Genomic DNA, 55,205 nt, shown 5'->3' with positions numbered 1-55,205 from the left:
ATGCTGCCGATCGGCAAGAACCCACAGCTTCCGAGCCCAGTGCCGTGCGGCTGGAAGAGAAATCGCCAAGCTCAAAACTCAAATGAAGGAGCTTCAAGCGATCGAAATCCAGCTCAATGAATCGCCGGATAAACAGGTCTCACTGACCGATCCAGACGCCCGTTCCATGATGACGCGCGGCACAGGAATCGTCGGCTACAACGTGCAGACAGCGGTCGATACTCAGCACCATTTGATCGTTGCACATAAGGTGACCAACGTCGGTTCCGACCGCGATCAACTCAGCTTGATGGCCAAACAGGCCCGCGAGGCGATAGCCTCAGAAACGTTGTCGGTGGTGGCGGACCGAGGTTATTTCAAAAGCGAACAAATCCTGGCTTGTCACGATGCCGGCATCACAGCCTATGTGCCCAAACCGATGACCTCTGGAGCCAAGGCTGACGGGCGTTTCAATAACGATGCCTTCGTCTATGACACGGCAAAAAACGAATACATTTGCCCGGCTGGGGAGGCGCTGATCTTGCACTACTCCTACGTTGAAAAAGGCCTGAAGTTGCATCGTTACTGGAGTTCGAAATGCCAGGGCTGCGCGTTGAAATTGCAGTGCACACCGAGCACGGAACGACGAGTTCGACGCTGGGAGCACGAAGCCGTATTGGAGGAGATGCAGCTTCGGCTGAGCAAAGCACCAGAGATGATGCGAGTCCGAAAACGAACGGTTGAGCATCCCTTCGGGACGCTCAAGCAATGGATGGGTGCGACGCACTTCCTGACCCGAAAGCTGGCCTTGGTGAGCGCGGAGATGAGCTTGAATGTGCTCGCCTACAACTTGAAGCGGGTCATGAAAATTCTCGGTATCAGCAGTTTAATGAAGGCACTGTCGGCCTGAAGAGGTCTTTATTTTGACCACCCAGCAAGGTAGAAGCGACGCAGGGGGCTCCCAGGCCCAAGTGATGATCCGCAGGACTTGTTGTGAGCAATTACTCAGCTAACAGCCTTCGGCGTTTCGAGCCGACAGTGTACAAATGCGTTTTTACACACTCTGGGCCGTTTGCTGCCGTTCACGCTCGACTGCTCTCAGCTATCTACGCCTCGTTGCTAGCAAAGAGCGACCGCTTTAATTCCAATCATGGCCCACAACCCTGCTGATAAACGCTATTCGCACAACCGACCGAGTCGAACACAAATTGATGAGCCAGCTTTGTGAATCCAGCCAAAATCGCCTGAAAGGGGGATAGAAAATTTGCCAGTTGGGTTTGATACATCCTCTCGGTTGCACCCCAGCTAACCACCCCTTATAGTTCGGCCCGTCGCTAGCCTCGGCCAACGACAGGGTTTCGCAGCCCTAAAACGATTCACACCAACACCGTCAGACATGCCCCAGCCGGCTCCCGGTTGCCGAATGTTTTATGGCGGTTGTGCGTGGGAGACCTTCGGGTCTGCCGGGTTTTGGTGTAAATCGTCCGGTCTGCGAACCCGCGCACAGCTGCCACCCAATCTGTTTCGCAGCAGAGCCGGTGGTAAATCTTTTTCTTGAGGATTTACACCATGACTACCGATCACCCGCCCCGCCGCTTCACCCCCATGTCCCAATCCGCAACCGACTACCCCGTCCTGCTCATCGACGCCGACGCCCCGCTCAGCGAACTCCACGCTTGCGCCGGCGAGCGCCTTAATGCCGCCCTGGCCTACTTGAACCTGATGGCCTGTTCCAACGTCTCCGACTATGCCGAGCACGACATCAATACCGTCGCCAATACCGCTCGGATCATGGTCCAGGATGTGGCGGATATCTTTACGGTGGTTGAGCGGCGGGGGTTTGATTCGCCTGCTGTGGCTTGATGTGATGTGAGCTGTGAGAAAACCCGCTTCGGCGGGTTTTCTGGTTTTTGGTTGGCTGGGAATTGGGGGGTGAGCGAAGGTTTGGGGTGCCTGGGCTGCCGTCATCGCTGCCTCGCCAAGGCTCGAGAGCTCCCACATTTTGATTTTTGCTCACCGTTGAAAGGGGGTGATCGCCGTAAGCGCTGTGGCGGTGTTCTCGACGGGTGCCTATCATGTGGCTTTCGCTCAACGCCTCAGGAAATACCCATGCCCGCCCTCACCTTTCGCAACGCCCTCCCCGCTGACGCTGCGCGTTGTTTTGAGATTGAAACCACCGCCTACGAAGGCGACGAAGCGGCGACGCTGGAGAAGATTGCCACGCGCATTGCGCTGTATCCGGAGGGGTTTCTGATTCTGGAGGCAGATGGCGCGGTGGTGGGGTTTATCAATTGTGGTTGCGCCTATGACGTGGTGATGTCGGACGAGGCGTTCAAGGAGTTGGTGGGGCATTCGCCCGAGGCGCCGAATGTGGTGATTATGTCGGTGGTGGTTGACCCGGCGCATCAGGGCAAGGGGTACGCCAGGGCACTGATGACTGAGTTTGTGCAGCGTATGTGCGATTTGGGCAAGCACACGATTCATTTGATGTGCAAGGAACAGCATGTGGAGTTGTATGCGCGCATGGGCTATGCGTATGTGAAGCCGTCGCCGTCGGATCATGGCGGGATGGCGTGGCATGAAATGGTGATGGTGCTCTGATGGCGGCGCCGCTTGTTGAGGTCAGCGACCAACCCAACGCGGAGGCCGAGCGTATTCTTGGCGACGGGCTGGCGGCGTTTAATGAGGCTGTTACGGGTTACAACGACCGGCGCCTGTTGACGGTGTTGATCCGGGATCCTGTTACTCAGGAAATCCTCGGTGGCATTACCGGCAAAACCACGCTGGGCATGGCGTTTCTTGACCTGTTTCACTTGCCCGAGGCCCTGCGTGGTTCGGGGCTTGGCAGCCAGTTGCTGCACGCTTTTGAAGACGAGGCCCGGCGTCGGGGTTGCGCGAATGCGGTGCTGTATACCCTGAGTTTTCAGGCGCCGGGGTTTTACGAGAAGCACGGTTGGGTGCGGTTTGGCGAGGTGCCGTGCGAACCCGAGGGCAGCAGCCGGGTGTTTCTGTCTAAGCGGTTGTGAGGTTGAGGGCTTTGCCGAACAATCGGTTTGCATGGGTTTCGCCCTGGAAGGTGTAGGTTGGCTCACCCAACACTTCGTACCCACGCCGAGGGTAAAACCCCAGCGCGCGGTCATTGCCTACCCACACGGTCGCCCATAACAGCGAGGCACCGCCCAACGCCGCGCGCTGTTCCGCCGCTTGCAGCAGTTGGTAGCCAACGCCTTGGCCGGTGAAGCGTTCCTGGATGTACAGGCGTTGCAGCTCGGCAGCGTTGGGGGTTTCGATCATTGGGTGAGGCGCGTTGAGTTTGATCTGGGCGAAGCCGATGAGGTGGCCATTCGACTCGGCCACTGTCAGCGAGACGTTCGGCTGGGCGAGCAAGTGGGCGATGGTGTTTGGGGCGAAGGCTTGCAGTGCTTCGGTGGCAATGGAGGTGCGAATGCCTTGGGTGGCGTAGGTGTCGAGGAACACTTGCATGCCCAGCACGCCGATGCACAGGGCGTCCTCGGCGGTGGCGGGACGGATGAGGATTGCAGACATTGAGCCTCCGTACTCAAGGGGGGTGAAGCACGATGTTTTAGCACGAATGGGGTGGGGTTGGTGTGGTGTTCAGGCCTGCTCAGATTTTTTGTGGCGAGCGGTTTTGTTATGCCGAGCGGGCTTGTTGTGGCGAGCGGGCTTGCCCCGCGTTGGGTGGCGAAGCCGCCCCAAATCCTAAGCACACATTCCGTCTGAAGAAACGCGGCGTCTGGGTTAGGGCCGCTGCGCAGCCCAACGCGGGGCAAGCCCGCTCGCCACAACAAGCCCCCGGCAGCAACGGCGGGCACAATAACCCTGAAGACTCCTCACCAACTCCCCGAAGCCCCGCCACCACCGCTGGAGCCGCCGCCCCCGGACGAGCTGCCGCTGGAGCTTGAGCTGGAACTACTGGAACTCGACCCGCCGCCCGAACCTGAGCTTGCATCGGAAATGCTCATGACAAACACAATGAACGCCACGATTGAGGCCGCCGGTATCGCGATGACCCAGCCCTGGTAACCGTGCCCCAGCAGCATGCCCACGCCCGTATACACCGCCGCCACCACCAGCACGCGCAGGATGAAGAAGCGCGGTTTTTTCTTCCAGGACTGGCGGATAACCAAGAATAACCCCACGTACAACGCCAGCACCAAGGCGCAGCCAAACGGCCATGCCAGCCAACGGACGAGGTTGACCTCGACAAAATGGCTCGCCACCAGCACGGCGACGAGGTACGCCAGCATCGCCACCACACTGTAAAACACCGCGGGCGCCAGCCACAGTGCACCAAAGGTGGCGCCGCCGACCAGTATCGTCAGCGGCATCACCAGCAAAAACAGCAACCAGTCAGCACCGCCGCCAAAAATCGCCAGCAGCACGGTGACCGCCGCTACGGCAAGCAGCGCCCGGCGCCACTGCAGTTTGCCGGCGGCGATGAGCACACCGCCGATGGCGCCTGCGATTAACGCGAGCACTACCGCGATAATCTGCGGGTTAACCTGCGGCGCGGCTCGCGGTGGCAGGTCGCCGCCGTCTACCAGCACGGTCAGGTCGTCGACGGCGTGTTGCACGCCACCTGCGTAGTCGCCCTGGCGAAACGCCGGGGTGATGTGTTCTTCAATGATGCGATGGGCCAACAGGTCGGTGACGGTGCCTTCCAGGCCATAACCCACTTCGATGCGCACCTTGCGGTCTTCTTTGACCACCACCAGCAGGATGCCGTCGTCGACGTCTTTGCGCCCCAGTTTCCAGGCGCGGAACACGGTGTTGGCATAGTCCTCGATGCTCGCGCCGCCGGTGGTGGGCACCAGCAACACGGCGACTTGCGCGCCTTTGCGCTGTTCCAGCGCGGCGAGTTGGCTTTTAAGACGAGTGGTGATGGCGGCGTCGAGGGTGTTGGTGAGGTCGATGACCCGCTGGTCGAGGGCGACGCCGATGGGCGAAGGGTCCGCCTGGGCTGTGCCCAACAGGCTGATTACCACCAGCGCCACCAGACTCAAGACGGATTGCCGCAAAATCGCCATCATGCTTTGCTACCTGAAGTTTCTTCCTGAAGGCGCCGACTTTACCTTATGGACGTATAACACGTGACCCCACGGCGCTGACTATCTAAACTGCCGCACACATAGCAAAGCGCCATAACCGAGAAGTCCATGAGCCTGAAACACCGCAACAATGTCAGCATACTGGGCAACGGCACCTCGACCCTGGTGTTTTCCCACGGTTTCGGCTGCAGCCAGGCCATGTGGAATTACCTGGCGCCGCAGTTTGTCGACCGCTTTCGCGTGGTCATGTATGACCTGGTGGGCGCCGGGCTGTCGGACCTCAGTGCGTTCGACAAGGCCAAATACGACAGCCTGGAAGGCTACGCTTGTGATTTGAACGAGCTGATCGATGAATTTGCTATTGGCCCGGTGATTCTGGTGAGCCACTCGGTCAGCTCAATGATCGCCACCCTCGCCGACCGTCTGGCCCCCGGGCGCATTGCGGCTCATGTGATGATCGGCCCGTCACCGCGCTATATCGATGACGCAGGCTATGTGGGCGGCTTCAAGCGCAGCGACATCGACGATTTGCTCGACACCCTCGACAGCAATTACCTCGGCTGGTCCAGCGCCATGGCCCCGGCCATCATGGGCGCGCCGGGGCAACCGGCGTTGAGCGAAGAACTCACCGAGAGCTTTTGCCGCACCGAACCGGACATCGCCAAGCAGTTTGCCCACGTCACCTTTATGTCGGACAACCGCCAGGACGTGATCGGCCTGACCACGCCGGTGCTGATCCTGCAATCGAGCGACGACCTGATCGCCCCGGTGGTCGTGGGCGAATACCTGCACAGCGTGTTGCCCAACAGCACCTATTGCCTGGTGGACAACGTCGGCCATTGCCCGCACATGAGTGCGCCGCAAGCCTGCGCCGAGGCCATGGAAGTCTTTTTGGCTCCGTGGGCGGTGGCCCATGTCGGCTGACCTGTTCGAGAGCGCCGCCTGCGCTCTGGCCGTCACGGCCGAAGACGGCACGATCCTGCAAGTCAATACACGCTTCAGCGACTGGCTGGGGTTCTGCAGCGCGGAGCTGTGCAGCCTGCGCTTTCAGGACTTGTTGACCATGGGCGGGCGGATTTTCCACCAGACGCACCTGGCGCCGATGTTGCGCATGCGCGGCAGCGTCACCGAAGTGAAGCTCGACATGCTGCACCGCGACGGGCACAAGGTGACCGTGCTGCTCAACGGCATCAAGCGCGTGACCGCCGACGCCGTGGTGTATGACCTGGCGCTGTTCGGCACCACCGACCGCGACAAGTACGAGCGCGAGCTGCTCAACGCACGCAAACTGGCCGAAGCCTTGTTGCAGGAAAAAACCGCAACTGAACGGGCGCTGCAGCAAGCCCAGGCCGAGTTGAGCGAGGCCTATGCCATCGCCCAGCGCCGCGCACTGTTTGCCGAGCAGATGGTGGCGATTGTCAGCCATGATTTGAAGAACCCGCTGACCGCCATTCGCATGGCGTCGGATTTTCTCGGCCGTGGCGAGCGCACGGCCAAGGAGCGCCAGCTGCTGGGGCATATCGGCCAGTCGTCTGAGCGCGCGCAGCGCATGATCGACGACTTGCTGGACTTCACCCAGGCCCGGGTCGGCCAGGGCATCACCATCAAGACCGCACCGTTGGACTTGCACGACGTGATCCACCGCGCCGTGGATGAACTGCGCGTAGCGTTCCCCAAAGCCACGCTGGAGCACATCGCCGAAGGGCGTGGCGTGGCGTGCCTGGATGCCGACCGTGTGCAGCAGATCATCGGCAACCTGGTGGCCAACAGCGTCGCGTATGGCGACCTGCAACAGCCGATCACCATCACCTCGCGCATTGACGACAATGGCTGCGAAGTCTCGGTGCACAACTACGGCGCGGCGATTCCCGAGCCGCTGATGGCGGTATTGTTCGAGCCGATGACCCGTGGCACCGACCATGGCAGCGAAGTGCGCAGCGTGGGCCTTGGCCTGTACATCGTGTGCGAACTGGCCAAAGTACACGGCGGCGATGTGGCGGTGAGTTCCTGCACAGCAAAGGGCACAACGTTCACCGTGACGTTCTAGTTTACTTTCAATGTTTTTGCACACTCTGTGGCGAGCGGGCTTGCCCCGCGTTGGGTTGCGAAGCAGCCCTAAAACCAGCGACCGAAGAGTGCCTGACTCACCGCATTCAACCTTTTGGGGGCTGCTTCGCACCCCAACGCGGGGCAAGCCCGCTCGCCACAGTGACAACTACAGCCAAAGCTACAGTGTTCGCCCTTGACGAGCGGGTATCAAAAAGCCTTAGTTCAAATACGCCGTGCCCTGCATCACCGGCTCCACGCTGCCAGTCAGCACCACCCCGCCGCTGCCGTCCCACTTCACCGTCAGCGTGCCGCCGTCGCAGTGCACCTCAACGGTATCATCGAGCAAACCGCGCCGAATCCCGTTGACCACCGCGCCGCAGCAGCACGAACCGGACCCCAGCGGCACTCCCCCGCCGCGTTCCCAGATGCGCAGGCGAATGTGGCCTCGGTCGAGTACCTGCACGAAATGCACATTGGTCTGGGCCGGGAACAGCGGGTGAGTTTCCAGTGCTGGACCTGCCGCCGCCACGTCGATGGCGTCTACGTCGTCCACAAAAAACGTGAGGTGCGGGTTGCCCATGCTGCACGCCGCCGGGTTGCCGTCGATGGGCAATGAGCAGGTGTCCATCGCCTGCGCCAGGGGTACGGCCGCCCAGCCCAGCAACGGCGCGCCCATATCCACCGACACCCGCCGCCCGGATTCGCGCGTGCAGGTCAGCAGGCCGCGGTCGGTGCGCAGCACGATGGCGTCGCTGCCAGTCTCGAACATCAACCGGTCGGCGACGCCTCGGGTGGCGCTGCCGCAGGCGTGCAGAGGCGTGCCGTTGGGGTTCCAGAATTTGATGCGGGCGGCGGCGTCTTCGCAGTCGAGTATCACCGCCAGTTGGTTGAAGCCGATGCCGGTGTGGCGGTCGCCGAGTTGGCGGGCGATTTGGCGGGTGATCGGGTCGCTCTGGCCACGGCGGTCGATGATGATGAAATCGTCGCCATGGGCGTGCATCTTCACGAACGGCAAGGTCATGGACACTCCTGTTGTCGAAACTGAATAGACGCTTGAGCATACGGCAGTTTCATCCAGACGGTTTCGGCTGCGTGCTAGCGTGGCGCGATCCTGTTCACCCGAGTCGCCCATGAAAACAGCCACCTTTGTATTGTCCGCCGTGTTCGCGGCGTTTTCCCACGCAGCGCTGGCGGCCGACGTGTGCCAGCCGGTCGCGTCAAACCCGTCCAGCACAGCCCTGCTCGCCGCCGCCCAACGCCACTTGGGCGACCCGCCCCAGCCGTTGGCGCATCTGCACACGGAGGGCACGTTGCCGAACCACGGCATCCGCGAGCAGAGCATCGCCGCCGAAAAAGACTGGCCGGTGATGCGTCAGGCGGCGCTGGCGTGGCGGTTGAGCGGTGACCCGCGCTATCTCAAGCAAGTCGACACTTACCTGGCCGCGTGGGCGGATGTGTATCAGCCGGACTTCAACCCGATTGATGAAACCAACCTGGATATGTTGATCAATGCGTATGCGCTCACCGCCGATCACCTGCGCCTGGAAACCCGGGACGCGAGCCGTCGTTTGATCCGTACATTGGGCAATGGCTATATCGCCCATATCCAGCAATTCAACGGGCAGAAAAAAGGCACGCAAACCAATAACTGGCAGAGCCATCGCGTCAAGCTGGTGACCGTCGCGGCGGCGGCACTCGGTGACCGGGCGATGCTTGAGCAGGCCCATCAACTGTTCAAACAGCAGATCGCCGACAACGTGCTGCCCGATGGCTCGGTGACCGACTTTCAAGACCGCGATGCCTTGCATTACGTGGTTTACGACTTGGAGCCGCTGGTGCAGGCGGCGCTGGCGGCCAAGCCCTACGGCGGCGACTGGCTGAACCTCACCGCCAACGGCGCCTCGCTGCGCGCCGCACTCGACTGGCTGGTGCCCTACGCGACTGGGCAGCGCAGCCATCAGGAGTTCGTGCACACCCATGTGCAGTTCGACAAAGACCGCGCCGGTGTGGGCGAAGCCGGGTACAGCGGCACCTGGCAACCCAAAAGCAGCGCCACGCTGTTTTGGCTGGCGGCGCAATTGGACGCGCGTTACCTGCCAGTGGCCAAGCAGTTGGCGGCTCACCCGGCAGACTGGATCAGTGCCTGCTATTTGAAATAAGTGCCGCTAGACTGGCGTGCTAACCTTTCAAAGGATTGACGATGCTCATCGTATTCAGCGGCCTGCCCGGCACCGGCAAAACCACAATCGCCCGCGAATTGGCGCAACGCACAGGCGCGGTTTACCTGCGCATCGACGTGATCGAGCAGGCGCTACGGGATGCCGGTGTATTGGCGGGGGATGTTGGCGCCAGTGGGTACGCGGTGGCGAATGCACTTGCGCTGAGTAATTTGCGCTTGGGGCAGAAGGTGATTGCGGACTGCGTGAATCCAGTCAGGGAGAGCCGGGAGGCATGGAAGGCTACCGCTGCCATGGCGGGTGTTGAATGTCTGGATATTCAGGTGGTTTGCTCTGATCGACTGGAGCATCAGCGCCGTGTAGAAGCACGCACAGGGGATATTCCCGGGCTGAAGCCGCCAGGTTGGCAATCCGTGTTTGCCCATGAGTACGAAGTGTGGGACAAGCCGCCACTGACAATCGACACCTCCCTGAAAACGCCAGCCCAGTCGCTGGAAATTCTCCTGGCACGGCTCAACCCTCTGCCAACCTGACTTGCTGTGGTGAGCGGATCTGTCGTGGTAAGCAGGCCTGTTGTGGCGAGCGGGCTTGCCCCGCGTTGGGTGGCGAAGCCGCCCCAAACCCTAAGCACACATTCCAACTGAAGAAACGCAGCGCCTGGGTTAGGGCCGCTTCGCAGCCCAACGCGGGGCAAGCCCGCTCGCCACAACAAGCTCACTTGCCATCGAAGGGAGTGTGCGGCTTACAGCACACTTCCCATCGCTTTTATCAGCACCAAATCCCGGGCGTAAATATCCGGGGCGTATACCAGCCCGCCGTCGCGGTTGACTTCCACCGTCCAGTAACCCAGCAGCACCGGCACCGGGGTGGCCAACCTAAATTCGTGGGTGACACCGGTGGCGAGCAATTCGTCGGTGCGGGTGCGTTCGGCCGGGCTTACCAGCAGGTCGCGCAGCAACAGCGGCTGCTCAACCCTCACGCAACCGGAGCTGAACGCGCGCGGGCCTTTGGTAAACAGCGGCTGGCTGGGTGTGTCGTGCAGGTACACCGAGTAGGGGTTGGGGAAACGCATCACGATCTTGCCCAGCGGGTTGCGCGGGCCGGCTTCCTGGCGCAGCAGGATGTTGCCGGGGTGCGCCCAGTCGATTTGCTCGGGGGCCAGCGGGCGGCCTTCGGGGTCGAGCACTTGCAGGTTTTGCTGGCGCAGGTATTCGGGGTTGAGGCGGATGGCCGGGAGTTTGTCCTCGCGCATGATGGTCGGCGGAATGGTCCAGGTCGGGTTGAGCGTCAGCCGGGTGATGCGTGACTTAAGCAGCGGCGTCTGGCGCTCGGCACGGCCGACTTGCAGGCGGGTCTGCCACACCGGAATGCCGCTCTGATAAACGCTCAGTTGCGCGGCGGCAACGTTGACCAGCACGCCTTCCGGCTCCAGGTCCTGGGCCAGCCAGCGGAAGCGTTCAAGGTTGATGCGCAGCTGTTCGCGGCGCACCGTCGGGCTGATATTCAGTTCAGCCACGGTGCCCGCGCCAATAACGCCGTCAGCTTGCAACGAGTGGCTAAGCTGGAACGCCTTGACCGCCTTGACCAGCTCGTCGCGGTATTGCCTGCCGCCGCCAGCCGGCGCCTTGTCCAGGTAGCCGCCGCTGACCAGGCGTCGCGCCAGTTCCGGCACGCGCGGGTCTTCCATGCCGGGCCGCAGCAACGGGCCAGTCGCGACCGGGTCCCAATGCGGCAACGGCTGCAGGCGCACGCTGGAATAGGCATTGCGCAAACTGCGATAGAGGTCGGCACTGGGACGCGCCTGTTCAAAGGCTTGGGCCATGTCCTGCATACCGACGGCGGCAAAGGCCAGCACCTCGGTATTGGGGTCGCGGGTGGGCGGTTGGGAATGCCACAGCGGTTCAAAGCGCGATTGCTGCAAGCGTCCGAAGTGCAAATCCTGCAGGGCTTGCAGGTACTGGCGGCTCACGTCGATATCGCTGCACAGCACGTTGGCCGTGGCATCCGGCGCAGGCAGGCTATAGTGGGTAGGGTCCAGCCCGTCGTCGGCCAATAACTGCAACTGGGCTTGCAAGGCCTGGCGGCGATCGTCGGCGGACCACAGCGGCACATCACCTTGTAGCTGGTAGAAGGCTTGCAAGCGCGATTGGGCGACTGCGTCGATGTGTGGGGCCAGGCTTGGGCAAACGCTGAGCAATTGCCCAAGGGCCTGCTGCACCGGGCTAATGGCGACAAGCGGCACAGCCTCCATGGGCTGCTCGGTCGGCAACTCATCGGCTGTCGCGACCAGTGGTGCAACGAGCAGGCAAAGGCTCAAGTAACATGCGTGTTTTTTGAACAATTAGCTCTGCTCCAATCCACAGCGGGGGACGCTCTGTAGATGCTGACTTTTATGTGCCGCCTGGGTTTTATCACCTTAAGCTTGGCTGTGTTGAGCAATTCTGCGCTCGCCGCCAATGGTAACCCACCTACTTTGTATAGCAGCCTGGCGCGCTCGGCTCCAGAACTCAATCCCACCGTACTGAAAAGCGCCCTGAGCGCCGTGCAGTGCGCCGTCAATAATGGCGAGGAACGCTCGGAGCGCCTGGCCGTGATTGACTATTCACAGCCTTCGACCGCCCGTCGGCTGTGGATCTTTGACTTGCGCAAACAGACCCTGGTGCTGCGCGACCTAGTCGCCCACGGCGCCAACTCCGGCGAGAACTTCGCCACACAGTTCTCCAATCTCGAAGGCAGCCACCAATCCAGCCTGGGCCTGTTCCGTACTCAGGAAAGTTACCTGGGCAGCCATGGCTACTCACTGCGCATGGACGGTCTGGAGCCCGGCTTCAACGACCAAGCCCGCGACCGCGCATTGGTGATCCACGCTGCCGACTACGTAAACTCGGCCTGGAGCAAGCGCGAAGGCCGTATCGGTCGCAGCCAGGGTTGCCCCGCCGTGCGCCCACAAGTTGCGCGTCAAGTGGTGGACAAGCTCAAGGATGGGCAGTTCATGTTTTCGTGGTACCCGGACCAGCGCTGGCTGAAGTCGTCGACGTACTTGAACTGCAAGCCCCAACAAGTGGCAAGTAGTCGTACACTGCGTGGTGGTTAGCCTGTCCCACCGATAAAAGAGAGCGACTCATGCTTCTACACACGTCCACCTGGATCGAGATCGGTCAATTCCTGGAACGCAGCCGCACGGTGGTGATCCCCATCGGTTCCAACGAGCAACACGGCCCCACCGGTTTGCTGGGCACCGACTGGATGTGCCCGGAAATCATCGCCCATGAGGCGCAGAAAAACGCCGACATCCTGATCGGCCCGACCTTCAACATCGGCATGGCCCAGCATCACCTTGGCTTTCCCGGCACCATTTCGCTGCGCCCTTCCACCTTTATCGCCGCGATTGGCGACTGGGTGCGTTCGCTGGCCGGGCATGGTTTCGAGAAGATCCTGTTTCTGAACGGTCACGGCGGCAACGTCGCGACCATTGAAGCGGCGTTTTCCGAGCTGTACGCCGAAGCAAGCTTCGCCCGTCGCCCGGCTGGCTTTGCGCTCAAGCTGGTTAACTGGTGGGACCTGGAAGGCGTCAACGAACTGGCCCACCGCCAATTCCCGGTCGGCCATGGCAGCCATGCCACGCCGTCGGAAATCGCCGTGACGCAGTGGGCGTACCCAGGCTCGATCAAGTCAGCCGACTACTCGCCACAAATCGCCAACACCGGGCCGATCCGCGAAGCCCTGGACTTCCGCGCCCGCTTCCCCGACGGCCGCATGGGCTCAGACCCGGCGCTGGCGACGGTGGAAAAAGGCGGAGAGTTGGTGGCCTTGGCGGCCAAAGGGCTGGTCAACACCGTGAACAGCTTCAGCAACGAAGCAAAACCTTAGATCACACAACACGTGGGGAGTAGGTTTGTGTGGCGAGGGAGCTTGCTCCCGCTGGGCTGCGTAGCGGCCCCAAAAATCCGGGAGCGCTTCGCACTCCAACGGGAGCAAGCTCCCTCGCCACAAAAGCGCCACATTTTGATGTGGGTTACTGGCAGGCTTGAGCCGACATCTCCAGCCGCGACGGCTTGATCGCCGACGCAAGCGGCTTGCGCTCATACAAAAACACCTTGGTGCCGTCCTGGGACTTGTAGGCCTCCAGCACATCATCGGCAGCAATCTTGCTGGTCAACACCACCTTAACGTGGCGAGAGTTCTGCGTGACGGTCGCGGTGATGCCGTGTTTTTCAAGCTTGGGCACCACGCACTGCACATAAGCGTCAGGCGTCTTGTCGGTTTGCAGGGTCAGGCTTGGAGCATTTGGAGCGGTGATGCAACCGGTCAGCAACGAAGAAGTAACAACCGCAGCCGGGACGAAAAAAGAGCGCATAAACATTCCTGAAAAAAGCCAATGGGGTTCAGATCAATCCGCGTGTCATCCTTCGCGGACCAACGCCTTGAGCGAGGCGTCGAACTGCTTCAAGGCATCGAGCTGTACATCTCGCTGCTGTTCAATTTGCGCGGCAATTTCCGGGGCCGCCTTGTCATGCACCCAAACCGAGGCCACCTGCTTGTGCATCGAGCCTTCTGCCTTGGCGATGTATTGCAGGTCCGCGTCGTAGAACCGCGCGGTAAACCTGGCCTCGACCACGTCGTTGCGCTGGGTCAGCAACTGGTTGTGGGTATCGAGCATCACCACCACGTCCGGGTGCGCCTGCACCAGTTCGTCCAGGCTGCTGTAAACCGTTACCGACAGAAACGTGCCCTGCAACGAATTCATTAACCAATCAATGGCCAACTCCGGATCGGAGCTGTCGACAAACGCCTCGCGGATGCGCCCGTCGAGCTCATTCCTGGCGCCGTTCAAGGCCATCGCATGGTAGCGTTCAAGGTAGCTGAGGTTGTCGCGGGTGTTTTCGCTGTACAGCACACCCACCGACTGCGCGCGCGCCAAGGAGTCTACGCTACCGACGAGGGGCAGCAAATGGCCCGTACGCAGATCACCGGCAATCGCCGAGTTCGCCAGCACCGCAGTGCCGAGCATCACAATCATTAAGCCAAGCTGGAAAATCGTCCTCATCGCGCAGTTCCTTGAGCAGCGTCTCGATGGAGGTGATTCTGCGCTTTTGGCGTAAAAACAGAACTTGCGTTGCGTGATGGTGACTATTATCTGAAGCGATAGTGCGCCCATAAAACCGATAAGGACCCGCCATGAAGCCCCACCAGAAAACCTTCGACCGCATCCGCGAAGCCGTATTGCCGGAGTTTCGCGAGCGGGTCGCCGATTACCTGGTCGACTACGAAACCGTGTTGCTGGATGAGGCGGCCACCCCGGAACAAGCCTACGCCAGCGCCCAACAATTGCGCGGTTACCTGCGTGGCCTGAACACCATGCGCGTGCTGGGCATGGCCGATTGGGAAGACCTGGACCGGCGTGTGGAGCAAGAGGCGTCAAGCCTCAGAGTGCCGGGCGTCGCTGACTGACCCATTCCTGCACCGAAGGCCGCTGCCACTGGCGCTGCGCGTAGTCCACCAACTCGGCTGGCACGCGGTCGCCATTGAGAATCAGGCGATTGAGCATCACGGCCAGGTCCACGTCAGCAATCGACCACTCGCCAAACAGGTATGCAGGGTTGCCCGCCAACAGCACCTGCGCCGCGTTGATCAGCGTGTTCGCAGCGGCCTGCGCCACGGGTGACAGCGGCGGCATTCTCTGGCCGTAGAACACCACCAGCGTCGAACGCTCCTGGCGAATCGGCAGCAAATCGCTGCGCAGCCACGCTTGCACTTGTCGCGCCCTCGCCCGCTGTTTCGGGTCGGCCGGGTACACCGGCGTGTCGGGATACACCTGTTCCAGGTATTCGCAAATCGCGGAAGATTCCGACAACGCAAAGTCGCCGTCTACCAAGGTCGGCACGCGCCGGGTCAACGACAGTTGGGCAAATGCTGGCGTCTGGTTTTGCGCGGTGTCGAGGTCCACGGTCAGCGTGTCGAACGCCAGGCCTTTCTCGCGCAGGGTGACAAACGCCGCCATCGCGTAGGGGCTGGTGAATTGGGCATCGACGTACAGGCGCAAAGAAGGTCGGTTCATGGCGGGTCTCCTTGAGTAGAAGCCCACGCTACGAGATCGGCGGTCAGAAAGACAATGCGCGGTTTTTATGGGGGCATTCCTGGCGGGAATGGCGACAGTAATGGCAATATCATAGCGACTGGCTACTCTGCGACATCGCCCCGCCGCTTGTCGTACTCAAGGAATGATTACCTCATGAAACAAGCAGTTGTCGTCATCCACGGCATCGGCGAACAGCGCCCGATGGATACCTTGCGCAGCTTCGTCGAAGCCATGATCCCGGCAGACACGCCGGACGGTACGCCCTTCTACTGGAGCAAGCCGGACCGCCTCTCGCGCAATTTCGACCTGCGCGTGTTGAAGTCATCCGGGCGCACCAGTACGGATTTCTACGAGTATTACTGGGCGCACAAAATGCAGGGCACCAAGGTCGGCCATCTTCTGAGCTGGCTGTGGGACATCTTCAAGCGCCCGCGCCGGGATATTCCCGACGCCATCGTGCCGATCTGGCGTACCACGCGCTGGACGCTGATGGTGCTGTTGCTGCTGATTGCTACGGGCACCCTCGCCACGGTGTGGGGCCAGTTCGACCATGAAGCCAACCCCTTCGCTTTCGTCCCGCTGCTGCTGGGCGCCATTGGCTTGGGGCTGCGCTATTCCGCGCTGTCTTACCTGGGCGACGCGGCGCGTTACCTCAGCCCCAACCCGCAGAACGTAATGGTGCGTGAGCAAATTCGTGCCGATGGCGTGGAGTTGCTGCGCGCGTTGCACAACAAAGGCGACTACGACCGCATCATTGTGGTGGGCCACAGTCTGGGCAGCGTGATTGCCTACGACATCGTCGGTTACTTGTGGCATGAGTACCATGATCAGTTGACCAAAGTGATTCCCAGCAACCTTGAGTTGGCGGCGCGATACGCCAACGGGGAGTTGCTGCAACCGGTGGTCAAGGACGCGCTGCACAAGGCCGGCGCTGCGCTTGACGGCAGTTTGAGCAGCACGCTGAAATTTCGGGAAATGCAGGCGCAAGCCTTTATCGAGCAGCGCGGTTTAGGGAATGGGTGGCGCATTACCGATCTTGTGACGGTGGGCAGCCCGATGGCCCATGCGAGCTTGTTGCTTGGGCGCAGCGTGAGCGATTTTAAGCGGCGTATTGAACGACGCGAAGCGCCGGCTTGCCCGCCGACGGAGGACACCAACGGGTACGGCTACAATGCGCGCCAGCCGGTGATGCTCGGGCAACAGCCCTTCACTGCGCAGTATTTGCATCATGCGGCGGCGTTTGCCGTAACGCGGTGGACGAACCTGTATTTTCCGGCGCCTTATGGGTTATTTGGCGATATCGTCGGCGGGCCAGTGAAACCGGTGATGGGCAACGGTGTGTTGGATTTGCCGGTGACGGTGGGTAGGTGGAAGGGTTGGCTCGCGCGGTCGTGGTTTAGCCATACTCATTACTGGAGCGAGCGCGGTGGTGCGCAGGGATACCTGGGTGCGCTGGGTGAGGATGAGCAAGCGATCACTAACGGGCCGCGGCCTTCGGCTACCGAGGCGTTGCGTTGGGCGGTGGATCTCAAGGGGTTGCGGCGTTTTCGTACGGCGGCTGTGAAGCGGGACCTGGCGCCTGCCGAGGGTTAGGATTTTTGCGGGTTTGCCTGCGATGGCATCGACTGGTTTTGCCTGGCAGACCCTTTGCTGAGAGGCCCGGTTGTGGCGAGCGGGCCTGTTTTGGAGGGCGGGCTTGTTGTGGAGGGCTGCCCTGTTGTGGAGGGCGAGCTTGTTGTGGCGAGCGGGCTTGCCCCGCGTTGGGCTGCGAAGCAGCCCCATTCAGGCTCATGCAAAACATCAGACAGAATGGGTTGGCTGGCTTTGGGGCCGCTTCGCAGCCCAACGCGGGGCAAGCCCGCTCGCCACAACAAGCCAGCCCGCCACAACAGGCCCGTTTGCCAAAACAAGCCAGCCCTCCACAACAAGCCCGCTCGCCACAAAGATCAGGGGTTGTATCAGGCAAATTCGCCACGCAGTTGCCGGGCGGCGGTGACCATGTGAATCAACGCCGCTTCCGTCTCCGCCCAGCCACGGGTTTTCAGGCCGCAATCCGGATTAACCCACAACCGCTCTGCCGGAATTCGCTTGACGGCTTCACGCAGCAAATCAGCCATTTCCGAAGCCTCCGGCACCCGTGGCGAATGGATGTCGTAAACGCCGGGGCCGATGTCGTTCGGGTAGGCGAAGGCTTCGAACGCGTCGAGCAGCTCCATGTCCGAACGTGACGTTTCGATGGTGATCACGTCGGCATCCATCGCCGCGATCGACTCGATCACGTCGTTGAACTCGCTGTAGCACATGTGCGTGTGGATCTGGGTTTCGTCACGCACACCCGAGGCGCACAGGCGGAACACTTCGGTGGCCCAGTCGAGGTAGGGCTGCCACTGCGCCTGGCGCAACGGCAAGCCTTCGCGGAAGGCCGCCTCGTCGATCTGCACGATCTTGATGCCGGCAGCTTCCAGGTCGAGCACTTCATCACGAATCGCCAACGCCAGCTGGCGCGCCTGCACTTCGCGGCTCACGTCTTCGCGCGGGAACGACCACATCAGCATGGTCACCGGGCCGGTCAGCATGCCTTTCATCACCTTGTGAGTGAGGCCTTGGGCGTAGCGGATCCACTCCACCGTCATGGCCTTCGGGCGGCTGAGGTCACCGACGATCACCGCCGGTTTCACGCAGCGCGAACCGTAGCTTTGCACCCAGCCGAAACGGGTGAACGCGTAGCCGTCGAGTTGTTCGGCGAAGTATTCGACCATGTCGTTACGTTCGGCTTCACCGTGCACCAGCACGTCCAGGCCGAGGTGTTCCTGCACCTCAACGGCGTGCTTGATCTCGCTGTGCATGGCTTCGACGTATTCGGCTTCGCTCAACTTGCCGGCCTTGTATGACTGACGTGCCAGGCGAATCGACGCGGTTTGCGGGAACGAGCCGATGGTGGTGGTCGGGAACAGCGGCAGGTTAAGGCCGGCACGTTGCTTCTCTATGCGCTGGGCAAACAGCGAATGCCGCGTGCTGTCCTTGGCAGTAATCGTCGCAACCCGGGCTTGCACGGCTGGCTTGTGAATACGCGGCGAGGCAGCGCGGGCAGCTTGCACGGCGCGGCTTTCGGCCAGAGCCGCCAGCACCTTCGGCGCTTCAGGCTGATCGACGGCGTGAGCCAACACCGACACCTCGGCACACTTTTGCACGGCAAACGCCAGCCAGCTTTTCAGCTCGGCATCCAGCGCGTCTTCACGGCTCACATCCACCGGGCTGTGCAGCAAGGAGCAAGACGGCGCGACCCACAGGCGATCACCCAATTTCTCATGGGCGTGCTGCAAGGTCGCCAGGGCGTTTTCCAGGTCGCAGCGCCAGACGTTACGGCCATTCACTATGCCCAGAGACAACACTTTATAAGCCGGCAGACGGTCAAGGATGGTCGGGTATTGCTCCGGCGCACGCACCAGGTCGATGTGCAGACCATCCACCGGCAGGTTTGCCGCCAGGCCGAGATTCTCTTCCAGGCCACCAAAGTAGGTGGCCACCAGCTTTTTCAGCGGGTCACGCTGGATCTGGTTGTAGGCACGCTCAAACGCGTTTTTCCACGCCTGCGGCAGGTCCAGAACCAGAATCGGCTCGTCGATCTGCACCCACTCCACGCCCAGCTCGGCGAGGCGTTGGAAGATCTGGCCATACAGCGGCAGCAAGCGGTCGAGCAGGTCGAGTTTGTCGAAGTCACCGCCCTTGGCCTTGCCCAGCCACAGGTACGTCAGCGGGCCGATCACCACGGGCTTGACAGTGTGGCCGAGGTCGCGGGCTTCCTGCACTTCCTCGAACAGCTGGTCCCAGCCGAGATGGAAGTGCTGGTCAACGCTGAATTCAGGCACGAGGTAGTGATAGTTGGTGTCGAACCACTTGGTCATTTCCTGGGCGTGGGCACCGCCGCAGCCGCTGTCGCTGACGCCACGCGCCATGCCGAACAGCGTGTGCAGCGTGGCGTTGCCGTCGGCTGGGCGAAAACGCTCGGGGATTACGCCGAACATCAGCGAGTGGGTCAACACTTGGTCGTACCAGGCGAAATCACCGGCGGGCAGCAACTCGATACCGGCGTTTTTTTGCAGGTCCCAATGGGCCTTGCGCAGGTCACGGCCCACGGCGCGCAGGCCGGCTTCGTCGAGTTCGCCCTTCCAAAACGCTTCCTGCGCTTTTTTCAGTTCACGGTCGCGTCCAATGCGCGGGAATCCAAGGGAATGAGCGACTGCCATGACTTACAACTCCAATAGGTACGTTTATAGGCCCCATTGTCGACAGCCTTCCATCGTGAGACAAACTCATTTTATTCCAGATCATCACAAAATCCATTCATGTTTGGATGGCATGCACATAGATCGCGGTATTGGCAGCACCGCCACGATGCCCTCGGGACTGAACAACTGGATCGGAGAATCTTGTACGTTTGTGGCCGCCACCGCTGGCACCGCTGCTGGCATTGTGCCTACCATGCAATAACTCACCGCCAAGACAGTGCCCCATGCTCAAAGCCAGTCTGCGTACTCACCTGACCCTGTGGTTTGCCGGTTTATCCTTACTCATCCTGCTCACGGTGGGTTTTTACGTCGGGCATATCGCGACGGAACAGGCCAAGCAGGCCAGCGGCAACGCCCTGCTCAGTACCGCCCGCTCCAGCGCCGCGCTGTTGGCCGTGCAGTTGCGCGAGCGTCAGCTGGAAGTGTCGTTGCTGAGCAAGGCGCCGTTGTTTCGCCGGGGCAATTTTGACGACCCCGACATCATGACCTTGATGCAACTGCGCACCCAATCGCGCGCCGAGTACGCGTGGATGGGCGTGGCTGACGCCGAAGGCGGTGTGCGCCAGGCGGTGAACGGTTTGCTGGTCAACCAGTCGGTTGCACAGCGCCCGTGGTTCAAGGCGGGCATGCGTGGCGAATACACCGGTGATCCCCACGAAGCCGTGTTGCTCGCCAAGCTGCTGCCCGGCTCGGAGAATGGCGAACCGCTGCGCTTTATCGACTTCGCCGCGCCGATTCGAGACGCCAACGGCAATACGATTGGCGTGCTCGGCGCCCACGCGCACTGGAACTGGGTGACGCAGATCGTTGATTCGGCCGTGATGCAAAAAGACACTGCGCACGATCTTCAGGCGCTGATCATCGATTTCGACGGCAAGGTGCTCTACCCCGAGACGCTCGCCGGCCAACAAATGCAAAAAGACAGCCTGAACTCGCCGTCCGGCTGGACCACTGATGAAAGTTACGTCAGCGCGTCTGTTGCCGTGCCGAGCCCGTCCAACGCCAACCTGTCCTGGTACATCGTGGTGCGCCAACCGCTGGACATCGCACTGCAACCGGCGCGGGTACTGCTGAACAAATTGCTGATACTCGGCGTGCTGGCGGCCATCCTCATCACCGTGGTGGCTTATTACCTGTCGCTGACCCTGAGCAAACCCATCGAGCGGCTGGCCCGGTCGGCCAAACAGGTGCAGGAGCAAAAACCCGGCGCGGTATTCCCCCAAGAGCACGCGGTACTGGAAATCGCCCAACTGGGCCAGTCCATCAGCAGCATGACCCAGTCACTGCTCAACAAGGAGCGCGAGCTGCAAGAAGCCAACGCGTCCCTGGAAGCTACCGTGGTGCAGCGCACCGCCGATCTCACCCAAGCCAATGCCGAGTTGCTGAAACTGGCCACCCACGACGCTCTGACCGGCGTCTACAATCGCCGCCGTTTCGATGAAAAACTCGCCGAGAATAGCCTGCTGTTCCAGCGCACCGGCCGCACCTTCGCCCTGCTGCTGATCGACGCCGACTACTTCAAACGCGTTAACGACACCTACGGCCACGCAGTCGGTGACGACGTGCTGTGCCAACTCGCGGCGCTGATCGAAAGCACCACCCGCGCCACCGACTTTGTGGCGCGCTACGGCGGTGAGGAGTTTGCGGTGTTGCTGCCGGAAGTCGAAGAGCCGGACAGCCCGGAGGTGGTCGCGGAAAAAATCCGCGCGGCCATTGCGGCGGCGAATTTTCCGCAAGTGGGCCAACTCACCGTGAGCATCGGCGTCGGCATCGCCGAACCTTCAGACCGCGACTCACTGGGGCTGCTCAAGCGCGCAGATATGCAGTTGTATGAAGCCAAGGCCGCAGGCAGAAACCGGGTGGCATAACCCTCCCGGCACTGTGGCGAGGGAGCTTGCTCCCGCTGGGCTGCGCAGCAGCCCCAAGATCAGCCGACGCGGTGAGTCAGGTAAATTGCGGCGTCAATGCGAGGGGCCGCTGCGCGCCCCAACGGGAGCAAGCTCCCTCGCCACAGGGGAAGTGTTCAGGGAGCAAGTATGGATCAGGGCTTCTCGGTACAACGGCTGGATGCGCTTCCGGCAGAGGTCGCTTTGCTGGAGGCGCAGGCTATCGCGGAGGGTTTCCGGTTTCTGACGCGGCTGATCACTGAATGGGAAAACCAAACAAATCGGTTTGATAAACCGGGAGAATGCCTGCTGGGCGTTTTCCGGCACGGCGAGTTGATTGCGATTGGCGGTGTTTCCCGTGATCCCTATGTCGGCCCCGACGTTGCTCGCCTTCGCCGGGTGTATGTGGCCCCTGCGCAGCGCGGCTGCCAGGTGGGAAAGGCATTGGTGCAACACCTGCTGGAACATGCCACCGCGCATTTTCATCACGCACGCCTGTCTACCGACACCCCCGAGGCCGCCGCGTTTTATCTGCGCTGCGGCTTTCATGAAGTGGCTGATGACACGGCTACTCATGGGAAATGCCTGAGGTGAGCCTCAGTCAATCAACCCACCTGCGTCATAAAACGGATACGGCCCCGCATACTCCCCAAACACGCCGTTATGGCTAACCAGCCCCTGCCCGTCCCACCGGTGCAGCAAGTACCCCGCCGGCTCGAGGTTGAAATGCGCGGGCGCGGTGGCTTGCAGGTCGAGCACGATCTGGTGGGAGGTGCCGGGGCACACACAACTCACGCTGCCGCCGAATCGGCGCTGCATCGGTCGGTGCAAGTGACCGCACAGCAGGCGTTCCACTTGCGGATGACGGGCGACTACTGTTTCCAAACCAGCGGCATTGATGAAGGGTTCGCGGTCCATGTGGCCGATGCCGCTGATAAACGGCGGGTGATGCAGAATCAACAAGGTCGGCGTGTCTGGGCGCAGCGCCAATTGCTCGTCCAGCCACTGCAATTGGCTGCCCGACAACTGCCCGCCATGGCCGCCGGGAATGGTCGAATCCAGGCCGATCAGGCGCAGCGGATGCTCATCCACCACCCAGTCCAGCGGCGCCTCGGCCGACGCGGGCAAGTAGCGGTGATCGCGGAACGCATCGAGCATTGGCCCGCGGGTGTCGTGGTTACCGGGCACCAGGTAGCAAGGCATGTGCAGGCGCGCGAGTTCGGGGTGCAGCACGGCGTATTCATCGGCGCGGCCAAAATCCACCAGGTCGCCGCTGATCACCACGATGTCGGGCCGGGGCTGGCTGGCGTTCAGGTGGTCGACGGCACGGCGCAGCGCGCCCAGGGTATCGACAACGCCATAGGTGAGACGCTGGCCGGCTTTAAGGTGCAGGTCGCTGATGTGCGCGACAACAAAGGGACGATTCAACATAAATTCTCAGGCATTCAGGGTGAACAACATGTGCGGCGCAACGGCCAGGGCAATGGGCGCGCCGACGCTGTAAAGGTGGTTGTCGTGGCTGTCGACCAACAACGGTTGCGGGCCGCCGACGTCCACCAGCAGACGGCTTTGAGCGCCCTGGAAAAACTGCGCAACCAGATGGCCGTGCAAGTGCCCTTCGCGCTCCATCACACGCAAGTGTTCGGGGCGGCAGTACAGGGTGTTCGGCACGTTGGCTTCATGCCACGGCAATTCGCCGCCGCACACTTTCAGGCCAGTGGCTGACTGCCCAAGCACCGCGAAGGCATTGAGGTTGCCGACGAAACCCGCCACAAACGCATTGGCCGGTTGCTGGTAAATCTCGCGTGGGCTGGCCAGCTGCGCAACACGGCCCTGCTCCATCACCAGAATGCGGTCCCCCAGGGCCATGGCTTCGCCCTGATCATGGGTGACGAATACCGAGGTAATGCCGAGGCCGCGCAGCAACTGGTCCAGCTCACTGCGCAGGCGCTCACGCAACTGCGCGTCGAGGGCGGCCAACGGTTCATCCAGCAGCAGCACTTTGGGCCGTGGCGCCAGGGCGCGAGCCAACGCCACACGCTGACGCTGACCGCCGGACAATTCATGGATGCTGCGCTTGCCGTGGTTCTGCAACCCCACCAACTCCAGCAACTCTTCGCAGCGCTTGTTGCGCTCGGGCGCAGCGATGCCGCGCACCTTCAAGCCGTAGACAATGTTGCCGGCCACATCCAGGTTGGGAAACAGCGCGTAGTTCTGGAACACCATGCCCACGTCGCGGCGTTCGATGGGCAGGCGCGTCACGTCCTGTTCACCGAAAAACACCTGGCCGACATCCGGGCGTTCCAGGCCGGCAATCAGGCGCAACGTCGTAGTTTTGCCGCAGCCCGATGGGCCGAGAATGGCCAGGGTTTCGCCGCCTTCGACGGTCAGGTTCAAGTCGTGCACGGCAACGGTGCCATCGGCGAACGCCTTGCGACAGCCTTGCAGGCGGATAGTGATAGCGGTCATCGACGCTCTCCACGGGACAAACGAGCACTGATGGCCTGCAACGCGATCAACAGCGGCACGATCATCAGCAAAAAGATAAGGGTGTAGGCGCTGGCGATTTCCAGGCGCGCCGAGGCGTAGCTGTCGGCCAGGCCCACGGGCAAGGTTTTGGTCATCGGCGTGTGCAGCATCCAGGTCAGGTTGAATTCACCCAGGGACAAGGTAACCACCATCAGCACGCCCGCCAGAATCCCCGCGCGGCAATTGGGCACCACCACGCTGAAAAAGCGCTTGAGCGGCCCCGCGCCGAGGCTGGCCGCCGCCTCTTCCAGCACCGGCAGTTGCTGGCGTTGCATCACCGCCATCACCGGCCGTACCAGAAACGGCAAGGTGAACAGCACATGGCCGACGAGGATGAACAGCCAACTGCTGCGAAAGCTGCCGAACTGGCCGTAGGTCAACAGCAGCGCCAAGGCACTCGCCAACCCCGGCATTGCTACCGGCAGCACCATCAATTCCTCGAAGGCGCGGCTGAAGCGGTTATTCATGCGCACCAGGGCGTAGGCCGCCGGCACGCCGATCACGCAGACGCACACCGCGCAGGCCAGCGCCAGTTGCAGTGACAGCCACACGGTGGGCGAATAGGCGTGCCACACCTGAATCAGCCAATCGAACGTCAGGCCGCTGGACAGGCCGACGAAGAAATTTCGGGTCAGCCCGGCGAGCAGCGACATCACCACCGGCACCAACATGAAGGCGCACACCAGCGTGGTGAACAGCAGTTGAATCACGAACAACGGTGAGCGCTTCACAGGACGGTCCCCGCGTTTTTCACCAGGCGGCGCGTGAGCAGCAACACCGCCCACGTCACCGCGCCGAGCACCACCGAGAGCGCAGCGGCGACGGCAAAGTTGGCGTAGTTGGTGAACACGTTGTAGATCGCCACCGGGGTGACGTTGAGCCGTGTACCCAGGGTAAAAGCCGTGCCGAAGGCGCCCATGGACGTGGCAAAACAGATCGCCCCGCACGACGCCAACGCTGGCGCAAGGCCGGGCACGATCACGTCACACACCACGCGCCAATGCCCTGCCCCGAGTGAATGCGCGGCCTCTTCGAGGCTGCGATCGAGGCTTTCGCAGGCAGCCATCACGGTGAGGATCACCCGAGGAATCGAGAAGTACAGGTAGCCCACGAACAGCCCCGCCAATGAATACGCGAAAATCCAGCGCTCACCCGCCAGTTGCAGGCCCAGGGCGGCGAACAGGCCCTGACGCCCAGCCAACAGGATCACCAGAAAGCCCACCACCACGCCGGGAAACGCCAGCGGGAATGTCAGCAATGCCACCAGCGCCGAGCGCCCGAAGAACTGCTGGCGGGCGAGGAATACGCCGCTGATGCCACCGATCAACAAGGCGACCAGCGTCACCACCACGGCCAGCACCAGCGTTTGCCCCAGGCTGCCCACATACTGCGCGCTGCTTAGCACCTGCCAGTAACCGCTGCCGTTGTCGTCACGGCTTTGCGTGCCGAGCACGATCAAGTGGGCCAACGGCAACAGCCAGAACGCGAGCAGCACGGCGAACGCGGGGGCCAACGCCCAAGCGGCGTGCCTGTTCACTTATTTCACCTCGCTCAAGTAACGGGCGGCGAAGGCTTCCTGCACGGCGGCCATTTTCTCGTAGTCCACTACACCGGCGCGGGCGTAGTCGCTGTCGGGCAGGAACTGCGCGGCAACCTCGGCCGGCATCTTCATCGGGCGCACCGGGCGCAGGTAGGCCTTGGCCCAGAGTGCCTGGCCCTCGTCGGACAGCACAAAATCGAGGAGCTTTTCGGCATTCGCGCGGTGCGGTGCGTTGGCCACCAGGCTCATCACGTAGGGCACGCTGATGCTGCCTTCCTTGGGAATCACAAAGGCGACGTTGGCGTTGTCCTTGTAGCGGGCGCGGTAGGCGTTGAAGTCGTAGTCCACGAGGATCGGCAACTCACCGGACAGCACCCGCGCATAGGCGGTTTGCTTGGGCACGATGGGGGCGTTTTTTGCCAGCTTCTGAAAGTAGTCGATGGCCGGGGCGAAGTTGTCGAGGTCGCCGCCCAACGCGCGGTTGATCGCGACTGCCGAGACGTAGCCGACGAAGGCGCTGGACGGGTCCAGGTAGCCAACCATGCCTTTGTATTCAGGCTTGAGCAGGTCGGCCCAGCTTTGCGGTACTGGCAGGCCGCCCAGCGCATCAACGTTGACCATGATGCCCAGGGTGCCGGAATGAATCGCGAACCAGTGGCCGGCCGGGTCTTTGAGGCCGGCGGGAATCTGCTCCCAGTTTTTGGGTTTGTAGGTATCGACCACTTGGGCTTTTTGCGCCTGCAAGCCAAAGGTCACGCCGTAATACACCACGTCGGCCACCGGCGCGGCTTTCTCGGCCACCAATTGGGCCAGGGATTGGCCGGAGTTCTTGTTGTCCAGCGGCACGTGCACGCCGGTGCTGGCGGCGATGGCCTTGAGTTGGGTGCCCCAGTCGGCCCAGTCCGGCGGGCAGTTGTAGCAAATCGCAGTCTCGGCGGCCTGGGCCAGGCTGGCCACGCCGCACAGCAGCACGGCTGCCAGGGTTTTACTGAACGCGCGCATCAGGCGTCTCCTCATGGGGTTGAGTGCTTTCGCCGGGCCGGATATGGCAAGGCAGGCAGTGGGAAATCGGGACGTTGCCGGCGATTTGCGCCAGCAGTTGATCAATCACCGTGCTGGCGAGCAGCGCGATGGGCTGCACCACGCTGCACAGGGTCGGGTGCATCTGCGTGCCGAGGGCAATGCCGTCGAAGCCCATCACCGAGAGTTGCTCGGGCACGTTCCAGGCGTTGCGGCGCAGTTCAGCAATGAGGCTGATCGCCAGAAAATCGTTGGAGCAGACCAATGCAGTGGGCGCCTGCGGACCTTGCAGATAAGGCGCGATGGCGGTGAATTCGGCCTGGGTATGCGCCGGCATTTCGATCACCGGTCGGCTATCGAGGCCGTAGTCGTTCATCGCGTCGCAATAGCCTGCGTAACGCAGGCGCGCGCGGTCGGACTGCAACGCAGGCCCGGCGACCATGCTGATACGCCGGTGCCCGGTGTCGAGCAGGTACCGCGTGGCCATGGCCATGCCCGCGCGGTTGTCGACCGACACGGCGCTGTAATTGGGGTTACTCGGTTGGTGGTACGCCAGCACGAAGGGTGTTTTTTCGGTGTTCAGGCTGCTGAGCACGCTGTTGCTTTCGGCATCGGTGACCGTCAGCACCAGCCCATCGACACGCTGGCGCAACAGTTCTTCGACCACGATGCATTCGCGCTCACTGCTGTAGTCGGTGGTCGCCAGCAACAGGCTGTAGCCACGCAACCGCGCGGCGCGCTCCATGGCCTGGAATTGTTCGGCGAACACCGGGTTCAACAGGTTGGGCACCACCACACCAATCAGCTGGGTGGTTTGCAGGCGCAGTTGGCGGCCGAGCAAGTTGGGCCGAAAGCCCAGCTCACGGGCGGCGGAAAACACTTGCTCGCGGGTGGTCGGGCGCACCTGGTCGGGGGAAGCAAAGGTGCGCGCGGCAGTGGCGCGGGATACGCCTGCCAGTCGGGCGACGTCTTTCAGGTCAGTCATGGTGTCTCGCTTGAGATCGATCTCATTGGCGAGGACAGTAGCGAGGGAATGTGGCAGGACGGTGGTGGAGAGATGACGGTTTGATGTCAGCGCCGCCCCTTTAGCCGGATACACCGAGATTCAAATGTGGGAGCTGGCCCTACATCTATTGTGGCACGTGTAGATCCAGTGCCCGGCGCAATTCAAATGTAAGAGCCGGCTTTGCCCGCGATTGCGGTCGTTCAGCCAAGGGTATATTGCCTGACACGCCGCCTTCGCGAGCAAGCCCAAATTTGAGTGATGTGCGCTTGACTGCCAGGCGTCATCGCCTGCGTCAGGTCATCCAATATGGCTTTGCCCATCTCGCACAGTTAACGCGCGGCCCATGCGTATTACTCACCGCGTACATACATGGCGGCATTTGAGAGTCGCTAAAAATTCTGAGAGGACTGCTGAGGAACGCATTGGGCATTTAGTCGCAGCCCTTTCAAGGTCTTTATGCAGAACAGGCGATAAGTACTCTGTGGCGAGCGGGCTTGCCCCGCGTTGGGCTGCGAAGCAGCCCCAAAAACAGCAGCCGAAGAGTGCCTGACTCACCGCATTCCTCCTTTTAGGGTCGCTTCGCAACCCAACGCGGGGCAAGCCCGCTCGCCACAGGGATAGTGTTTGGCCTCATCGGGCTGGTATCAGCTAGGAATGGCCGGTCTCCAAAGACCTTGAAAGGGCTGGCATTTAGTCGGGGTCGATCAGCTATGACTTGCGTAGAGCTGTGTCGTAATGGTCGGCGAGCAGCTGGCTGAGGCGCTGACAAAGGCGATTTCAAGCTGTTGCGTTCAAATCGTGGCTCAGTTAGAGAGCTTGCCAGGTGTCGGTATCAACATCATTTTCGCCCTGAGCATTTTCTCAACTTATAGCTCTCGTTAAGCAGTCAGAAAGGTGTCGGTTGGCGGATTGTGGATGAGTAAATGGCCATTAGTCGATTCCACATTGACATCATCAGCGCGGGTCACCGACACTGAAGTGAATAACCATCACATCGATAGGGATATCTGCAATGAAAAAGCGCTCCTTTCTGGTTCCCTTGGCCACTCTGGCTGCAGCCGTTGCTGCCGAACAGGCCTCCGCTCTAGCTACATATGAAGTTGTCGAGCCCAGCTCGGAAGCCAAGAACACATTTCAAGCTGAAGCCCGAAGCGAGAACCTTTCGGTTCGTGGTGGCAACGATCTGTTCGCCTTTGTACTCAAACGCGGGGACCAAGGGCAGATGATGGCTTATCACAGCTCCCATAGCTCCCACTCTTCGCACAGTTCCCACAGCTCCCACTATTCGGGTCGATAATGGGCTTCTCTCATAAACTCCTTTTTGATGAACGGCTTTACGACGCGCAGGTTTTGCAGAAAGCTGCATATCGATCGATCAATGCCCTGACCGTTGATCTCACCCTCGATGAGGGGCATTTTGTCTGCGCTTTGTCATCGAATATCGGCGTGGACGAGCAGTCCTTTCTGTCTGCGGTCCAAGAGTTCAAGAAGGATGCGCTCGATTATCAGCTTCGCCACAGGCTGGCAGTTGAGACGCAACCGATCAAGAACCTGATACTCGGACTGGCCTTTTCAAAAACCGGACTGATTAGTGAGTAAATTCCAAAAGCGGGAGTTCTACGCGCAGCAACTCCCCTACAAGCTGCTTCCCTTTAAGTTCGACCGTTTGAATGACGACGAATACGTCATCACCAACATGGCAGGCGAATTTCATGTCATACCGGTGCCGATGCTTGAACCGATCATTAGCAAGACGCTTCCGCTCACATCAGAGCTAATCCCTACGCTTCGATCCAAGCAGTTCATTCGCTTCACCAATGAGCAAGCCCCGCTCCAGCTTCTGGCTCTTAAAATTCGTACACGATTGTCCAGGCTAGCCGAGTTCACTAATCTGCATATTTTTGTAGTGACTCTTCGGTGTGACCATAGCTGCCCGTATTGCCAGGTTTCAAGGCAGTCGGAGAGCAAAGGCGAATTCGACATGACCACAGAGATGGCAGACAAGTCGCTGGATTTCGTCTTTATGTCTCCCAATCCTGCCATCAAAATTGAATTTCAGGGTGGAGAGCCGCTGCTGAACTTTGAAATGGTGAGGTACGTTGTTCTTGAGGCTAAAAAACGTAACATCAAGGAAGGACGTGACCTACAGTTCGTCATTGCGACCACGCTTTCGCTACTGACCGATGACGTGCTCGACTTCTGTAAGCAGCACAACATCGTTCTTTCATCTTCGCTCGACGGGCCAATGGATCTGCACAATGCAAATCGCCCACGCCCGGGCAGAGACAGTCATCAGCGTTTCGAGGAAGGCTTGAAGAAGGCCCGTACAGCCCTCGGCTATGACCAAGTCTCAGCGCTGATGACAACTACAGATAAGAGCTTGCCACGGGCTCGCGACATCATTGATGAATACTTGCGACTGGGCTTTGATGGCATCTTCCTCCGTACGCTCTCCCCTTACGGCTTTGCGGTCAAGACCAAAAAATTCATGTCATATGACACGGAGCGCTGGCTGGAATTTTACAAGGAAGGCCTTGAGTACATCATTGAGTTAAACAAGTCCGGAATACGATTTGTAGAGCAATATTCTTCTCTCGTACTGACAAAAATGCTTACGTCAGGGGACCCTGGGTTTGTTGATTTGATGAACCCTGCCGGTGCGGGTATCGCAGCCATCGTGTTCAACTACGACGGATCGGTCTACGCCTCAGATGAAAGCCGTATGCTTGCCGAAATGGGAGACCATACGTTCCGTCTGGGCAGCATTCTTGAACATTCGTATGAGGAGATTATCCTCTCTGATCAGCTTCTGGATGCACTGGAAAACTCTTTTACCTTAAGCGCTCCAATGTGCTCTGACTGTGCATTTGAACCTTACTGTGGAGCGGAGCCTGTCTACCATCACGCCATTCACAAAGACGTTGTAGCAAGAAAACCTGAGTCCTCTTTCTGCAAGCGAAATATGGCGATTTTCAAGCACCTCATTGAGCTGATGGAACGTGACGAGCAAACAAAACTGATTTTTATGGGTTGGGCCAACCGATGCTGAAACTCGGCGGAAAGATTATCCGCATTCACGCGGTTGATATTCACAGGGACCTTACTCTGCTCAGGGTGTCGACCAGTCGGAATTTGCCAGAAATCTTGCGTCGGGAAATAGCCTACTTGATTTCCGATCAGGAAATTCCTAGAGGATTCGCGCACTACCTTCTGCTTGAGAAACACCGACAGTTGGTTGAGGTACTCCCTTCCGACTCTGATTACTCGCTCCTACCGAATGACTACAGCTACATCGGTGACGGTGACATTATCCGGCTTTCAGCTGATCGTCAGAGCATTAGCGTGCTGTTTCGAGCATCGTCGCCGCACAACAGCATCTTGGTCACAGAGCAATGCAATCATTACTGTCTTATGTGTTCGCAACCGCCTAAGGCAGCTGATGACTCGTGGATACTTGACGAAATCGAGAGTCTGATTCCGCTTATTCCAAAAAATACCCGTGAGCTGGGGTTTACTGGGGGCGAGCCGACGACCAATCAGGAGCGCTTCCTCAAGATCATCAGCCTGACTAAAAGTTATCTGCCGAGAACCGCAATCCATATTCTCTCGAACGGGCGCAGCTTCAAAGACCCAGCGTTCGCTGAAAAGTATGCACGGATTGAATTGCCCGACGCGATGATCGGAATCCCTGTCTATTCAGACGATCCGACGCTGCATGACTACATTGTCCAGGCCCAAGGCGCGTTCGATGAAACCATTCAGGGCATCCTTAATCTGAAGCGCTTGGGTCAGAAGGTTGAAATCCGAGTCGTCATTCACAAACTGTCGGTGCAGCGCCTGCCTGAACTGTGCGAGTTCATTGCACGCAATCTGCTGTTTGTTGACCATGTGGCGCTAATGGGCCTTGAGATGATGGGCTTCACCCGGGCCAATCTTGATGAGCTGTGGATCGACCCGGTCGATTACAAAGACACGCTCAGCAAGTCAGTTGGCATTCTGACCAAATATGGTATGAATATCTCGGTCTATAACCATCAGCTCTGCCTGGTCAATCCGGACATTCAGCCCTACTACCGTAAGTCAATCAGCGACTGGAAGAATGAGTACGCGCCTGAGTGCCAGAGCTGCGCAAAACAGCGAGAGTGCGGGGGCTTTTTCGCATCAGGTGTTAAATTTGGCTACAGTAAGCACCTAGCCCCATTCTGACTTAGGCTTCAAATCTGTAAGCCGCACAACTTCCTCGATGCAAGCAGCTGGCCTACTCTTAGCATTTGCGCAGTCAATTTTTGGGCATGCTTTGCCATTGAGAGGAGCATTGGAGCGTTTTCCAAGCCCTGCATTGACTGCCAAAAAATCGACCTCGAATAATCCTCGCGACGCGACAATCATCATGCAGGCAATGCCAATGCTCACCACACGACGATTCCAACTGAAGTAATGCGTTGGGGTGGGAGCTTGCCTGCGATAGCGGTGGATCAGCCAATACAGCCGGCACTGAAAGACCGCTATCGCAGGCAAGCCAGCTCCCACATTGAGCCGGTGTGTGCCTATAGACAGTCATACTCCTGCGCTATGCTTGAAAATCCGGCGCGCAATTTCCGCTGGCTAACCTTTCGATTCGATCCAAGTGCGGGCACAATGCGTGTCCTTTTTTGGCAGGCACCGCCGCAGGCTCTCAAAAATGATCAAAACGCCGTACTACCTCATCGATAAACAGAAGCTTCTGGTCAACCTGCAGAAGATTGCTTACGTGCGCGAACAGTCCGGCGCCAAGGCTCTGCTGGCCCTGAAGTGCTTCGCCACCTGGTCGGTGTTTGACCTGATGCAGGAATACATGGACGGCACCACGTCGTCGTCGCTGTATGAGTTGAAGCTCGGCCGCCAGAAGTTCGAAGGCGAAACCCACGCCTACAGCGTGGCCTGGGCCGACGACGAAATTGAAGAGATGCTGCAGAACTGCGACAAGATCATCTTCAACTCCATCAGCCAACTGCAGCGTTTTGCCGAGCGGTCCGAAGGCAAAACTCGTGGCCTGCGTGTGAACCCGCAGGTGAGCAGCTCCGACTACCTGCTGGCCGACCCGGCGCGCCCGTTCAGCCGTTTGGGCGAATGGGACCCGGTGAAGATCGAAGGCGTGATTGATCAAATCTCCGGCTTCATGTTCCACAACAATTGCGAGAACGGTGACTTCAACCTGTTCGACAAGATGCTCGGCACCATCGAAGAACGCTTCGGCGCGCTGCTGCACAAGGTCAACTGGGTCAGCCTCGGCGGTGGCATCCACTTTACCGGCGAAGGCTATGCCATCGACGCGTTCTGCCAGCGCCTCAAGGCGTTCTCGCAGAAATACGACGTGCAGGTGTACCTGGAACCGGGTGAAGCGGCGATCACCAACAGCGCCTCGCTGGAAGTGACCGTACTCGACACCCTCTACAACGGCAAAAACCTCGCCGTGGTCGACAGCTCCATCGAAGCCCACCTGCTGGACCTGCTGATCTACCGCCTCAACGCCAAGCTGGCGCCGAGCGACGGCGAACACACGGTGATGGTGTGCGGCAAATCCTGCCTGGCCGGGGACATCTTCGGCGAATACCAATTTGATCGTCCGTTGGCCATCGGCGATCGGCTGTCGTTTATCGACACCGCGGGCTACACCATGGTCAAGAAAAACTGGTTCAACGGCCTGAAAATGCCGTCCATCGTAGTGAAACAACTCGACGGTACAGTCGAAGTGGTTCGTGAATTTGGTTACGACGACTACCTGTCCAGCCTTTCGTAAGCTGGCGGATAAAGGAGAGATAAAGCAATTGAAAAAGAACGTTCTTATCATTGGTGCAGGAGGTGTCGCCAAGGTGGTGGCCCACAAGTGCGCGCAGCACAACGACGAACTCGGTCGTATTGCTATCGCGTCGCGCAACATCTCCAAATGCCAGGCCATCATCGACAGCGTCAAGGCCAAGGGTAGCCTCAAGGTACCCGCCGACATCCAGGCCTTCGCGCTGAACGCCCTGGACGTGGAAGCGACCAAGGCCCTGATCCGCGAGACCGAGTCGCAGATCGTCATCAACGTCGGTTCCTCGTTCCTCAACATGTCGGTACTGCGTGCCTGCATCGACACGGGCGTGGCTTACCTCGACACCGCCATCCACGAAGAGCCGGGCAAGGTCTGCGAGACCCCGCCTTGGTACGGCAACTACGAGTGGAACCACCTGGAAGAGTGCAAACAGAAGAACATCACCGCCATTCTGGGTGTGGGCTTCGACCCGGGTGTGGTCAACGCGTACGCCGCGCTGGCCCAACAAAAGCATTTTGACCGCATTGATTCGATCGACATTCTCGACGTCAATGCCGGCTCCCACGGCAAATACTTCGCCACCAACTTCGACCCGGAAATCAACTTCCGCGAGTTCACCGGGCAGGTGTGGAGCTGGCAGAACAGCCAGTGGACCAGCAACACCATGTTCGAAGTCAAACGCACCGACGACCTGCCGGTGGTCGGTTCGCAGAACCTGTACCTGACCGGCCACGATGAAGTGCACTCGCTGTCGAAAAACCTCGACGTGCCCAACGTGCGTTTCTGGATGAGTTTTGGCGAACACTACATCAACGTGTTCACCGTGCTGAACAAGCTCGGCCTGCTCTCCGAAAAACCGGTCACCACCGCTGAAGGCCTGGAAGTCGTGCCGTTGAAACTGGTCAAGGCCGTGCTGCCCGACCCGTCGTCGCTGGCGCCCGGCTACACCGGCAAAACCTGCATTGGCGATTTGGTCAAAGGCACCAAGGACGGCAAGCCGCGCGAAGTCTTCATCTACAACGTGGCCTGCCACGAAGAAGCCTTCGCCGAAACCGACAGCCAGGGCATCTCCTACACCGCCGGCGTACCGCCGGTAGCCGCTGCGCTGCTGGTGGCCCGTGGTGAGTGGGATGTGAAGCACATGGCCAACGTCGAGGAACTGCCGGCTGAGCCGTTCCTGAAAGCGCTGGACGTGATGGGGTTGCCGACTCGAATTAAAGACGAGAACGGTGATCGGGCCTGGGATGCGATTGCTTGATAGCGATGGCTGACTGAACCAAAAAAATGCGCCCGAATGGGCGCATTTTTTGTTTGGGCTTACACAATGCTCAAACCCAGTGAAGCTCTAAATGTCAGCCCTTTCAGGGTCTTCAGTTAGAACAGACGATACATACTCTGTGGCGAGCGGGCTTGCCCCGCGTTGGGTTGCGAAGCGACCCTGAAAGGAAGAATGCGGTGAGTCAGGCACTCTTCGGCTGCTGTTTCTGGGGCTGCTTCGCAGCCCAACGCGGGGCAAGCCCGCTTGCCACAGAGTATGTATCGCCTGGGCTGGCTCCCACAGGGATGGCACTGCGCCTCAGGTTCTCGGAGATTTCCCACGACCGTTTCAGGTTGTCGCTCGGAACTTCGCTGACTAACCTCTCCGACGTCGCTGCCAAATCAGCGGCCGGATTTGACCGTCCGATCCTGAAGGAGCAACTGCGCCAACACCGATCTTGGGCGTTTTTTTTACGCCTGATGTATCGTGTCGCGGCAGCTGTACGCGGGATACCTTCGGGTATGCCGGTTTTGCTCCTTTTGGCCGGTCGGTCAACCCGCGTATAGCTGCCACCCTATTTCGTTTGACCGCGAATCGTGGCAGCTCCATTTATAAAGGAGCCCTACCATGATCAAAGACACCCCAAATCCCCCCGGCCATCCAGACTTCGACACCACCACCCTGCACGAAGTGGCCTACCGCGCGATCAATCACTACCTCAACCCCGGCAAACCCATCCCCGAACCCAGCGATGGCCTCTTCACCGTGCGCGACGATCTGGGCACGGAAACCCTGCTGGTCAACGCATCCCAGGACCTGGCGTCCATCTGCGATATCGCCACCCACATGGCCTTTGAAATCGACGGTTCCCAACGCAATGTCGCGCTGGGTATCTGCCGCATGCTGGAAGGTGTGCAACTGTTGGTCGACAAAGCACTGAACGTGGCTCATCCGACGGTCTGAGATGGACGAGATAAAGCGCCTGAGCTATCTTCGGGCGCTTTATTGAAAGCCTGAAACAGGAAGTTACCGCTTGAGCACGTCGCCCCTATTGCGAGGCCGCACCTTCGCCCTTTTCGCTGGCATCGCCTTTATTGCCCTGGACCAGCTTGTAAAACTCTTGGCACTGGTTTCACTGTCCGCCCAGAGCTTTAAATTCGGCTCCACCCCCTTCAATCTCGCGTTGGAACTGAGCCTGAACCCAGGCGCGTTCCTCAGCCTGGGCGCCGCTTTGCCGCCTCAGGTTAAACAGCTGATCTTTATCGTCGGGGTTGCTGTGGTGGTGGCTTGGGCGATGTGGTGGTCGCTCTCCAACTGGAGCCAGCCGCTGCGTAAAGTCTTGCCGCTGTATGCCATCGCGCTGGGCGGTATCGCCAACCTGATCGACCGCGTGTTTCGCGACGGTCATGTGGTTGATTACATGATGCTTACCGTCGGCCCGACGCATACCGGCGTGTTCAATATTGCCGATATCGCGATCACTGCCGGGGCGTTGTTTTTGATGGTGGATCTGTTTTTGAAGCGTAAGGCCTGAAGCGATCTCTCACCCCTGTGGTGAATGGCAGCCTTGCGATGGCGCAGTGTCAGTCAGCTAACGCATGGCTGACCCATCGCCTTCGCGGGCAAGCCCGCTCCCACAGGCAGCCCTTTCAAGGTCTTCAGCTATAACAGGCGATAAGTACCCTGTGGCGAGCGGGCTTGCCCCGCGTTGGGTTGCGCAGCAGCCCTAAAAAGGAAGAATGCGTTGAGTCAGATACTCCTCGGCCGCTGTTTTTGGGGCCGCTTCGCAGCCCAACGCGGGGCAAGCCCGCTCGCCACAGGGATAGTGTTCGCCCTATCAGATAGATTTCCAAAGACCTTGAAACGGCTGGCTCCCACAGGGGAATTGTGGTGCGGGTAGAGTGCATTCCAGCCGTTCAGCACCAGCGCTCGTTAGAACACCGACCACCCAATCCGCTCACTCAACAACTCCAGCGCCTTCATCCCCGCCAGCGAGTTCCCCGCCGCATTCAGTTCCGGCGACCACACGCACACCGTAAATTGCCCTGGCACCACCGCGACAATCCCGCCACCGACCCCGCTCTTGCCCGGCAAGCCTACGCGGTAGGCAAAGTTCCCGGCCTCGTCATACAGCCCGCTGGTGGCCATGATCGAGTTGACTTGCTTGGTCTGGCGCGCGGTCAAGACCTGCTCGCCGCTGTGGGCACTCACGCCTTCGTTGGCCAGAAAGCTGAAGGCTCGGGCCAGGTCCAGGCAGCTCATCTGCAGCGCGCAGTAGTTGAAGTAGCTGTGCAGCACCGCGTCCACTTCGTTGTGGAAGTTGCCGAATGACTTCATCAGGTAGGCCATGGCCGCGTTGCGTGCGCCGTGCTGGGCTTCGGAGTCGGCGACGACGCTGTTGACCAATATCTGCGGGTTGCCCGACAGGCGCCGCACGAAGTCGCGCATGGACAGGATCGGCACGGCAAAACGCGATTGGTTGATGTCGCAGATCACCAGCGCGCCGGCGTTGATGAAGGGATTGCGCGGGCGGCCGCGCTCGAATTCCAGCTGCACCATGGAGTTGAACGGTTGCCCGGACGGTTCGTGGCCCAGGCGCTCCCAGATGGTTTCGCCGCCGTGGTCGATGGCCTGTACCAGGCTGAACACTTTGGAAATGCTTTGCACCGAGAACAGGGTGTCGGCGTCCCCGGCGCAATAGGCCGCGCCGTCGTTGCCGTACACAGCGATGCCGAGTTGGTTGGCGGGCACGTCGGCCAGCGCGGGGATGTAGTCGGCGACTTTGCCGAGGCCGATCAGTGGGCGCACTTCGTCGAGAATCGACTCCAGCAACGCCTGCATGTCTTGTCCTGTCATCTGTCTTTAAATCGGTGATAAGCGGGTCGCGGAGGATACTTCAATGCGCCCGAAAGCCCCAGACTATCTCCACCACTCGCTCGGCAATTACCAGATAAATCAGGATCAGCAACAGTTGCAGCGCCAGGTGGTAGCGCAGCTTGGCGAGCCTGCGAATACCGTCGCTGATGTTCAAAAACATCAACACCGTGGACAGGACGATCAGCCCCCAGCCCGCCACGTTCGACGCAAATACCCCGACGAACAGCTCACGTTGCCCGAGCAGCGTATTGGTGCCCGCCGCAAACAACAGCGCGCACACCAGCAGGTTTTTCACGTTGTCGAAAATCTGCGTGCTCAGGTCGTTTTCTAGCAAGGCCATGTAGCGTGCCCATAGCGTGCGCATGGTAAATCACCAGGAAGGGATAGCCCGTCAATCAAAGTAGTCCAAATGCCCATACACTGCACCGCTGTGGCTATTTGACGAGGATTGATTGCATGAAATTGATGATGGGTTTGGCTGCACTGCTGTTGGTATCGGCCTGTTCGACTGCTCCGCACGGCGCGGCGCCGGCTCAGGACTCGGCGGCGTCGACCTGCCTGGCAGGCGGCGGCACTATGAAGCAGGTGGGCAGGTTGCAGGGCTGGAAGTGCATCACGCCGTACAAGGACGCGGGCAAGGCGTGTACGGATTCGAGCCAGTGTGAAGGTGAGTGCCGGACCAGTGTGACCACCCAAACGGGAAAAGGCCCTGTAACGGGGGCTTGCCAGGTGGATAACAGCCGCTTCGGCTGCTCGGCGACGGTAGAAAAAGGCCAGCTTGGCCGGTCGATTTGCGTGGACTAACGAGCCACCACCTGGCAAATGTGGGAGCGGGCTTGCTCGCGAATGCAGTGTGTCAGTCAATGAATCCATCAACTGACACACTGCATTCGCGAGCAAGCCCGCTCCCACATTTTTTTACCGGGTCAGGCTAGCCAGAGGGTGGGCCCTGTCACGCCGCGTGGTTTTGCTTTTTCAAACTCTCCATATCAATCACAAACCGATACTTCACATCGCCCTTGAGCATGCGGTCATACGCTTCGTTGATGCCTTGAATATCGATCATCTCAATATCCGACACAATCTGGTGCTTGGCACAGAAATCCAGCATCTCCTGGGTCTCCTGAATCCCGCCAATCAACGAGCCCGCCAAGCTGCGGCGTTTGAAGATCAAGTTAAACACCGCCGGCGACGGGTGCGGGCTGTCAGGCGCCCCAACCAGCGTCATCGTGCCGTCGCGCTTGAGCAAGCTGATAAACGCATCGAGGTTATGCGGCGCGGCCACCGTGTTGAGGATAAAGTCCAGGCTATTGGTCACCTTGGCCATTTCATCCGCGTTCTTGGACACCACCACCTGATCGGCGCCCAGGCGCAAACCGTCTTCACGCTTGTTCGGCGACGTGGTAAACAGCGTCACGTGCGCGCCCATGGCATGGGCAATTTTCACCGCCATATGGCCGAGCCCACCCAGGCCAACCACGCCGACTTTGGTCCCCGGGCCAACCTTCCAGTGGTGCAGCGGCGAATACGTGGTAATCCCCGCACACAGCAGCGGCGCCACCGCGGCCAGGTTGTCATCGCCGTGGGAGATGCGCAGCACGAACTTCTCCTTGACCACGATGTTGTCCGAGTAACCGCCATAGGTGTTCTCGCCACCAAACATCGGCCCGTTGTAGGTGCCGGTAAAGCCCTTCTCGCAATACTGCTCCTCGCCCTCGGCGCAGGAGGCGCATGCCTGGCAGCTGTCGACCATGCAGCCGACACCGGCCAGGTCGCCGACCTTGAACTTGGTCACATTGGCGCCCACCGCCGTCACGCGCCCGACGATTTCATGGCCGGGTACGGACGGATAAAGCGTGTTGTTCCACTCATTGCGCGCGGTGTGCAGGTCGGAGTGGCACACACCGCAAAAGAGAATGTCGATCTGTACGTCATCAGCCCCTGGCGCACGGCGCTCGAAGGAAAAGGGCTTGAGCGAATCCTTGGAATCCCGCGCGGCGTAGCTGTAAGTCTTAGCCATTTGGTTCACCTATTGATCTGACGGTAGAGGTCAGTGGACCCGCATAGACGCTGAACCGTTCAATCGAGCACGCTCATACAATCCACCGTTTGGCGCCGCTCCTAAGCTCGTGACTTTTCTGACCACGCAGGAGAGCGGGCATGTGTAAAAGATCGATCACCGTATCGCTGGCATTGACGTTGCTGACCGGCGCCATGCTGGGTAACGCCTGCGCCGCCACGCCGAGTGTGGCGGTGGCCGCGCAGTACGACACCAGCCACGTCTACGTCGCCCCGGCGGATGTGGAGCGTTTTAGCCAAAGTTTCCTGGCCACGTTCGGCGGTAAAAGCACGCCTCAGGTCGTCGTCAACGTGCTGCCGGTGCCCAGCAGTACGACTTCGCAGTTGCTGCAAACGCCGGTGGGCACGGTGTCGCTGTTCGGCTTCACCACGCCCATCCCTCATCCCTTTGGCCAGGAGCGCAATGGTTACCTGGTCAACGACATGGACGTCGCCCTAAAGGCTGCCCGCGACAACGGCGCCGCGGTGATCGTCAGCGACTTTCCGGACCCTATCGGGCGCGACGCGGTGGTGCAGTGGCCAGGCGGCGTGAACATGCAACTTTACTGGCACACCCAAACGCCGAACTACGCGCCCTTCCAGGCCGTACCGGAAAACCGCGTGTACCTCAGCGCCGACCGTGCTGACGCGTTTATCAAAGCGTTCCTCGGCTTTTCACACGGCAAGGTATTGGCCGATGACCAACACGCACCGGGCGCTGACGTAGGCCAGGGCAAGACGTACCGCCGTGTTGACCTTGAGTCGCCATTCGGGCGCATGGCCGTGTTGGTCACCAATGGCCAACTGCCCTACCCCTTCGGCCACGAAACCACCGGTTATCAAGTGACGGACCTTACCGCCACGCTGGGCAAGGCGACCGGTTCCGGGGCCACCGTGTTGGTGCCTGCCTTTGACAGCAAGGGCCGACGCAGCGCACTGGTCGAGTTCCCCGGCGGGTACGTCGCGGAAATTCACCAGCTCACGGCGGCCCACTAAGCGCATGCCTACCACACGATGCACAGGCTGGGGCCTGGCCGTGCTCTGGCCGCTGCTCGCTGGAGTCGCCCACGCAGACGACCAACCGACTCGACCGGGCATCAAAACCAACCGCTGGCAGGAAGACTGGTCGGTGCTGCAGAACCCGGCGCTGCGTACGCAACCGCTGGACAGTTTGAAATACATCCCGCTGTCGGGCACCAACCCCTACACGTATCTGTCCCTGGGCGCCACGTTGCGTGAGCGTTTCGAGATGAACGACGCCAGCGGTTTCGGCGTGAAGGACGTCAAGCGTGATCGCTACCTGATCCAGCGGTTTCAGCTACACGCCGACCTGCACCTGAACGAACACTGGCGTGTATTCACCCAGCTCGAAGATGCGCGGGCGTACGACAAAACCACCATCGGCGGGGCCGACCAGAACCGCTTCGACGTGCGCCTGGCCTTTGCCGAGTACGTGAAAACCTTCAGTGCCGGAACCCTCAAGGCCCGCGTCGGCCGTCAGGATTTTGCCTTCGATTTGCAGCGCTTCATCTCGTCGCGGGACGGCCCGAATGTGCGGCAGTCCTTTGATGCGTTATGGGCGGATTGGGAGACGCCCGACTGGCGCTTTATCGGGCTCGCCAGCCAGCCCGTGCAGTATCAGGATGAGCGGCATTTTGACGACACGTCCACCCGCGACGCGCGCTTTCATATGCTGCGGGTGGAGCGGCTGGTGGGCGGCAAAAACGAGCTGTCCGCCTATTACGGCGTGTATGAGCGCAGCGCCGCGCATTACCTTGACGCAGACGGCGATGAAACACGCCAGTTGTTCGATGCACGCCTGGGTGGCGCGGCGATGGGTTTTGACTGGGACCTGGAGGCCATGCTGCAAAGTGGCTCAGTCGGCCATAAGGACATTCGCGCCTGGGCCGGCGGCAGCCGCACGGGCTACACCTTTGACAGCCTGGCGTGGAAACCGCGCCTGGGCCTGCAACTGGACATTGCCTCGGGCGACCGCAAAACCGGAGACGGCCAGGTCGGCACGTTCAATCCGCTGTTCCCTAATGGTTACTACTTTTCGCTGGCGGGCTATACCGGCTACAGCAACCTGATTCATGTGAAACCGTCGATCACCGTCAAGCCAATCGCCGCGCTCAGCGTGCAAACGGCTATCGGCCTGCTCTGGCGCCAGACCACCAGCGACGCGGTTTACACCCAGCCGAACCTGCCCGTCGCCGGCACCGCTGGTACGGGTGAACGCTGGACCGGCGCCTATGCTCAACTGCGTACCGACTACGTGTTTACGCCCAACCTCACGGGCGCCGTCGAAGCGGTGCATTACGCGGTAGGCCAAACCCTGCGCGACGCGGGCGGCGGCGACAGCAATTACCTGGGCGTCGAGCTGAAGTTCAGCTGGTAACCCCAAACAAGCACACCCGTACAAGCCTCGCGCAGGCTTTGCAGCAATAGTAACGCCGGGCTTTTTCCCCCTGAACCCAAGGAGTTTTCCATGAGCACATTCGTTGCCAAAGACGGTACCCAGATCTACTTCAAGGACTGGGGCAGCGGCAAGCCCGTGTTGTTCAGCCACGGCTGGCCGCTGGATGCCGACATGTGGGAATACCAGATGGAATACCTGAGCAGCCGTGGCTTTCGCACCATCGCGTTTGACCGCCGTGGTTTTGGCCGCTCGGATCAGCCGTGGACCGGCAACGACTACAACACCTTTGCCGACGATATCGCCCAGTTGATCGAACACCTGGACCTTAAAGACGTAACACTGGTGGGCTTCTCCATGGGCGGCGGCGACGTGGCGCGCTATATCGCCCGCCACGGCACTGAGCGCGTGGCCGGTTTGGTGCTGCTCGGCGCTGTCACGCCCATGTTCGGCCAGAAACCGGACTACCCGCAAGGCGTGCCGACCACGGTGTTCGACGGCATCAAAGCCGGGCTGCTGAAGGACCGCGCGCAATTCATTGCCGACTTCAACACCCCGTTCTTTGGCATCAACAAGGGCCAGACCGTCTCCGAGGGTGTGCTGACCCAGACGTTGCAGATTGCCTTGCTGGCGTCGCTCAAATCCACCGTGGATTGCGTCACCGTGTTCTCTGAGACGGACTTCCGCCCGGACATGGCCAGGATCGACGTGCCGACCCTGATTATCCACGGCGACGGCGACCAGATTGTGCCGTTCGAAACCACCGGCAAGGTGGCGGCCGAGATGATCAAGGGTGCCGAACTCAAGGTCTACAAAGACGCGCCGCACGGGTTTGCCGCCACCCACACCCAGCAGTTGAATGAAGACCTGCTGGCGTTCCTCAACCGCTGAATAGACTGACTCCGGCCAGCCTGTGGGGAGGGAGCTTGCTCCCTCCCCACAGGTTTGCGGTTGCCGGCTCTATTGCGGCCGGTATCAGGGCTGGGCCAAACGCCCGCGCAACGCCAGGCGCCCAGGGCCTGTGATCAACACGCTGGTGAAAATGATCAGCAGCAGCCAGCCAAATTGCCCCTCAAACAACGACCACTGCGGATGCACCACCAGCAAGGCCACCAGCAATACACACAGGATCGGCAGGCACGCCAGGCGTGTCAGCACTCCGGCGATGATCAACACCGGGCACAGCACTTCGGCAAAAATCGCCAGCATCAACGTCACGGGGGCGCCGAGGTGGAACGGGTCTTCGATCAACGCCAGTTGTTCGCCGTAGTGCAGCAGTTTGGGCAAGCCGTGCACCCACAGCAAAAACCCGCCTGCACTGACCCTTAGAAACAACAGCCCGAGTTGCTGATAGTTTGATTCGTTCATAAGCGACGTCCGTAAGAAGTGAGCGTCGTCGAGTGTGTGCATTTAAACGTTCGCGGGCTTGCAAGCCTGTGCTGACCTTATTCCCCGGTGCCGGCAAACGCCGCGACGATCTAATTCATCGTCGCCCTCTTGATGCAGATGTGCATCGGATCGCAGTGTAATTGCATCAGCGGTTCTCGCTATGCTGGGCGCCAGCGAAAATATTCAGAACTGCCGACGGCTCGCCACGGTCCCACCCCATACGCTCATCGCTACAGGAACGCTCACATGACCCTTCCCCACGACATGACCCTGATCGAAATCACCAGCCCTGGCGGCCCAGAGGTATTGAAACCGCGCCAGGCGCCACTGCCCTCCCCGGCGGCCGGCGAACTGCTCATCAAGGTGCACGCCGCCGGGGTCAACCGCCCCGACGCCCTGCAACGCGCCGGCAAATACCCGATGAAACCCGGCATGAGCCCGATTCCAGGCCTGGAAGTAGCCGGTGAAGTGGTGGCGCTGGGCGACGGCGTGAACCAATACCGTGTGGGCGACAAGGTCTGCGCCCTGACCAACGGCGGTGGCTACGGGCAGTATTGCGCCGTGCCCGTCGGCCAGGCGCTGCCGGTGCCTGAAGGCGTGGAATGGATTCAAGCGGCAGCCATTCCGGAAACCTTCTTCACCGTGTGGGCCAACCTGTTCGGCATCGGCGGCGCGCACAAGGGCCAGCGCGTGCTGATCCACGGCGGCACCAGCGGCATCGGCACCACCGCGTTGATGCTGTGCCGTGAGTTCGGCATCGAGGCGTTCGCCACCGCGGGCAGTGAAGACAAATGCGCGGCCATCCGGGCTTTGGGCGCCGAGGCGATCAACTACCGCGAGCAGGAGTTTGCCGAGGTCATCGCCGAGAAAACCGATGGCAAGGGCGTGCATGTGATTCTGGACATCATGGGTGGCTCCTACCTCAACAACAACCTCAAGGCGCTGGGCATGGACGGGCGCCTGGTGATGCTGGGCTTCCTCGGCGGCGCCAAGGCCAACGACGTCGACCTGCTGACCATCCTCGGCAAACGCGCAATCGTGACCGGCTCGCTGCTGCGCGCACGAACCAGGGATGAGAAAGCCGCCATCGCCGACCAACTGCGCGAACACGTGTGGCCGGTGCTGTCAGCGGGGCGTTGCCTGCCGATGATCGACCAGGTGTTTGATTACACCGCAGCCGATCAAGCGCATGCACGGATGGAAGGTGGGGATCATATCGGCAAGATTGTGTTGCGGGTGGTCTGAGGGCGGGGCTTATTGTGGAAAGCAGGCCCGTTGTGGCGAGCGGGCTTGCCCCGCGTTGGGCTGCGCAGCAGCCCCAATAAAGCCGCTGCATTTCTACCGGTAGAGCGCGGTTGCAGGTTTTGGGGCTGCTGCGCAGCCCAACGCGGGGCAAGCCCGCTCGCCACAACAGGCCCGTTTGCCACAGCAAGGCTGCTTGCCACAACAAGCCCGCTGGCCACAACAGGCCCTCTCAAAACACCAAGTTCAGCAGGATAACTATCCGGTATAAACCGGATAGTCGACATACCCCGCTTCACCCCCGCCATACATGCCCTCAGCCCGCAGCGGGTTTAACGGCCAGCCGTTGAACAGGCGTTGCGGCAAGTCCGGGTTGGCAATAAACGGCCGCCCGAACGCGATCAGGTCGGCCAGCCCGGCTTCCAGCAACCGTGCGCCGCGCTCAGCGGTGTAGCGGCCTGCATAGATAACCCGCCCGCTGAACGTGTCGCGCACGGCACGGCGGAACGTTTCCGGCAACTCCGGCGCATTGTCCCAATCCGCTTCGGCGATGGACACGTAGGCAATACCTGACTGCTCCAGCACCTTGATCGCTTCGATGTAGGTGTGATGCGGGTCTTCTTCCACCAGGCCAATGTAAACGCGGTCCTGATCAGTGCCGCTGAACAGCGGAGAGAAGCGCACACCCAGGCGTTCAGGCCCGACCACAGCACTCACGGCTTCGACGATTTCGCGCAGGAAACGCAGGCGGTTATCCAGCGAGCCGCCGTATTCGTCATCGCGCTTGTTGGCGTGAGCCGAGATGAACTGGTTGACCAGGTAGCCATTCGCCGAGTGAATTTCCACGCCGTCAAACCCGGCATCAATGGCATTGCGCGCAGCCTGTGCGTACTGCGCGACCAATGCCTTGACCTCGGCAGTGGTCAACGCGCGAGGCACTGGCGGCTGCACCAGTTCACCGGCGCCCGGCGCGGTTTCGATGAAGGCCTTGACTTGCGTCGGCTGGATCGCAGACGGCGCAACCGGTGCGGCGCCGTCGGGTTGCAACGCTTGATGAGACACACGACCGACATGCCACAACTGGGCAAAGATCACCCCACCCTCGGCGTGCACGGCGTCGGTGACGGTGCGCCAGCCGTTGATCTGCGCCGGGCTGTAGATGCCTGGCGTCCAGGCGTAGCCCTGGCCACGGGGCTCGATCTGCGTGCCTTCGCTGATCATAAACCCGGCGCTGGCGCGCTGACGGTAATAGTTGGCCATCAAGTCGGTGGCGATATCGCCGGGCTGCGCGCTGCGTTGACGGGTCAACGGCGGCAGAACAACACGGTTGTTCAAGGTGTGATGCCCCAGTGTTACCGGGGTGCTGAGAATACTGTCAGTCATGTAAGGGTTTCCAAATTGCAGGCGTGCTGAAGCATTGGCGACTCACAAGAGTCGCCAACACATACAACGGTTAATCAGGTTACGCGGTGAGTTTAAGCAGGGCCTTGGCAACATCACTGGAACTGGCAGGGTTCTGCCCAGTGACCAGAAGACCGTCTTCGATGACGAAGGAACTCCAATCAGCGCCCTTCTCGTACTTGCCGCCGAGCTTCTTGAACTCGTCTTCAATCAGGAACGGCACGACATCGGTCAAGCCCACAGCGGCTTCTTCGGAGTTGGAGAAACCGGTGACGCGGCGGCCCTTGATCAACGGCTCACCGTTGACCGCTTTGACATGGCGCAGCGCACCTGGCGCATGGCACACAAAACCGATTGGCTTGCCGGCACGTTCAAAGGCTTCGATCAACGCGATCGAGGTAGCCGATTCGGCCAGGTCCCACAGCGGGCCGTGGCCGCCTGGGTAGAACACGGTGTCGAAATCGTCGACCTTCACAGCGTCCAGTTTCAGCGTGGTCGCCAGGGCTTCCTGCGCAGCCGAATCGCCTGCAAAACGGCGGGTATCGTCGGTTTGCGCGTCTGGCTCATCGCTCACTGGGTCCAGCGGCGGCTGCCCGCCGGCCGGGGATGCCAGCACCACGTCGGCACCGGCGTCCTTGAACGCGTAATAAGGTGCAGCGAACTCCTCGAGCCAGAAGCCGGTCTTGCGGCCAGTGTCGCCAAGGGTGTCGTGAGAGGTCAGTACCATTAATACTTTCATTGTGCAGTGCCTCGATCAGTGAGTATCAGTGTGTTAAGCGAGACCCAACAGCTGCCGGATCTGCACGGCCAGGCGCACTGGCTATGAAAGGTCTGACACCTGGGCACACCGTTTGACGCCAACGCATTTGCCGAAACAATGCTGCGTGGGGCCAACCATTAATTGCGCCGTGTCCAGCGGGGTCTGCCTTGCACGTCAGGGTTGCCTTTTATCGCTTATCTTCTCAGACTAGACCAGTCGTCTAGATCATTGAGGGCATGTTAGGCGCTGGGCAAAACCGCAACAATGTCAAATGTGCAAGGATTCCGGACACGGCGCGTACGCAGTTGCCGTTTACCCGGTACACGCCGACAATTCCCCCACAACCGCCCCTGGAGAATGACGATGCACAGCGTTGCGCTGCTGGTTTACCCGAATTTTGAATGCCTGAGCCTCAGCACAGGCTCGGTGTTCGAGTGCGCGAACCTGCTGCGGGGCGAACCGGCGTATGAGTTTCATCTGGTGTCGCAGAACGGCGGCGCCGTCATGACCTCGCAAGGGTTCTCGGTGAACACCACGCCCATTCGGCCGCAGGGTTACGACACGTTGATCATCAGCGGCTATGTAGATTTTTGCTTGCCCGAGGCCAGCCTGCTGGAGCTGGTCAAGGCCGCCTGCGCCCAATCACGGCGCGTGGCCTCATTGTGCATGGGCATCCTGGTGCTGGCCGAAGCCGGGCTGCTCGACGGCAAACGCACCACCACCCACTGGATTCACGCGCCGGCTTTTCGCAAGCGCTACCCGGCTATTCACCTGGAAGACGACAAGCTGTTTGTGGTCGATGGCCAACTATGGACCTGCGCCGGCATGACCGCCGGGGTAGACATGGCGCTGGCCATGGTGGAAAGCGACCTGGGCGGCGACCTGGCCCGACGCATCGCGCGCAAGCTGGTGATTGCCCAACGCCGGGGCAGTGAGCAATCGCAATTGTCGGCACTGCTGGAACTCGACCCCAAGTCGGACCGCGTACAACTGGCCCTGGCCTATGCCCGCGAGAACCTCACCCATGACCTCTCGGTAGAAGCGCTGGCGGCGGTGGCTCGGCTCAGCCCGCGCCAGTTCAGCCGGGTGTTTCGCGAAGAGACCGGGCAAACGCCAGCCAAGGCCATTGAGTCACTGCGCGTGGAAGCGGCCCGGGCAATGATGGAAACCAGCCGTCACCCGGTGGAAGTGGTGGCGCGCGAAACCGGTTTTGGTGATCGCGAGCGCCTGCGCCAGGCGTTTCTCAGGGCGTTCGGGCAACCGCCGCAGGCCATGCAACAGGCGCTCAATGCGGGGGCCTAAAAAGCCTGGCTGACATAGGCTCCCCACTGTGGCGAGCGGGCTTGCCCCGCGTTGGGTTGCGAAGCGACCCTAAAAAGGACGAATGCGGTGATTCAGACAATCTCCGGCCGCTGGTTTGGGGCTGCTTCGCAGCCCAACGCGGGGCAAGCCCGCTCGCCACAGGGATAGTGTTCGCCCTTTCAGACAGATTTCCAAAGACCTTGAAAGGGCTGGCTCTTAAAGGGTGGATATCTGACGAATTCAGGAGCTGCCCTGCACCGGTCAGTTCAATGCAGCGCCGCACGCGTAATCAGGTAGCTCACCAGGTGCGGGTCATCGTCGAGTTCGATGGTTTGCACCGGGCGCGGCAGGTTGTCGAGCACCGTGCGCCAGAACGCCTGGGACACTTCGTCCTGATCAAAAAAACGCACCAGCCAATCAGCCTCGCCGCTGCACAGCACCTGAGTGGCGATAGCGCGGCCAATGCCTTTGCGGCGGTAGCGCTTGAGGATGAACAGGTCGGCCAGTTCCAGCGCGTTGATGCCCGGCAGTTCGCTGCCTTCGATCAACAGGAAGCCGGCGATATAGCCGTCCACCAGCAGCAAGTTGGCGCTCCACTGCGGGTCTTGCCAGTAGCGGGCCAGGTGTTCGTCGTGGATGTAGAAGCGCCCGTCCGCTTCGACATCTTCCTGCTCCCAGTCCGAAGACTCATAGGCGTAGTACTGGTAAAGGTTGCGAATCAGCTCGGCTTCTTCAGGGCCGGTCTGGATCAGTTCGACGGTGGTTTCAGGCATGGGGCTCTCGGTCAAAAAACGCAGGGCGCCATTGTTCACACATCCTGCACGCAGGCCAATACCTTGCAGAACCTTTCTGTTTGCTGAACCGATTGCGGATTTGTCCGGTCCCACCCAAAATCCAGAAACATTTAGAATAAACTTTCCCAGCTTCCCCCTATTGCTAAAGGACACTTATTTTGACCAACGTTTGTTCCGCCGGCCTGGACGTGGGCTTTGCCTCCCTGGATTACCTGCAGATTTTCATCCTGGGCGTGATCCAGGGCATTACCGAACTGCTGCCGGTGTCGTCCACGGCGCACATGCGCGTGGTACCCGCCCTGCTCGGCTGGCAAGACCCAGGCTCGGCGTTTTCCGCAGCGATGCAATTGGCGGCACTGGCGGCGGTGGTCAGTTATTTCTGGAGCGATGTTCGCCAGGTCACCACGGGCAGCATCAGCGCCGTGCGTCGCGGCGACTACAACGACCGCTGGTTCAAGTTGGCGGTGGCCATTGTGCTGGCGACCATCCCCATCTGTATCGCCGGCCTGGCCTTGTCTTCGACCTTGAATGCCTGCAACTCGCCGTTGCGTGGCCTGATGGTGATCGGGATTTCCTGCGTGGTGATGGCGGTATTGCTGGCCGTGGCCGAGGTGCGTGCACGGCACACCCGTGAAGTCGGCGAAATGCGCCTGCGCGATGCGTTGATCGTCGGTGTTGCACAGATTGGTGCTTTGATTCCCGGCGTATCGCGCTCGGGTTCGACACTGACCGCTGCGCTGTTCCTCAACTTCAAACGTGAAGAAGCTGCGCGTTTTTCCTTCCTGCTGGGCTTGCCGGCCATCGCCCTCGCCGGTTTGAAGGAGTTGTGGGCGCTGCTGCACGCCGACATGCCGGTTCACGCCTGGCCGCATTTGATTTTCGGCCTGGTGGTGGCAAGCATCTCGGCGTTCTTTGCGATCTGGGGCCTGATGAAGTTCCTGGAGCGATTCTCCACCTGGCCGTTTGTGATCTACCGTGCGCTGCTGGGGATCTTCCTGATCGTGGCGGTCAGCACCGGGCTGTTGAGCTGATCCTACCTCCCACACTGGCAGTGCTTGATTGGCGGGTTATTGCTGGCAGCCCCGCCACACCTCACGTATCAGCGACTGCATCTTTAGCGCCTGCGCCCAGCGATCACTGATTTCGCGGCCATCCGCGCCGGTGATCGCATAGGGTGGCGGGCCCAGTTCGCAGGTGAACGACAGGCTCTGCGGCGTGTCGGGGCGGGTCAGCCAGTGTTCGATGCCGTAGCGCCACCAACTGGTAAAACGCTCCACCCAGGCCTGGTGCTGGGGAAAGTCGATTGACACCTGCACCTGCTCGCTACTGGCCACGCGGCCATGAAACCCCCAGCTGTGCCGCAGAATCTCGCGTATGTGCTCGTCATCCTCGGCTGCGCCAGGTTCGGGCAACTCGCGGCCGACGACGTAGTGGGACAGGTCGGCCAACAGTTTGAGGTCGGGCATCTGCGCCACCAAGTCGAGGGTGAACAACAGGTCGTTGGTCAGGCGGTAACGGTGGGTTTCCAGCAGCACGGGAAAGTCCACTTGCTCGGCCAGACGCTGCCAGCCTTCGACCAGCTTCACCGCCTCAGCCTGGGAGCGCGGGCGCACATCGGCTTGCAGCGTAAGGTGGTGGCAGCCGTAGCGGCTGATCACGTCCAGCGCGGCGGCCAGGTCATCCACCGATTGCGGAAACAGCTGGCCTTCAATCTGTAAGCCACGGGCCGTGGCGGCCGCATGCAGGCGCGCGACATCGGCAGGCTTCCAGTAATGGTCAGTGATGCCGTCAAAACCGGCGGCGGCGATGCGATCCAGTTGAGCTTCAAGGGGGCCCGGCTCGGTTTGCATGGCCCACAGGGATTGGAACACCAGAAATTGGCGCATATCAGCCTCGCAGCAGGTGTTTGAGGGACAGGTCGGGGTCGGCCAGGCTGGCCTCGCTCAACGGGATGGCGGCGGTGATCAACCGCTCGCAGAGCTTGATGTCTTTGGCCGCGCGGTTGCCCATGGCCCAACCGCAGGCGCCTTGCAAGCGCCTGTCGGCATCCAGGTAGAACAGCAGCAAACCGCCGTCCGGTAGCGGCCGACTGACCATCAGCGGCGTCATCACGCCCACCGTCTGCACGCCCCAGTCGAACTGATCGGACCAAAAACCCGGGATCGCCTCGAACGGCAATTCACGCCCCAGCATATTCAGCGCAGCGTGGCGTCCCTGGGCTTCGGCGTTGCGCCAGGTTTCCTGGCGTTGATAGAGGCCATCCAGGCGGAACTCGCACACATCGCCTGCCGCGTAAACAGACGGCGCGCTGGTGCGCAGGTACGCGTCGACACGAATGCCCTGCCCCACGTCCAACCCCGCCGCAGCGGCCAGCTCAAGATTGGGTTGCATGCCGATGCCAACCACCACCAGGTCGCACGCCAGCCGCTCGCCGTCCACCAACAGCACGGCGTCGGCGTTGATGGTTTCCAGTGCGACGTTCAAGCGCACGTCCACGCCTTGGCGGCGATGCAGGTCCAGCAGCGCCGCACTGATAACCGGCGGCAGCACTCGACCGGCCAAGCGCGGCCCGGCTTCAAGCACGGTCACCTCACAACCCAGGCTGCGTGCCGACGCTGCCACTTCCAGGCCGATAAAACCACCGCCGACAATCACCAGCCGCGTGCCGGGGCGCAATGCACCTCGCAGGGCCAGCGCTTCGTCATGGGTGCGCAGGTACACAATGTTGGGCGCCTCCCAGGGCAAGCGCCGCGCCCTGCCGCCGGTGGCCAACAGCAAACCCGAGTAGGGCAACCATTGGCCGTCGGCGAGCTGAAGGCGCTGGTGCTGCGGTTCCAGTCGGCTCACCAGGTTGTTCGCACTGTGCTCGATGCCCAACTCGGCCAACCGCGCGTCGTCGAACAGGCTGCAACCCGCCAGATCCGCCGTGCCCTGCAACACACCTTTGGACAGCGGCGGCCGCTCGTAGGGCAAGTGCGGTTCATCACCGATCAGGATCAGGCGCCCGGTATACCCTTCTTCGCGCAGGGTCAGCGCCGCACGGCCACCGGCATGGCCGGCGCCGACGATAATCAGGGCGTCATCCATCATCACGCCGTGACGGCGAGTAATACCCGCCCCGCTTCGACCCGCACCGGGTAGGTTTTAAGGTTGACGCACACCGGCGCGCCGAGGGCCTTGCCGGAGCGGTAATCGAAGCGGCCGTTATGTTTGGGGCATTCGATCACGTGGTCCATTACCAGGCCGTCGGCCAAGTGGATTTTCTCGTGGGTACACAGGCCTGCGGTGGCGAAAAATTCGTTGTCGGCCGAGCGGTACACGGCGTACGTGTGCGGCCCGTGGTCAAAGCGCATCACGTCTTCTTCGTCTATTTCGCCCACGGCGCAAACGTCGATCCATTGATCGTTCATGGCATTAATCTCCAAGTGACTGGTTCACCTTGTGGCCAGCGCGCTTACTGAGGCAAGCGAGCCTGTTGTGGCCAGCGAGCTTGTTGTGGCGAGCGAGCTTGCTCGCGCTGGGCTGCGCAGCGGCCCCAAAATCTCCAGCCAAGTTAAATCTGAAAAGTGAGGTAATTTTATTGTGTCTGCTGCGCATCCCAACGCGAACTCGCTTCCTCACCACAGTGGGCCCGGCGCTCGACAAAATAAGTGGGATCACTGCGCTGCTTCCAGATCGTCGGAATAATCTCCCGGTACGCCTCAAACAAATTGGCGTACGGCGGCGGGCAGTCGTTGCGGATTTCTTCGTGCAGGTGCTTGAGCGCGTGGTACGGCACCATCGGGTACATGTGGTGTTCGAGGTGGTAGTTCATGTCCATATAGATAAAGCGCAGCACGCGGTTCATGTAGATCGTGCGGCAGTTGCTGCGGTGGTCGAGCACATCCTCCGCCAGGCCCACATGCTGGGTCAGGCCAAACAGGTAACCGAGCCAGGCGCCATAGAGACTCGGCAGCCCCACCAGCATCAACGGCAGCCAGCTGTGCAGGTACAGCGCGGTGCCGATCACCACCGCATAAATGCCGAGCCAGACCCGCGCCGCGCGGAACACTTTCGGCCATTCGGATTCGGGAATGAAGTCCTGCTCCTGGGCACTCATCCGGCCGATGGCATGGCGCGCCACGCCGCTGAAGGTCTTCCACGCCAGGGGCAGATTGAACACGCTCAACCCCATCATCAACAGGCTTGGCGGGCGCGGCTCGACTATCTCCGGGTCACGCCCGACCACGATGGTGTCGGTGTGGTGCCGGGCATGGCTCCAGCGCCACACATGGGGTTCGAAAATGCACATGAAGCTGGCGATCTGGTACAGCACATCATTCATCCAGCGGGTCTTGAATGCAGTGCCATGCCCGGTTTCATGCCAGCGCGGGTTGGACCCGGTGCCGTACAGCACGCCATACGCCAGGAAGAACGGCACACAGGCCCAGGAACCCCAGAACAGGTAGCCGCCAAGCCCGGTGGCGAACAGCGCGGACACCCAGATGGCGGTGTCGAGCAAGGCCGGGCCGTCGCGGCGCTGCATCAGTTCTTTCAGGCGTTTACGCGGCACAGGCGATTGATACCAAGTGGCCGAGACCAGGCCTTTTTCGGCCGCGCGGGCGGCTTCCGGGCCGGTGAGGCTGTAGTCGCGTCGAGTGGGACGAGCAGTGGATTCAGGCATTGTTATTGTTCTCCGCAAGCGTGAGCTTCAGGTGCTTTGCAGGAAGAAATATAGAGAGCGGCTGATTCTCCCTCAAGGCCTTGAATCCATTCCCTATCAAGCTATCATCAGGCCCCAGCAAGGCTTGATAGTTTTCTATCAAGGAACTAAAGGGGCTCGTCATGAACAACAATAAACGCCCAACCATTGCCACCGTGGCCGCGCAAGCGGGCCTCAGTGTGGCCACTGTCGACCGCGTATTGAACGCGCGTGCGCCAGTCACCCCGGAAACCGCCGAGCAGGTGTTCCAGGCCGCCGAAGCCGTGGGGTATTTCGCCGCGCGGCTGATCGGCCAGCGCATTCGCGAACGCCGCCCCACTTACCGGTTTGGCGTGCTGCTGCTGGGCACGGCACAGGCGTTCTACGCCAACCTGGCGGAGGCGATAACCGATGCCGCACAGCATCACGCCACGGCCAACCTGACCTGCCAGTTCGACTACGTGTTTGATCGCTCGCCAAGCGCGATCGTGGCGCAAATCGAAAGGCTGGCGGTGCAATGCGACGCCCTCGCGGTCGTCAGTTTCGCCCATCCGCTGATCAACGCCGCCCTCAAACAGATCCGCGAAGCCGGTGTGCCCGTGGTGGCGCTGCTCTCGGATATTCACGAGCAAGCCGCCGAGCCCTACGTGGGCCAGAACAACCCTGTGGTCGGGCGCACCATGGGCTGGCTGCTCGCGCGCCTGTGCGGCACGCGCAAAGGCAGCGTCGGGATTGTGCTGGGCGGCCATCGTTTTCTGGGCCACCAGGCGCGGGTCGAAGGCTTGCACCGCTACCTGGCCGAACACGCCCCCGGGCTCAAACCGCTCGAACCGCTGATCAACCTCGACAACAGCGACATCACCGAAGAAGCCACCCTCGACCTGCTCACCCGCCACCGCGACCTGCGCGGCCTGTGCGTAGTCGGCGGCGGCGGCGACGGCGTGATCAGCGCCCTGGCGCAACTCCCCAAACGCCCCGCGCTGTGCTGCATCTTGCAAGAGTCCACAGCGCTATCGCGCCAAGCCCTGAGCCAGGGCCTGATCGATGTAGTGATGGACTCACAACCCCACCAAATCGCCACCGCGCTGGTGCAATTGCTGGTAGCACTGCAGACCGCCGAAGCCTTCGACCCGGCACGGCATCGAGTGCACATCACCCCGCAGATCGTGACCTCGGAGAATATGTGAAGGGGCTTCTTAAAGCTTGAGCAAGACCGCATGGGTCATGGCAAACCGCCGACCCATTGTTATTGGAAACGCGCGGTCCGTGTGGGAGCTGGCTTGCCTGCGATGGCATCAACTCGGTGTGTCTGATGTACCGAGGTGTCTGCATCGCAGGCAAGCCAGCTCCCACAGAGAAGCTCAACTGTGTGTGAAGGAATTGAAGTCTTACTCGGTTAAAAATGTGGGAGCTGGCTTGCTCGCGAAGGCGGTGGGTCAGTTGATGAATTTGGTGGCTGATGTACCGCATTCGCGAGCAAGCCCGCTCCCACAGGTGGATCTTCATTTAGCCTGGAGGACCGCAACCCGCTCTAGAAAAAAACAGCGCCTTTGATTCAACCACTCAGGTCGGCTACCAGGCCGCCGTGCTGTAGATTTTGATCTTGATCT

54 protein-coding genes and 2 pseudogenes (1 of these 56 running past the window's edge) are annotated in these 55,205 nt (G+C 60.6%); 30 read left to right on the top strand and 26 right to left on the bottom strand.

Annotated features, from left to right (window positions below):
* The 4 genes and pseudogenes from Q7C20_RS17490 to Q7C20_RS17475 form a co-directional block, all read left to right on the top strand.
* Positions 1-889, top strand: a pseudogene (locus tag Q7C20_RS17490) (IS1182 family transposase); it begins 541 nt to the left of the window's first position.
* Between the two features lie 659 nt (positions 890-1,548).
* Positions 1,549-1,842: a fructose-bisphosphate aldolase gene (locus Q7C20_RS17485; RefSeq protein WP_375069043.1), complete on the top strand. Its 294-nt coding sequence runs from the start codon at positions 1,549-1,551 to the stop codon at positions 1,840-1,842.
* Positions 1,843-2,088: 246 nt separating this feature from the next.
* A complete protein-coding gene (locus Q7C20_RS17480) occupies positions 2,089-2,580 on the top strand; it encodes a GNAT family N-acetyltransferase (protein ID WP_375069042.1) in 492 nt (163 codons plus the stop codon).
* On the top strand, positions 2,580-3,005 hold the full coding sequence (locus Q7C20_RS17475; RefSeq protein ID WP_375069041.1) for a GNAT family N-acetyltransferase: 426 nt from the start codon (positions 2,580-2,582) through the stop codon (positions 3,003-3,005). The genes Q7C20_RS17480 and Q7C20_RS17475 overlap by 1 nt, the downstream gene beginning before the upstream one ends.
* On the opposite strand, the gene Q7C20_RS17470 is transcribed toward Q7C20_RS17475, so the two are convergent.
* Entirely contained in the window at positions 2,992-3,525 is a 534-nt protein-coding gene (locus Q7C20_RS17470) for a GNAT family N-acetyltransferase (protein WP_375069040.1), read from the bottom strand. The genes Q7C20_RS17475 and Q7C20_RS17470 overlap by 14 nt on opposite strands.
* A gap of 305 nt (positions 3,526-3,830) precedes the next feature.
* A complete protein-coding gene (locus Q7C20_RS17465; protein WP_375069039.1) occupies positions 3,831-5,030 on the bottom strand; it encodes a TPM domain-containing protein in 1,200 nt (399 codons plus the stop codon).
* Positions 5,031-5,156: 126 nt separating this feature from the next.
* On the opposite strand from Q7C20_RS17465, the gene Q7C20_RS17460 reads away from it, so the two are divergent.
* Positions 5,157-5,972 carry an alpha/beta fold hydrolase gene (locus Q7C20_RS17460; RefSeq protein WP_375069038.1) on the top strand — a complete coding sequence of 272 codons (816 nt, stop codon included), beginning with the start codon at positions 5,157-5,159 and terminating at the stop codon, positions 5,970-5,972.
* Positions 5,962-7,095: a PAS domain-containing sensor histidine kinase gene (locus Q7C20_RS17455; protein WP_348060949.1), complete on the top strand. Its 1,134-nt coding sequence runs from the start codon at positions 5,962-5,964 to the stop codon at positions 7,093-7,095. The genes Q7C20_RS17460 and Q7C20_RS17455 overlap by 11 nt, the downstream gene beginning before the upstream one ends.
* Positions 7,096-7,314: 219 nt before the next feature.
* Here the strand turns inward: Q7C20_RS17455 and dapF are convergent, their stop codons facing one another.
* On the bottom strand, positions 7,315-8,118 hold the full coding sequence (gene dapF / locus Q7C20_RS17450) for a diaminopimelate epimerase (RefSeq protein WP_375069037.1): 804 nt from the start codon (positions 8,116-8,118) through the stop codon (positions 7,315-7,317).
* Between the two features lie 109 nt (positions 8,119-8,227).
* Here dapF and Q7C20_RS17445 point away from each other — a divergent pair, with 109 nt between their 5' ends.
* On the top strand, positions 8,228-9,256 hold the full coding sequence (locus tag Q7C20_RS17445; RefSeq protein WP_375069035.1) for an alginate lyase family protein: 1,029 nt from the start codon (positions 8,228-8,230) through the stop codon (positions 9,254-9,256).
* A 41-nt stretch (positions 9,257-9,297) separates the two neighbouring features.
* Positions 9,298-9,807: an AAA family ATPase gene (locus Q7C20_RS17440; protein WP_375069033.1), complete on the top strand. Its 510-nt coding sequence runs from the start codon at positions 9,298-9,300 to the stop codon at positions 9,805-9,807.
* 209 nt (positions 9,808-10,016) lie between these two features.
* Here Q7C20_RS17440 and Q7C20_RS17435 read toward each other — a convergent pair whose 3' ends face one another.
* Positions 10,017-11,615 carry a murein L,D-transpeptidase gene (locus Q7C20_RS17435; RefSeq protein WP_375069031.1) on the bottom strand — a complete coding sequence of 533 codons (1,599 nt, stop codon included), beginning with the start codon at positions 11,613-11,615 and terminating at the stop codon, positions 10,017-10,019.
* A gap of 39 nt (positions 11,616-11,654) precedes the next feature.
* On the opposite strand from Q7C20_RS17435, the gene Q7C20_RS17430 reads away from it, so the two are divergent.
* On the top strand, positions 11,655-12,368 hold the full coding sequence (locus tag Q7C20_RS17430; RefSeq protein ID WP_348059557.1) for a murein L,D-transpeptidase catalytic domain family protein: 714 nt from the start codon (positions 11,655-11,657) through the stop codon (positions 12,366-12,368).
* Between the two features lie 29 nt (positions 12,369-12,397).
* A complete protein-coding gene (locus tag Q7C20_RS17425) occupies positions 12,398-13,144 on the top strand; it encodes a creatininase family protein (RefSeq protein ID WP_375069028.1) in 747 nt (248 codons plus the stop codon).
* Positions 13,145-13,289: 145 nt separating this feature from the next.
* On the opposite strand, the gene Q7C20_RS17420 is transcribed toward Q7C20_RS17425, so the two are convergent.
* Together Q7C20_RS17420 and Q7C20_RS17415 are read right to left on the bottom strand one after the other, a co-directional pair.
* Positions 13,290-13,631 (bottom strand): hypothetical protein, encoded by a 342-nt coding sequence (locus Q7C20_RS17420; protein ID WP_375069027.1) that lies wholly within the window; start codon positions 13,629-13,631, stop codon positions 13,290-13,292.
* Between the two features lie 45 nt (positions 13,632-13,676).
* Complete coding sequence (locus Q7C20_RS17415) at positions 13,677-14,321, bottom strand: ATPase (protein WP_375069026.1); 645 nt, start codon at positions 14,319-14,321, stop codon at positions 13,677-13,679.
* Between the two features lie 131 nt (positions 14,322-14,452).
* On the opposite strand from Q7C20_RS17415, the gene Q7C20_RS17410 reads away from it, so the two are divergent.
* Positions 14,453-14,725 carry a hypothetical protein gene (locus Q7C20_RS17410; RefSeq protein WP_348059565.1) on the top strand — a complete coding sequence of 91 codons (273 nt, stop codon included), beginning with the start codon at positions 14,453-14,455 and terminating at the stop codon, positions 14,723-14,725.
* Here the strand turns inward: Q7C20_RS17410 and yfcF are convergent.
* Positions 14,700-15,332, bottom strand: coding sequence for a glutathione transferase (gene yfcF / locus Q7C20_RS17405; RefSeq protein ID WP_375069024.1), 633 nt, complete (start codon positions 15,330-15,332; stop codon positions 14,700-14,702). The two genes, Q7C20_RS17410 and yfcF, sit on opposite strands and share 26 nt — an antisense overlap.
* A 174-nt stretch (positions 15,333-15,506) precedes the next feature.
* Between yfcF and Q7C20_RS17400 the strand changes: the two genes are divergently transcribed.
* Positions 15,507-16,946 carry a hypothetical protein gene (locus Q7C20_RS17400; RefSeq protein ID WP_375069022.1) on the top strand — a complete coding sequence of 480 codons (1,440 nt, stop codon included), beginning with the start codon at positions 15,507-15,509 and terminating at the stop codon, positions 16,944-16,946.
* A 365-nt stretch (positions 16,947-17,311) separates the two neighbouring features.
* Here Q7C20_RS17400 and metE read toward each other — a convergent pair whose 3' ends face one another.
* The gene (gene metE, locus Q7C20_RS17395; protein ID WP_375069021.1) at positions 17,312-19,600 is read right to left on the bottom strand and encodes a 5-methyltetrahydropteroyltriglutamate--homocysteine S-methyltransferase; all 2,289 of its coding nucleotides are present in this window, start codon (positions 19,598-19,600) and stop codon (positions 17,312-17,314) included.
* 266 nt (positions 19,601-19,866) lie between these two features.
* Between metE and Q7C20_RS17390 the strand changes: the two genes are divergently transcribed.
* Together Q7C20_RS17390 and Q7C20_RS17385 are read left to right on the top strand one after the other, a co-directional pair.
* Entirely contained in the window at positions 19,867-21,510 is a 1,644-nt protein-coding gene (locus tag Q7C20_RS17390) for a diguanylate cyclase (protein WP_375069019.1), read from the top strand.
* A 168-nt stretch (positions 21,511-21,678) separates the two neighbouring features.
* Entirely contained in the window at positions 21,679-22,122 is a 444-nt protein-coding gene (locus Q7C20_RS17385; RefSeq protein ID WP_375069017.1) for a GNAT family N-acetyltransferase, read from the top strand.
* Between the two features lie 3 nt (positions 22,123-22,125).
* Here Q7C20_RS17385 and Q7C20_RS17380 read toward each other — a convergent pair whose 3' ends face one another.
* From Q7C20_RS17380 to Q7C20_RS17350, 7 genes and pseudogenes are all read right to left on the bottom strand, one after another.
* Positions 22,126-22,956 carry a phosphodiesterase gene (locus Q7C20_RS17380; RefSeq protein WP_375069089.1) on the bottom strand — a complete coding sequence of 277 codons (831 nt, stop codon included), beginning with the start codon at positions 22,954-22,956 and terminating at the stop codon, positions 22,126-22,128.
* 9 nt (positions 22,957-22,965) lie between these two features.
* Positions 22,966-23,997, bottom strand: coding sequence for an ABC transporter ATP-binding protein (locus tag Q7C20_RS17375; protein ID WP_375069015.1), 1,032 nt, complete (start codon positions 23,995-23,997; stop codon positions 22,966-22,968).
* Positions 23,994-24,788 (bottom strand): ABC transporter permease, encoded by a 795-nt coding sequence (locus Q7C20_RS17370; protein WP_375069013.1) that lies wholly within the window; start codon positions 24,786-24,788, stop codon positions 23,994-23,996. The genes Q7C20_RS17375 and Q7C20_RS17370 overlap by 4 nt, the downstream gene beginning before the upstream one ends.
* Positions 24,785-25,594 carry an ABC transporter permease gene (locus Q7C20_RS17365; protein ID WP_375069011.1) on the bottom strand — a complete coding sequence of 270 codons (810 nt, stop codon included), beginning with the start codon at positions 25,592-25,594 and terminating at the stop codon, positions 24,785-24,787. The genes Q7C20_RS17370 and Q7C20_RS17365 overlap by 4 nt, the downstream gene beginning before the upstream one ends.
* A complete protein-coding gene (locus tag Q7C20_RS17360) occupies positions 25,595-26,599 on the bottom strand; it encodes an ABC transporter substrate-binding protein (protein WP_375069010.1) in 1,005 nt (334 codons plus the stop codon).
* Complete coding sequence (locus Q7C20_RS17355; protein WP_348059582.1) at positions 26,583-27,602, bottom strand: LacI family DNA-binding transcriptional regulator; 1,020 nt, start codon at positions 27,600-27,602, stop codon at positions 26,583-26,585. Before Q7C20_RS17355 ends, Q7C20_RS17360 begins: the two co-directional genes overlap by 17 nt.
* A gap of 293 nt (positions 27,603-27,895) precedes the next feature.
* Positions 27,896-28,000: pseudogene (locus tag Q7C20_RS17350) on the bottom strand (DUF3077 domain-containing protein); the annotation flags it as partial.
* 635 nt (positions 28,001-28,635) lie between these two features.
* Between Q7C20_RS17350 and hxsA2 the strand changes: the two are divergent.
* From hxsA2 to Q7C20_RS17310, 8 genes are all read left to right on the top strand, one after another.
* Positions 28,636-28,920 carry a His-Xaa-Ser repeat protein HxsA2 gene (gene hxsA2, locus Q7C20_RS17345; protein WP_375069009.1) on the top strand — a complete coding sequence of 95 codons (285 nt, stop codon included), beginning with the start codon at positions 28,636-28,638 and terminating at the stop codon, positions 28,918-28,920.
* Positions 28,920-29,222, top strand: coding sequence for a His-Xaa-Ser system protein HsxD (locus tag Q7C20_RS17340; RefSeq protein WP_375069007.1), 303 nt, complete (start codon positions 28,920-28,922; stop codon positions 29,220-29,222). The genes hxsA2 and Q7C20_RS17340 overlap by 1 nt, the downstream gene beginning before the upstream one ends.
* Positions 29,215-30,672, top strand: coding sequence for a His-Xaa-Ser system radical SAM maturase HxsB (gene hxsB / locus Q7C20_RS17335; protein ID WP_375069005.1), 1,458 nt, complete (start codon positions 29,215-29,217; stop codon positions 30,670-30,672). Before Q7C20_RS17340 ends, hxsB begins: the two co-directional genes overlap by 8 nt.
* Positions 30,666-31,829 (top strand): His-Xaa-Ser system radical SAM maturase HxsC, encoded by a 1,164-nt coding sequence (gene hxsC, locus Q7C20_RS17330; protein WP_375069003.1) that lies wholly within the window; start codon positions 30,666-30,668, stop codon positions 31,827-31,829. Before hxsB ends, hxsC begins: the two co-directional genes overlap by 7 nt.
* A gap of 475 nt (positions 31,830-32,304) precedes the next feature.
* A complete protein-coding gene (locus Q7C20_RS17325) occupies positions 32,305-33,402 on the top strand; it encodes a carboxynorspermidine decarboxylase (RefSeq protein ID WP_375069001.1) in 1,098 nt (365 codons plus the stop codon).
* Positions 33,403-33,430: 28 nt separating this feature from the next.
* Complete coding sequence (locus tag Q7C20_RS17320) at positions 33,431-34,675, top strand: saccharopine dehydrogenase family protein (RefSeq protein ID WP_348061436.1); 1,245 nt, start codon at positions 33,431-33,433, stop codon at positions 34,673-34,675.
* A 627-nt stretch (positions 34,676-35,302) separates the two neighbouring features.
* Entirely contained in the window at positions 35,303-35,638 is a 336-nt protein-coding gene (locus Q7C20_RS17315; protein WP_375069000.1) for a DUF6124 family protein, read from the top strand.
* A gap of 70 nt (positions 35,639-35,708) precedes the next feature.
* Positions 35,709-36,209 carry a signal peptidase II gene (locus Q7C20_RS17310; protein WP_375068998.1) on the top strand — a complete coding sequence of 167 codons (501 nt, stop codon included), beginning with the start codon at positions 35,709-35,711 and terminating at the stop codon, positions 36,207-36,209.
* A gap of 398 nt (positions 36,210-36,607) precedes the next feature.
* On the opposite strand, the gene glsB is transcribed toward Q7C20_RS17310, so the two are convergent.
* Both glsB and Q7C20_RS17300 read right to left on the bottom strand, forming a co-directional pair.
* Positions 36,608-37,516: a glutaminase B gene (gene glsB, locus Q7C20_RS17305; RefSeq protein ID WP_348061442.1), complete on the bottom strand. Its 909-nt coding sequence runs from the start codon at positions 37,514-37,516 to the stop codon at positions 36,608-36,610.
* A 55-nt stretch (positions 37,517-37,571) separates the two neighbouring features.
* On the bottom strand, positions 37,572-37,916 hold the full coding sequence (locus Q7C20_RS17300; RefSeq protein ID WP_348061444.1) for a hypothetical protein: 345 nt from the start codon (positions 37,914-37,916) through the stop codon (positions 37,572-37,574).
* Between the two features lie 92 nt (positions 37,917-38,008).
* On the opposite strand from Q7C20_RS17300, the gene Q7C20_RS17295 reads away from it, so the two are divergent.
* Positions 38,009-38,356 carry a hypothetical protein gene (locus tag Q7C20_RS17295; protein WP_348061446.1) on the top strand — a complete coding sequence of 116 codons (348 nt, stop codon included), beginning with the start codon at positions 38,009-38,011 and terminating at the stop codon, positions 38,354-38,356.
* Positions 38,357-38,504: 148 nt separating this feature from the next.
* Here Q7C20_RS17295 and Q7C20_RS17290 read toward each other — a convergent pair whose 3' ends face one another.
* Positions 38,505-39,572 (bottom strand): NAD(P)-dependent alcohol dehydrogenase, encoded by a 1,068-nt coding sequence (locus tag Q7C20_RS17290; protein WP_375068995.1) that lies wholly within the window; start codon positions 39,570-39,572, stop codon positions 38,505-38,507.
* A gap of 140 nt (positions 39,573-39,712) precedes the next feature.
* Here Q7C20_RS17290 and Q7C20_RS17285 point away from each other — a divergent pair, with 140 nt between their 5' ends.
* The 3 genes from Q7C20_RS17285 (at position 39,713) to Q7C20_RS17275 (ending at position 42,917) form a co-directional block, all read left to right on the top strand.
* Positions 39,713-40,606, top strand: coding sequence for a VOC family protein (locus Q7C20_RS17285; protein ID WP_375068994.1), 894 nt, complete (start codon positions 39,713-39,715; stop codon positions 40,604-40,606).
* 4 nt (positions 40,607-40,610) lie between these two features.
* Entirely contained in the window at positions 40,611-42,008 is a 1,398-nt protein-coding gene (locus Q7C20_RS17280) for an alginate export family protein (RefSeq protein ID WP_375068992.1), read from the top strand.
* A 90-nt stretch (positions 42,009-42,098) separates the two neighbouring features.
* Entirely contained in the window at positions 42,099-42,917 is an 819-nt protein-coding gene (locus Q7C20_RS17275; RefSeq protein ID WP_375068991.1) for an alpha/beta fold hydrolase, read from the top strand.
* An 84-nt stretch (positions 42,918-43,001) separates the two neighbouring features.
* Here the strand turns inward: Q7C20_RS17275 and Q7C20_RS17270 are convergent, their stop codons facing one another.
* A complete protein-coding gene (locus Q7C20_RS17270; RefSeq protein WP_375068989.1) occupies positions 43,002-43,394 on the bottom strand; it encodes a DoxX family protein in 393 nt (130 codons plus the stop codon).
* 267 nt (positions 43,395-43,661) lie between these two features.
* Here Q7C20_RS17270 and Q7C20_RS17265 point away from each other — a divergent pair, with 267 nt between their 5' ends.
* A complete protein-coding gene (locus tag Q7C20_RS17265) occupies positions 43,662-44,660 on the top strand; it encodes an NAD(P)H-quinone oxidoreductase (RefSeq protein WP_375068987.1) in 999 nt (332 codons plus the stop codon).
* Positions 44,661-44,915: 255 nt separating this feature from the next.
* Here the strand turns inward: Q7C20_RS17265 and Q7C20_RS17260 are convergent, their stop codons facing one another.
* A complete protein-coding gene (locus Q7C20_RS17260) occupies positions 44,916-46,040 on the bottom strand; it encodes an alkene reductase (protein WP_375068985.1) in 1,125 nt (374 codons plus the stop codon).
* Positions 46,041-46,119: 79 nt separating this feature from the next.
* A complete protein-coding gene (locus tag Q7C20_RS17255) occupies positions 46,120-46,797 on the bottom strand; it encodes a type 1 glutamine amidotransferase domain-containing protein (RefSeq protein WP_375068983.1) in 678 nt (225 codons plus the stop codon).
* 384 nt (positions 46,798-47,181) lie between these two features.
* Between Q7C20_RS17255 and Q7C20_RS17250 the strand changes: the two genes are divergently transcribed.
* Positions 47,182-48,120 carry a GlxA family transcriptional regulator gene (locus Q7C20_RS17250; protein WP_375068981.1) on the top strand — a complete coding sequence of 313 codons (939 nt, stop codon included), beginning with the start codon at positions 47,182-47,184 and terminating at the stop codon, positions 48,118-48,120.
* Between the two features lie 266 nt (positions 48,121-48,386).
* On the opposite strand, the gene Q7C20_RS17245 is transcribed toward Q7C20_RS17250, so the two are convergent.
* Positions 48,387-48,893: a GNAT family N-acetyltransferase gene (locus tag Q7C20_RS17245; RefSeq protein ID WP_348061686.1), complete on the bottom strand. Its 507-nt coding sequence runs from the start codon at positions 48,891-48,893 to the stop codon at positions 48,387-48,389.
* Between the two features lie 179 nt (positions 48,894-49,072).
* On the opposite strand from Q7C20_RS17245, the gene Q7C20_RS17240 reads away from it, so the two are divergent.
* Positions 49,073-49,945 carry an undecaprenyl-diphosphate phosphatase gene (locus Q7C20_RS17240; protein ID WP_348061684.1) on the top strand — a complete coding sequence of 291 codons (873 nt, stop codon included), beginning with the start codon at positions 49,073-49,075 and terminating at the stop codon, positions 49,943-49,945.
* A 36-nt stretch (positions 49,946-49,981) separates the two neighbouring features.
* Here Q7C20_RS17240 and Q7C20_RS17235 read toward each other — a convergent pair whose 3' ends face one another.
* The 4 genes from Q7C20_RS17235 to Q7C20_RS17220 form a co-directional block, all read right to left on the bottom strand.
* Positions 49,982-50,800: a sugar phosphate isomerase/epimerase family protein gene (locus Q7C20_RS17235; RefSeq protein WP_375068978.1), complete on the bottom strand. Its 819-nt coding sequence runs from the start codon at positions 50,798-50,800 to the stop codon at positions 49,982-49,984.
* 1 nt (position 50,801) lies between these two features.
* Positions 50,802-52,001 (bottom strand): NAD(P)/FAD-dependent oxidoreductase, encoded by a 1,200-nt coding sequence (locus Q7C20_RS17230; protein ID WP_375068976.1) that lies wholly within the window; start codon positions 51,999-52,001, stop codon positions 50,802-50,804.
* Between the two features lie 2 nt (positions 52,002-52,003).
* On the bottom strand, positions 52,004-52,324 hold the full coding sequence (locus Q7C20_RS17225) for a MocE family 2Fe-2S type ferredoxin (protein ID WP_348061679.1): 321 nt from the start codon (positions 52,322-52,324) through the stop codon (positions 52,004-52,006).
* Positions 52,325-52,491: 167 nt separating this feature from the next.
* Positions 52,492-53,577, bottom strand: coding sequence for a fatty acid desaturase family protein (locus Q7C20_RS17220; RefSeq protein WP_375068974.1), 1,086 nt, complete (start codon positions 53,575-53,577; stop codon positions 52,492-52,494).
* 161 nt (positions 53,578-53,738) lie between these two features.
* Between Q7C20_RS17220 and Q7C20_RS17215 the strand changes: the two genes are divergently transcribed.
* Complete coding sequence (locus Q7C20_RS17215; protein WP_375068973.1) at positions 53,739-54,782, top strand: LacI family DNA-binding transcriptional regulator; 1,044 nt, start codon at positions 53,739-53,741, stop codon at positions 54,780-54,782.
* The last annotated feature ends 423 nt before the right edge of the window (positions 54,783-55,205 follow it).

The sequence above is a fragment of the Pseudomonas sp. AMR01 genome (assembly GCF_041946035.1).
GTDB classification, from domain to species: Bacteria; Pseudomonadota; Gammaproteobacteria; order Pseudomonadales; family Pseudomonadaceae; genus Aquipseudomonas; species Aquipseudomonas antarctica_B.
Note: the sequence above shows the minus strand (reverse complement) of the source record. Positions and strands in the feature narration are given on the sequence as shown.

Excerpts from the sequence above, each read along its gene's own strand:
- Q7C20_RS17390 (WP_375069019.1), top strand. The coding sequence starts at position 19,867 with ATGCTCAAAGCCAGTCTGCGTACTCACCTGACCCTGTGGTTTGCCGGT.
- Q7C20_RS17425 (WP_375069028.1), top strand. The coding sequence starts at position 12,398 with ATGCTTCTACACACGTCCACCTGGATCGAGATCGGTCAATTCCTGGAA.
- Q7C20_RS17245 (WP_348061686.1), bottom strand. The coding sequence starts at position 48,893 with ATGCCTGAAACCACCGTCGAACTGATCCAGACCGGCCCTGAAGAAGCC.
- metE (WP_375069021.1), bottom strand. The coding sequence starts at position 19,600 with ATGGCAGTCGCTCATTCCCTTGGATTCCCGCGCATTGGACGCGACCGT.
- Q7C20_RS17260 (WP_375068985.1), bottom strand. The coding sequence starts at position 46,040 with ATGACTGACAGTATTCTCAGCACCCCGGTAACACTGGGGCATCACACC.
- Q7C20_RS17465 (WP_375069039.1), bottom strand. The coding sequence starts at position 5,030 with ATGATGGCGATTTTGCGGCAATCCGTCTTGAGTCTGGTGGCGCTGGTG.
- Q7C20_RS17235 (WP_375068978.1), bottom strand. The coding sequence starts at position 50,800 with ATGCGCCAATTTCTGGTGTTCCAATCCCTGTGGGCCATGCAAACCGAG.
- Q7C20_RS17225 (WP_348061679.1), bottom strand. The coding sequence starts at position 52,324 with ATGAACGATCAATGGATCGACGTTTGCGCCGTGGGCGAAATAGACGAA.
- Q7C20_RS17340 (WP_375069007.1), top strand. The coding sequence starts at position 28,920 with ATGGGCTTCTCTCATAAACTCCTTTTTGATGAACGGCTTTACGACGCG.
- Q7C20_RS17355 (WP_348059582.1), bottom strand. The coding sequence starts at position 27,602 with ATGACTGACCTGAAAGACGTCGCCCGACTGGCAGGCGTATCCCGCGCC.
- Q7C20_RS17270 (WP_375068989.1), bottom strand. The coding sequence starts at position 43,394 with ATGAACGAATCAAACTATCAGCAACTCGGGCTGTTGTTTCTAAGGGTC.
- Q7C20_RS17445 (WP_375069035.1), top strand. The coding sequence starts at position 8,228 with ATGAAAACAGCCACCTTTGTATTGTCCGCCGTGTTCGCGGCGTTTTCC.
- Q7C20_RS17275 (WP_375068991.1), top strand. The coding sequence starts at position 42,099 with ATGAGCACATTCGTTGCCAAAGACGGTACCCAGATCTACTTCAAGGAC.
- Q7C20_RS17410 (WP_348059565.1), top strand. The coding sequence starts at position 14,453 with ATGAAGCCCCACCAGAAAACCTTCGACCGCATCCGCGAAGCCGTATTG.
- Q7C20_RS17315 (WP_375069000.1), top strand. The coding sequence starts at position 35,303 with ATGATCAAAGACACCCCAAATCCCCCCGGCCATCCAGACTTCGACACC.
- Q7C20_RS17360 (WP_375069010.1), bottom strand. The coding sequence starts at position 26,599 with ATGCGCGCGTTCAGTAAAACCCTGGCAGCCGTGCTGCTGTGCGGCGTG.
- Q7C20_RS17480 (WP_375069042.1), top strand. The coding sequence starts at position 2,089 with ATGCCCGCCCTCACCTTTCGCAACGCCCTCCCCGCTGACGCTGCGCGT.
- Q7C20_RS17325 (WP_375069001.1), top strand. The coding sequence starts at position 32,305 with ATGATCAAAACGCCGTACTACCTCATCGATAAACAGAAGCTTCTGGTC.
- Q7C20_RS17230 (WP_375068976.1), bottom strand. The coding sequence starts at position 52,001 with ATGGATGACGCCCTGATTATCGTCGGCGCCGGCCATGCCGGTGGCCGT.
- Q7C20_RS17300 (WP_348061444.1), bottom strand. The coding sequence starts at position 37,916 with ATGCGCACGCTATGGGCACGCTACATGGCCTTGCTAGAAAACGACCTG.
- Q7C20_RS17455 (WP_348060949.1), top strand. The coding sequence starts at position 5,962 with ATGTCGGCTGACCTGTTCGAGAGCGCCGCCTGCGCTCTGGCCGTCACG.
- Q7C20_RS17280 (WP_375068992.1), top strand. The coding sequence starts at position 40,611 with ATGCCTACCACACGATGCACAGGCTGGGGCCTGGCCGTGCTCTGGCCG.
- Q7C20_RS17255 (WP_375068983.1), bottom strand. The coding sequence starts at position 46,797 with ATGAAAGTATTAATGGTACTGACCTCTCACGACACCCTTGGCGACACT.
- hxsC (WP_375069003.1), top strand. The coding sequence starts at position 30,666 with ATGCTGAAACTCGGCGGAAAGATTATCCGCATTCACGCGGTTGATATT.
- Q7C20_RS17485 (WP_375069043.1), top strand. The coding sequence starts at position 1,549 with ATGACTACCGATCACCCGCCCCGCCGCTTCACCCCCATGTCCCAATCC.
- Q7C20_RS17290 (WP_375068995.1), bottom strand. The coding sequence starts at position 39,572 with ATGGCTAAGACTTACAGCTACGCCGCGCGGGATTCCAAGGATTCGCTC.
- Q7C20_RS17215 (WP_375068973.1), top strand. The coding sequence starts at position 53,739 with ATGAACAACAATAAACGCCCAACCATTGCCACCGTGGCCGCGCAAGCG.
- Q7C20_RS17460 (WP_375069038.1), top strand. The coding sequence starts at position 5,157 with ATGAGCCTGAAACACCGCAACAATGTCAGCATACTGGGCAACGGCACC.
- Q7C20_RS17415 (WP_375069026.1), bottom strand. The coding sequence starts at position 14,321 with ATGAGGACGATTTTCCAGCTTGGCTTAATGATTGTGATGCTCGGCACT.
- yfcF (WP_375069024.1), bottom strand. The coding sequence starts at position 15,332 with ATGAACCGACCTTCTTTGCGCCTGTACGTCGATGCCCAATTCACCAGC.
- Q7C20_RS17295 (WP_348061446.1), top strand. The coding sequence starts at position 38,009 with ATGAAATTGATGATGGGTTTGGCTGCACTGCTGTTGGTATCGGCCTGT.
- Q7C20_RS17375 (WP_375069015.1), bottom strand. The coding sequence starts at position 23,997 with ATGACCGCTATCACTATCCGCCTGCAAGGCTGTCGCAAGGCGTTCGCC.
- glsB (WP_348061442.1), bottom strand. The coding sequence starts at position 37,516 with ATGCAGGCGTTGCTGGAGTCGATTCTCGACGAAGTGCGCCCACTGATC.
- Q7C20_RS17385 (WP_375069017.1), top strand. The coding sequence starts at position 21,679 with ATGGATCAGGGCTTCTCGGTACAACGGCTGGATGCGCTTCCGGCAGAG.
- hxsA2 (WP_375069009.1), top strand. The coding sequence starts at position 28,636 with ATGAAAAAGCGCTCCTTTCTGGTTCCCTTGGCCACTCTGGCTGCAGCC.
- Q7C20_RS17220 (WP_375068974.1), bottom strand. The coding sequence starts at position 53,577 with ATGCCTGAATCCACTGCTCGTCCCACTCGACGCGACTACAGCCTCACC.
- Q7C20_RS17470 (WP_375069040.1), bottom strand. The coding sequence starts at position 3,525 with ATGTCTGCAATCCTCATCCGTCCCGCCACCGCCGAGGACGCCCTGTGC.
- Q7C20_RS17400 (WP_375069022.1), top strand. The coding sequence starts at position 15,507 with ATGAAACAAGCAGTTGTCGTCATCCACGGCATCGGCGAACAGCGCCCG.
- Q7C20_RS17420 (WP_375069027.1), bottom strand. The coding sequence starts at position 13,631 with ATGCGCTCTTTTTTCGTCCCGGCTGCGGTTGTTACTTCTTCGTTGCTG.
- dapF (WP_375069037.1), bottom strand. The coding sequence starts at position 8,118 with ATGACCTTGCCGTTCGTGAAGATGCACGCCCATGGCGACGATTTCATC.
- Q7C20_RS17430 (WP_348059557.1), top strand. The coding sequence starts at position 11,655 with ATGCTGACTTTTATGTGCCGCCTGGGTTTTATCACCTTAAGCTTGGCT.
- Q7C20_RS17475 (WP_375069041.1), top strand. The coding sequence starts at position 2,580 with ATGGCGGCGCCGCTTGTTGAGGTCAGCGACCAACCCAACGCGGAGGCC.
- Q7C20_RS17285 (WP_375068994.1), top strand. The coding sequence starts at position 39,713 with ATGTGTAAAAGATCGATCACCGTATCGCTGGCATTGACGTTGCTGACC.
- Q7C20_RS17440 (WP_375069033.1), top strand. The coding sequence starts at position 9,298 with ATGCTCATCGTATTCAGCGGCCTGCCCGGCACCGGCAAAACCACAATC.
- Q7C20_RS17265 (WP_375068987.1), top strand. The coding sequence starts at position 43,662 with ATGACCCTTCCCCACGACATGACCCTGATCGAAATCACCAGCCCTGGC.
- Q7C20_RS17250 (WP_375068981.1), top strand. The coding sequence starts at position 47,182 with ATGCACAGCGTTGCGCTGCTGGTTTACCCGAATTTTGAATGCCTGAGC.